Source organism: Sphingopyxis sp. H050 (assembly GCF_001468265.1).
Classification (GTDB): Bacteria; Pseudomonadota; Alphaproteobacteria; order Sphingomonadales; family Sphingomonadaceae; genus Sphingopyxis.
Map to the genome: position 1 here is coordinate 1 of NZ_LNRZ01000002.1, position 57671 is coordinate 57671.

Sequence of the window (57671 nt, forward strand, 5' to 3'; positions counted from 1 at the left end):
CTGCCACGCGCTGGGATGAACTCATGCCTTGGAACTGGCAGCCAGATCAGCAACCGATCGCCGAAGCCGCCTGATCTGCGGCCTCCAGCTCACGCTTACGTGAAATGCGGCCGTTGCCAACTACTGATGCACATGTTCAAGGCGCGACAGGCGCGCCCCGATCGCGCCAGCGACACTTTCATGGATATGGGTTGCAAAATCCTTGGGCATGCGGGCGAGGGCCCGTTCGGCGGCGCTTGGCGCCTTCGCAAGAATATCGTCGATCATTGCCCTTATCTGGGTTTTGCCGAACCCCGCTTCGCGCGCGGTTTCGACAAAATGCCGGCCCCAGATGTCGAGAATCTTGTATTTGCGGTTGGTGCCGACCGACATCGCGAGCTTGTAGCGGTTGTTCGGAATCTGCTTCTTGTCGAACGCCGGTTGCGCCGACAGCACGTCGTAAAAAGGGGTGAGGGCAAAGCCGCCGCCAGGGCGTAGATAGATGCTGAAATTCTTGCCGTGCCCGTCGGTCGCGCCGATCAGCCAGAATATGATCTGGCTTTTGAAGAAATCGGCGCGGTCCTTCGCTGGCTCGTCGCTCGCGGCAAGCAGTTTCAAAATGTCGACCGCACTCGGCCCGTTCTGATGGCCGATGACGGTCGACTGATATTTGCGGGTCGGCGGGATACCGAGCGCCTGACAGCAATCTTCCTGCGGAATGCGCAGCAGGTCCTTGTCGCCGCGCCATTGGCGATCGAAACGTTCGACGACGAGCACGCGGCGCTTGCCGAAGGTTGTGATGCGCGTCTGGGCAACGGAGAGGCCGAACTGTTCGAGAAGCGCCAGGCAATAATGCTCGTTGTCGACGCTTGCGGCCATGTCGATGACGCCGGTCGAGGTCGGTATCTCGCCGATCTGAGGCTTAAGGATATGCGTGGTCGGGGTGATGCCGATCGGCTTCATCCATCTTCTCTCGAAATGAAGCAGCGCGGTCTTTTCCTGCGCACCAGCTACCGAAATCCGGAACTCGTGCTCGGGATCGATACCGAGCGGCACGCCGCTAAGATTTGCGAGCATTTTCTCGATCGATTTGTCGCTGATCGGCTTGCCGTGGATGGTGCGATTTCCGTCGCCTTCGTGGTGCGGCAGGAATTGCATCGCGCCAACGCAGTCGCGGCCGATCTGTTCAAGCAGGCTGTAGGCGTCGGTTCCTGCGGCGCTGGTGCGCTCGGCAACTCGCCTCCGGATATTGGGATTATCGGGAAGGAGATTGTCGAACACGGCGACCACGGGGGCGCCGCGGTAGATGGCGCGGCGCAACGGAAGCGAGAGCGAAATCGCGAAGCGATGCTCCCATGCAAGCCAGCTTTCATCGTAACGGAAGCTGATCGCGCCGCTCGTTTCTTTTTCCAGCTGACCCGCAAGACGCCCGTTTATCAGGATGTCGAGCGGGATGTGCGTCTTCTCGCGCGCCATGTCAGAAGATGTCGCCGATATTCTGGTTTCCCTTGGTGCGGGCGCTGATTGCTATGTTGAGATCGAGTGCGGCGAGCACGAGGAGAAGCGTGTCGAGCTTCGTGCCGTCGCTGCCCTGCTCGATACTCGATATGGTTTTCTGATGCTTGCCGATCATCTCGGCAAGCTGCTGCTGCGAGATGCCCTTGCGGGCGCGGGCGTCCTGAATATAGGCGCCTAGCTGCGTAGCGGTTCGTACCATCTGATTCATGCCGTGCCTCCGGGCGTCGATATACCCTTTAAGGTATAAAAACGCAATATACCCTGCAGGGTATAATCCTTCATTACACCCTGCAGGGTATATTGTGCAGCCGGAAGCGGAAATTGGAGCTAGAACGGAAGGGGCCACTGCAGAGTATACCAAGGTCAGCGTCGTTCCAATGATAGCGAGAATAGACGGTGGTGCTCGGATCGAGTCGCGCAAAGGGAACCGCTTTGAGCGGCTCAGGTAGGAGGGGGCGAGCGACTATTCCGATGAAGTGGAGGCGCGAAGCTCCTCGATACGCGCCGTGCAAACCATATGAACGAGTTGCCCGAGGGCCTCGATCTGCTTGGAGAGCCAGGTCAATTCCTCCTCGCTGATCTTGTAGTGTTTTGAGTAGCGCGCTTTCACATAGGCATCCTTCAGCTTCTCGAACCGTGCGCGTTCCTTTTGCGTATCGCGCGGCCAGGCGTCGAACAGGCGCGGGGAGGCGCGCTCGGCTTGCGTGCGGAGAAAGTTGAGATTGTGGACGTGGGGTGTGTAGAAGGTGAGGACGAGGAGGACGCAATGGTACAACTGCTCGGTGGCTTGATGTAGCGAAAACGCAGCGTGCCGATGCTCATTCTGCGAAATGTAGAAAAGAGCTCCTTTTTGAGAGGCTACAGCCAGCGAGAACCATTCTTCAAAATACTCTTCTGCCAATGCAAGCGCCTGACCAGACGCTTTCGGTTTCGGTTTGTGAAGTTCGCTCTCGTCAGCCTGATAGAGGGCGATGCCGTCGCGCGCGACGTCCATGAAGAAATACCGGCCATGCGCGAGGCCATCGTTCACTTCTTGGAGGCTGTGGACGATAAAATTGACGGGCGTCTTCAGGGTCTGCGTGATCGCGCGCTCACGGTTGAGCCGTTCCTCCGCGCGTTCCCAATAGGCGACCCGGTCGGTGAGCTCCTTCTGGTTGACGATCACGAGAAGGTCGAAATCCGATTGATAGCCCTTCGCCGTATGCGGCTCGTCGACCCAACCGCCGCGCGCATAGGAGCCGTAGAGAATGACTTTGAGAATGCGGCCGAGCCGGCGGTTGCCAGTCGCCTGGCCATTGGCATCGCCGAATTCCTCGAACAGAATCTGGACGACACGCTCAAGCTCGCGCTGTTTTGCGGGAGGGAGATTATCGAGGTCGGTTTTCACGTCATAAATCTCGTCAGCATCATGTCAGCGGGAAGAGGGAAGGGTCGTCTTCCCAAGGGTTGAAGATGACCGCGCCACTGTGCCGGATATCCTTCGCGTTCCGCGTCACCAAGATCAGGTGATGCTCTACAGCGGTCGCGGCAAGCATCGTATCGATCACAGACGGGGCATGCCCGGTCTGCCGCTTCACTTCGCCCGATATCGCGCCCCAGCGGTATATCACCGCGTCATCGACCGAAAGGATGCGATCGGCGAACCGCGTCGCCAAGGCGTCCCGGGCGACGGCATAGCGTGACCGATCGGGATGGTCCGGTTCGAGATTGTGGATGCCCTTATCGATCTCCGCGAGCGTCAGGACACTGACGAACATGCGTTGCTCGTGCTGCGTCGACGCCCAGGACTTGACCGATGGCGCGCCACTGGGGCTTGCGAGCGCTGAAACAATATGAGTGTCGAGCAGCCACCCGATCACAACGCAAAATCTCGTCCACGGTCAATCTCGCGCTCCAGATTGAGTCCATCGAGATGAAGCCCTTCTAGGAAGGGCACCAAGGAGAGCTGTTCGGGATTATCAGGCAGGAGCCGGTTGAGCTCAGCCACGCTCATTACTACGACCGCTTCGCGCCCGCGCACCGTAACGCGTTGGGGACCTTCGCTCTCGGCGAGCCGAACAACCTCGCTGAATCGTGCCTTGGCATCCTCCAGCTTCCAGCTCCGCATTCGAACGCCGGGTGCGCCACGAGCAATCTTGCGGGCAACCATACTCACACCTCTTCTGACTAGCTAGTCAGATATAGCGACACCTCGATCGAACGGCAATAGCGGATATCGTATTCGAAGGAGGAGTTGAGTAGGGCAGCACGGCTCGGCTCCATCAGGCGATGCCCGATCGTTTGGATAGCTGCGTATTCAATGGCGTTCCATGAGAGATGCCGCAGATCTTGCGGCAATTTTCATGGGTTGTGAGAGAGGAGGGGGAGGTCTTGTTTGGGGTCGATCCGCCGTCATGATACGAGCCAACCGAGGATGTTCGCTATGGAACAGGAAACACAAGTGCAGGCCGCTCTGGAGGAATCTCCACCCGAATGGCATCACATGATCCTGGTCATCGCCCCGTCAATTTCACGCCAATTCTGTCGGCGAGCAGAACAATCCCGGCAAAAATGGCGGGTTCGTTGACGATGTCGAGTGAAGGGCCATGCGGTGACAACAGCCCGGGATCAATCCGGTCGCCAAACAGAACGATGGCAAGCGCCCGGTCATCCTGTCGCGATACCCAGTACAATCCCTGAACATCTGCACATTGCGCATGGATCGCCTCCGCCCAGCTCCGGGTATAGGGATAGCGATCCTTCTCGGTATCGATGAGCTGGGTGCGCGCGACCCCGAGCTTCCGCAGCGCGGTTACCCGCAGGTCCGCCAGCGTCAGGTCGGAGGAACTGGCGAACTGCGAATAGAGATGGCCGCGGAGCTTGCGCTTGGCGACGCTTTTGAGTCCGGGCACAAAAGGGACGTCGTGATAGACGGTTTCCATGGCGGCACAATCGAAGGTCTCACCGCCGTAAATGGTCGGAACCGGTTTGCCCTTGGCGTCAAGGATGGGACTGAAACGCGCATTACCCTTCGGACCGGGATTGAAGACGTCAGCGCCATATGCCTCCGGATGGACCCGGTGTATGATTTTGGTCGATGGCCAGGTCACCCGGCGTACGAGCGCATCCAGATTTGCCGGAGGTGAAGGAGGGGGAGTGGGCGGCGGCGTGGAGGAAGCGGCCTTCTTCCTAGCCATGCAGCACGCCGGCCACTTCGTCTTGAGCTGCCGCAAGAACGCGATCTGGAGCGCCCAACAGCAAATCCTTTGGTATCTTGCCGTCAAGGAAGCTGTTCACCGAGGCAAACCAGATCGCGACGTCCCATGCGTCAAGTTCGCTGTCGAATAGGGCCAGGATCGGCGCGAGCCCCTTGGCTGGCCGATATCCGCTGTCGGGGTCGAGCGCATAGCCAGGGTAATAGTCACTCCCGTTGCGACGGATCGCGAATATACGGCCCTCGCGTTTCCACTTGTTTGGCTGGGCGCTGGCATTCTGCCCACTGAACCCTGCGATTTCCGAAAGCTGCGCGGCCGTGAGCCAATCCGCAGTCTCAAGCACATGCTTGCGTGCCTCGGCGTTCATCCGGGCCTCTGCAAGCAGATGCTGCGGCGGCGGAACCTGCGGTACCAGCGCATCGACAATCGTCTCCAGCGCCTGCTGCTCACGGCGAGCAACGGCAGCGAGCACGAGAGGTGCGATCGCCTGAATCGCCTCTTCGACCGCCTTCGCGAGCTTTTTGTTGCCATGTTCCATGGTGAACGCCACGACTTGATCGTCGCCGGCGGCGTCAAGTTTCCGCCGCACCTCGGAAGCCGTGCCTGCGAGTGTTTCGAAGCCGATTGTCGTCAATTCGGTGGGAAAGGTCGCAGCCATGCGCATGTCCAATGGGATATAATGAATATCCATATACATTGATCTTCGAAATATTCAAGAGAAAGGTTGGATCGACATCGCGAGCGGGAAAGGCGCAATCGAAGTTTGCCGGAATCCCGCAAGATTTGCGGCGATTGTCCCTCGGGGTCGGAGGAAAGATGGAAGAAATTGGTTGGGCTAGGTCAGCCCACATGATAGGATATCCGGGATCAATCGAGATGACACGCGAATTTCAAACGACGGATAGCGAGGAAGAAAATCCTCCGGAAAGGGTGCAACGGGCGCCCTTGTCCGCTTATCTTTGGCGCCCATGGTACGCTCGGCTCTGGTGGGTGGCGATCCCCGCCTATTGGGCGGGAATGGCGCTTTCGTCGCAAGTGCCGCTGATCGCGGATTTCTATGATCTCGCACTTGCCGGCTATCTCAACGTCTTCTTCTTTCCGCCGACCGCACTCATGGTGCTCGGGCTGGGCTTTGCGCAAGAGCGGATAGGCCCTTTCGATTGGTCCGGCGACTATGATCCCCACGAACGGTTCGGTCCGGAACGTGGACCAAGCGGCTTGCCCTGTTACGTGGATCCGCTCGACCCGCGCTCGGGTCCTCTCTGGATTGGCCACAAGCGGCACTGAAGGTGGCGCCTTACTTGCGTTCCTTGAATTCGGAGTTGCCATCGGTCCAGCCGTTGTCGAGGTCGGTCGAGAAGCTTCCGCTGTTCAAGACTGATCGCTGCTCGATCGATGTCAGGGGTCCAGTAATGTCATCCGTCCCGCGGCTCGCATCGGCCTGCCGGAGATAACGGTTTCGCAGGCCATCACTGCCGAGGACCTCGCGCGACAGAGCAGAGCTGAAGGCCTTCTCGGGGACGGACGACCTGGCCGCCGCACGCTCGGCCTTGGCGATCGCATCGCGAACATCATAGTTCACGATATCAAGATTGGCATTGGCATCTTCGGTGGAATTGCCCATGTCGCTGCTCGAACCGCCGAGGCTGGCTCCGGATCGGCCATAATGATCTTTGCTGGGCGATTGACGGTTGCCCGCACGCGACGCTGCGGCCGCGCCTCGGCTTCCGGCTCCGCCCGAGATCTCGGCGTCGATCGTCGAACCCATGGTAATGCTGTCGCTGGCGCTCCGCGTGATCGACCGCTGCCATCCTGTCTGGACCATGATCGCCTGCACGTCGCGCTGAAGCGTGTCCGCGACTTGCGGCTTGAGCCGCCAATTGCCCTGGCGGTCCATCTCGAATCCGCCCTTGAGCCACCCTTCCATCGCGCGCTGCCCCTCCGCGCCGCCGCCGAGGAAATGCTCGATCGTGTCGGGTCCGGCCTGTTTGCCCGCCTCGAACCGCGTACTCGTGTCGCTCCGCGCAGATTGCTGATAGCTCGCGCTGCTTGATACAAGCAGATCGTTATTCGCGAAGCTGAAACGCGCATGGCCGCCATTGGCGAGCGCGCCATATTGGCTGTCGTTGATGAGCCCGGCCTGGTGGAATTGTGCGGCCTGCGCCGCTGTGAGGTTGAGACCGAGATCGCCATTCTGCGCGAGCGCAAGGTCGCGCTTGGACATGGTGATGCCCTGCGCGCGGAGCAGCCCCTGCATACGGGTAAGCCGCTCCTTGTCTACGATGCTCGTGGTCCGCTCGTTGCGCGCGCGATCGGCGATCCCGGCAGCGCCGCCAGCGGCCATATCGACCTGATTGCCCGCCGTGCGGCTGAGCGCCTGGATGAAGCTGTCGAGCTGCGCGGCTTCGCGGGTCGAAACGCCGGCCGCGGCCGCGCCCTGCGCGAACCCGAAATTGTCCGACTGCCGCCGCTGTTCACCGATCCGCGCTGCGGCACGGGTGCCGCTCGTTCCCACCTCGCGCTGCGCATCGAGCTTGCCCGACCGTTCCGCGAAGTCATAGCCGGCTGCCTCACGAGTGCGTCCATAGACGCTCGCGCCCTCGCGCCCGGCCTCGGCCGTCGCCCCGTCGGCGGTTCCAACCGAGACCGAGGCATTATATTGCTCGAGTGCGCGCATGACCTGCGCTTCATTGCGTCCCGTCGACCGCGCGAGCTGCGTAATCGCACTGCTGCGCGCCTCGCCCGACAAGGCGTTGATGAAGGAGATGCGCCGGGCAGTCTCGTCAACCGGAAGGCCGAGCATGCCCGCCGCACCACGCTGACCCTGATTGCTGCCGGTCCGCCACGCCTGTTCGGTCGCGACATTCGCGCGCTCGACGCCAGCAACATCTTCCCCTGCGAAGTCCCTGCGTCCAGCCATCGCGCCAGCCTGGACCTGTGCGGCGGTGAGGTCGTTCGCGATCATCTGTTCCTGGTCATAGGCATTGGCTATGAGCTTCGCGAAGGTCGGGTCGGCCTGCGCTTCGCCGATGACACCCGACGCCTTCAGCGCCGCGTCGTCCTTCGAATAGCCGTTACGTTCGAAATGACGCGTCGCGGCCTGCTGCATCATCCCATAGGCGCGCTGATCGCCGAACGCGCGCCATTGTACCAGATTCTGGGCAAAGGAGGCAAAGGCACGTTCACCTGCTTCGCCCTTGCCGAAATAGGTCGTGCCGAGCGAACGAAGCGCATCTTGCTGCGCGAACTGGTGGATAGCGCTGGTCGCTGCGCTCGCCTGGACCGCGCGCGCCGCATCCGGATCGGCGAGATCGCGCCCGGCAAGCGCGGGGGCAAGGCCGCCGAGCGCGCGCGATCCCTCGATCCCGCCCAGCGCCATGGCCGTACCGCCGGGGGTGCCGGGCCGTTCACCGAGGATGCGGCCCGCCTCGCCGAAGGAGCGGTTGGCGCTGAACGTCGTGCGCTCGCCGAAATCGCCGAAGCTCGACGCCGCCGAGGCGCGGGCGCGTGTCCCGAGCGCGGAGGCTTGCGCTTCGAGTGCCGACGCCTGCCCTTCAGGGGTGGTCATCGGTGCGGCCACGGCCGCCGCGCCGCCGGCAATCCCTTGTGCGCCGTGGGTGAAGGACGAGAAGACGTTTCCGCTGAACCGGAAGATCGTGAACACGAAGGCCCCGGCGATCCCGGCCGCCGCCGTCCGGAAGGTCCCGAACACCGCGAGCGCCTTCATGGCCGATGACGGCGCGAGCAACCAGGCGTTCGCCGCGAGTCTGTTCGCGCGCACCTCTTCGAGCGCCGCCATGGCCCGCCCCAGCGTGAGCTGATGAATGCCGGCATCGATCACGCCCCAGAGCGCGACAAAGACGAACAGCCCGAGCGCGAAGCTTGCGACCCGGAGATTGATCGGGGTCAGGATGAAGAGAAGCGCGACCGGGATCATGAACAGCATGATCCCGAACACCGTCGCGCGGATTGTCGGCATCCATTCATTGGCGACCGACAAAGTCGCGAGCCCGTTCGACATGACCGCGCGATTGGCCATCACGCGCGCCGCGCTCGCGGGCGAGTCCTCGAACAGGACATCGCCTACCGTATTGCCGAGCAGCACGTGGGTCATGAGCGCCTGGGTGGTAAGCGGGTGGCCGAGCATCATCTGGCCGAGATCGCCAAGCTGCTGCCGACAGCGCGCCAGCTGCTGCGCGCTGCCGACGTCATAGCCGGTTCGCGAGCAAATCTGCTTTGTGTAGCCGTCGAACAGCGTCGGGTCGGACAGGCGATCCGAAATATGGGTCCAAGCGTCCGAACAGCTCATCGTCGACCCACCCTTGTCGGCGGCGGTAAAGACCGTGGAGAAGGTCGCCGGCCCCGCCATCGCCGCGAATGCTTCGGGAAGGTCGGTTGCTGTGTGAAACAATTTATCGTCATCGACGCCATAGGCCGCAGATACCCTGGCGACCGGATAGCATTGCCGGACATAATCCTTGATCGTGGCATCGAGGAAGGTGTCGGTCATCGGCCCGCGCGGGCTCACCGCGTTGAGCAGCAGATCGAAGCCGTGGCCGCCGGCGCCGAACTCGATCTTGGCACCAGGATCGAGCGTATTGTCGTCGATCGTCTCGACGATCGCGCGCTCGATCATGTTCGTGGCGCCCGCCACCAGCACCAGCAAATTGGGGACGTCGCCAACCGGCTGGTAGGCGTTGCGCACCCGGTCATAGACATGGACCGTGCCCGTGGTCGCGATAAGGCCCACGAACAGGCCAATGCCGAACAACATCTGGAAACCGAACCCGACGAGGCCCATTCCCGAGCCGCGAACGCTCGCGATGACCGCGCCGAGCGCGATCCCGGCGGTCGCGATGATCAGGACCAACGTCTCATAGCGTGGATCGGCGAAGATCATCGAGACGAGCCGGAACGCATCGACCGTCTCGGCGAAGCCATTATAAGTGTGGAAGCTCGTATCGATCGCCCAGGCGGGACCGGCGGCGAGAAGGGCGGGAAGTCCGGCGCTTAGGCGAAGAAGGCGGCGCATTGCGGTCGCCCTCGTCACGGATTGCGCGAAGCGGCGGTGCCGGCGGCGTCGCGAGCATCGCGGTCGCGCTCTCGCACCAGTCCCGCATAGCTCGCCGAAAGGTTCGCCGCCGACATCGCAGCCAGATAGCTCTGCCGCATCTGTGCACGCTGGCGCAGCACCTCGTCGCGCAGGTCGCGGAGTTGTTCGAGGCCCTTGGACAGGATTCTGGTCTGGCAAACATTCGCGTTGTTGGCGTCGGCCGCGCCCGCCGCGGCCGATCCGCGTTCGGCGTTGGTGAGGGCATAATCGATCGTCCGGGTAAGATCGTTGAGCATCTGGTAGGCGAGCGTAAGCGCCACCAGTTCGTCGGTGTCGGCGATGACGGAATCGACAACGCCCTGACGGACGCCCCATTCGAGCATGCGATAGACAGGAAGAGTGCGAACATTCGCGACGAACTGGCGCTCCTCGGGGCTGAGCGCCGCGCGGGTCCGGATCTTGGTGGCGATCGACTGCATCCGCTCGCGCGCCAGGAGGAGCGCCCCGCGGCCCGCTCCATCCTGTGAGCAGTCGGCACCGGTCGGCGGCACGCTGAGCGAGCGCCGCTGGACCTTGCCGGTCAGGAAATCCTGCGCGCTCTCGCTGTCCTGCGCCGGGCATTGCGGAATGGCCGTGAACAACGGAACCTTGTCCGACGGGTCCCAGCGCATATAGACGTCGCCGACCCGGGCGCGCATCACGCCCGTCCATTCGCCGGCACCGACCCGCTGCGCGGCATGGGCGAGGAGTGAGCCCGTGCGGAAGATGTCGGTGACGTCACGCGGACAATTGGCGAGCGCGTCTTTCAGATCCTCGGTCGGGTTGTTGTTGTTCGCCTGGATTTTCTCTCGGCTCTGCTGATAGCTTTTCGCATAGCCCTGCTTGATCGAGCGATAGCCGGTCATCTCCTCGATGATCCCCGACATATTGTCGTCGCCCTTGGCGATCTGGACCATGCGGTTGGCAAGGCGGCAGTCGTTGACCTGGATCGAGTTCAGGAAATTGGTCGCCGCCTCCATCTTCGAGATGATGTTGCCCATCTTCTCGTCGAGGGTTTCCAGAAGATATTGGAATGCGACCGCCGGTGCCGCCTGGAGGATGCTCTCGAGTTTCTGGACGAGATATTCGGGGTCGAGGAAGGACATGCCGCCCAGGAACATGTCAATGCCGCCGCAGCCCGCACGCACCTTGGGCAGGCTGATCGACATGAGATAATCATTATGGACGTCGACCCGCCCCGACATGCCGCCAGCGGTCACATAGCCGCGCGTCTGGTCCTCGAACGAGCCCGGCGAGGTATAAGTGACATTGTCGAACCAGCTCTCGGCCCAGCTTTGGGCGTGTGCAGGCGCCGAGCCAAAGCCGGCGAACAAGGCGAGGGCTGCGAGGATCGTGCGGGGAGGGGAGGTGGACATGGCGGGTTTCCTTTGGAAGGCAAAGATCCCGCTCCCGGCCCGCCAAGCCCGGGTTGCAGGGTGATGAGGCATCCCATATCATCCTTGCATTTTCGGAATATAACTCCGAATATGCAAGGATGATTGAACGCAGGATCAAGCAGGAGCTCGCGGAGCGCCTCGGCGAGGTGCCCGCTGTCGCGTTGCTTGGGCCGCGGCAGGTTGGCAAGACGACGCTTGCCCACGAAATAGCGGAGGGGCGCCCTTCGATTTATCTCGATCTCGAATCGGACGCCGACCGGGCGAAGCTTGCTGATCCGGAGTTCTATCTCGCGGCCCATGAGGAACAGCTCGTCATTCTCGACGAGGTTCATCGCATGCCCGGCATCTTCCAGATCCTGCGCGGGCTCGTTGATCGCGGACGCCAAAAGGGTCTTCGCGTCGGTCGCTTCCTTCTCTTGGGGTCGGCTTCGATAGACCTGCTCGCTCAATCCGGGGAAAGCCTTGCGGGCCGTATCAGTTATCTCGAAATGCGTCCGCTCGATGCTCTCGAAGTGCCGCCGAAGGATCTCGACCGGCTTTGGGTGCGCGGCGGCTTCCTCGACAGTTTTCTGGCAATCAGCGACCGAGTGAGCCAGCGCTGGCGGCAGGATTTTGTTCGCACCTATCTCGAACGCGACATTCCGATGCTGGGACCACGCATCGCGGCGGAAACGCTGCGGCGTTTCTGGACGATGCTTGCGCATCACCAGTCGGGATTGCTCAACGCATCGGACTTCGCGCGCAGCCTCGGCGTGGATTCCAAGACCGTCGCGGGATATCTTGACCTGCTCGTAAATCTGCTGCTCATCCGGCGGCTTGAGCCTTGGCACAGCAATGGTTCCAAGCGCCTGGTCAAGTCGCCGCGCGTTTATGTTCGCGACAGCGGCCTGGTGCACAATCTGCTCGGCCTGACGACTCTTGACGACATATTGGGACATCCCGTCGCCGGGGCCAGCTGGGAAGGCTTCGTCATCGAAACCATGATCGCAGCCGCGCCTGAAGGGAGCACCGCGAACTTCTATCGGACGGCCGCCGGTGCAGAAATCGATCTTCTGCTGAGCCTTCCGGGCGGTGCGCTCTGGGCGATCGAAATCAAGCGCAGCCTCGCTCCGAAAATGGAGCGCGGATTCTACAGCGCGTGCGAAGACCTTAAGCCCCAACGCAAGATTGCGATCTATCCCGGCGCTGAGGCCTTCCCGTTGAAGGAGGGGGTAGAGGCGATGCCCCTCCCATTCGCAGCGCAGGAATTGCTGTCGCTCGGCGGCTGACCACCCGTTCCGGGAGCGGCGGACGTTGTTCGTGGTCACCGGGTGCTGGCCCGCGCGGGCACGCCGACTATGCCGGTGAATTTGGACATGGCGCGGACCCCGACATCGGGGCGCACGCCCGTCGCCATCTTCGCCGCGAGATAGAGATTGCGCGCGAGGTTGGGACGATGATCGGTCCCGACCGCGACCGGGATCGTGCGATTGACGTCCGCGAGCGGGCGAACCCAGGCCACGGGGTGTCCGACCCAGGGAAGCCCGAGACGCCCGGAGCGCAGCATAGCTTCTTGCGAACCGATCGTCCGGACCTGCCAGCCATAGTGCCGGCCGAGTGCAACGAGCTTGGTCCAGAGGTCCGCGCATGGAAGGCAGCCCGGCGCGGTGCTCATCTCGATTGTGAAAGCTTGGCCGTGGCCGCTAAGCGTACTCGTGAAATCGTCCGGGAAGTCGCGGGTGACGGGAACGCGTGACAGCCAGGCCTGCATCGCACCGTTATCGCGAACCGGATGGATAGCCGCGCGCATCGCGTCTTCGCGTGACACGGTCTGAGCGGTTGCGGCCGATCCGATCGCGAACACGAGACCGGGAATGCCGAGCAGGATATGGAAGAGGGTCACGGTTCGACGCCCACGTGGGTCTCGACGAGATCGCCGCCGATTACGCGCGGGTCCGTGGCCGAAACCGGGCCATTGCCCAGCGCATCGAAGAAGCCGGCATCCTCGCCGGGGCCGGTCATGAACTGCTCGGGGCGGATGTCTCCGCGCAGGAGCCGGACCGCCTGATAGGCCATCTGCGAAAGGTTGGGATAGGCCTCGACCCCCGAGGCGATGACCATGCGCTGCTGGCTGCCCCGGCGGATCACCATGGTGGTCGGCGTCACCTCGACGCCAAAGCGGCGGCCGACGTCAGGCCGACTGCCGAGATCGACGAGCGTGACCTGCCAGCCCATCTCTTCCTGGAAGCGCTGGATGATCGGCCATTGGACGCGGCAATAGCCGCAGGTCGTACGCGAGAACATGACGAGCGCGAATTCGCCGGCATGGCTTCTGAGATAGGCGCGGCGGATGCTGTCCTTCTCGGCGGTGAGCCCGGATCGTGCGTCACCGACCATGGGATTGGCGGATTTCGAGTTGAGCTCGGGGTGCTGGAGCATCGCGATCTGCGTCACCCCGGCGAAGGCGCGCGCCTTGCGCCGGGCAAAGTCCTGGAGCCGCCAGAAGTCCGCCACCGCATCAACGGTCAAAACCGTCGCAGCATAGTCGCGCTGTTGCTCGATCAGCTTGCGGATCTTGGGCGGCGTCCAGGTCGCCAACTCCTTCATCGGTGGAATCACGGGTTTGGTGAGCGCCTCCGGATTCTTGTCGTCCGCCTTCTTCGGCTCTGGCGTCTCGTACCACCAATAGCCCTGCTTCGCTGGCGGAGCGATGACCACGGTTTGCGCCATGGCGATCACGGGCAAACCGCAAAGCGAGCAAGCCAGTAGTAGCGCGCGCCGCGACGGCATTACACTGACTTGGGAGGATGCCCGCTTTTCGAAAGCGCGGTGTTTGGTGACGAGATATGTCATGCCGACATCGTGCGGATCGAGCGACGGCGCGACAAGAAGGGGGGCACTTCAGTGCCGTTTGTAACTCATTATGCACCAAAAGGACCAAAATGCGCACAATGGGAGCATGAGTGGTTTCATGTGCCCGCCGACGTCATCAGATTTTGTCCTGCAAATCCGAAAATCGAAAAATCGCAGGATAAAACCCTGATACACGCTCAATGGGATTGTATAAGTATCTATATATGAGCGATTTATCCAGCAATTGACAGAATCCAATATTCGCAGGATAAATTGCCGATGGCGATCAGGGCATTTTCCGATGAACAGGCGAGGGCGCTCATCAATTTGCGCCAACGCTACGAGGTCTGGATTGAGGCCGAGCGAGGCCTGGCCCAGCTTCCCTATGGCCTCGCGCGGAAGGAAGTTGGCGGGCGAGCCTATCTTTATGAAATCCGCGACCGCAAGGGCAATGGCAAGAGCCTTGGACCATGGTCGGATGCCCAGGCCGCGCAACTCGAAGCCTATCGTGATGAGAAAGAAGGCCTGAAGGCCCGAGCCGCCGCAAGTCGATCGGCGCTCGATGAAAGCGCTTCGATCGCACGCGTCTTGCGCGTGCCAATGATCGCCAACGAAGCCGGTCCCATTTTGCGCGAGGCCGATCGGCGAGGGCTGCTGGGTGGCGCGCTGCTCGTCGTGGGAACCAATGCAGTTGCTGCCTACGCACTTGAGGCCGGCGGCTTCATTCCCGAACTTCCCGACGAGACTGCCGACTTCGATCTCGCTTGGACCGAGATCGATCCCCAACAGGATGCACAGATCGTCTGGAATTTGCTGAAAGCCGTCGATGCGACATTCACAGTCAACACCGGGCGTAGCTTTCAGGCGCGCAACGCCAACGCCTATGAGGTCGAAATCATCGCCGGTCCTTCGCGTGCGGCCAATATGGCACGTACCGATCGGCCGCAGCCGATTCCGCTTCCCGAACAGGAATGGCTGCTTGAGGGGAGACCCGTCGACCAGGTCGTCATCTGCCGCAATGGCAGCCCGGCACGCATCGTTGCGCCCGATCCGCGCTGGTTTGCGCTCCAGAAGCTGTGGATGTCCGGGCAATCGAAGCGTCACCCGCTCAAGCGTGGCAAGGACCTGAAGCAGGCGCTGCTTCTCCTCGATGCTGTTGCCGAGGCTATGCCGCACTATCCACTCGACGATGCCTTCGAAGCGGCGCTGCCCGGCGAACTTGCGCCTTATTATGTCCGTTGGGCCGAGCGGCGCCCACAGCCGCGATCGCCGGACTGGTAGGCCGTGCGCGGTAACATCGCGAAGACCCGACAGACAGCAACGGACTTTGACGCGAAATGGTCAGATTGAAGGGCGACCAGGCATCATCGTGGAGCGAAGCGGGACTGTTCCTCCCCTCACGAAGCATGGAAGCCACTCGACCGCTCTGCGAACCCTCGACTTAAATCAGCCGCGTCATTCGCTTGAGCTTTGTGATTGGTGGAAGCCCGAAATAGCAGCTGTCGAATCCTTTGGGGTGATGCGAGCCGACATAGATTATGCCCGGCGGCACGATACCGCTCCATTGCATATGATCGAGCTTTATCCCGCTGGACCTTGCCAATTGCGGTAACTGTCTCTATCTTACCGATGTCTTACTTGGAGGAAGTTTCCGTGGGCGTGCATGAACGGTTGACCACGATTGTATCGACCAAAGGGCAGATCATCCTGCCGAAGACCATTCGCGATCAACGCCATTGGCCTGCTGGCACACGGCTAACGGTCGAGGATACTGCCGAGGGCGTGCTCCTTAAGCCAGTCCCCGTTTTCCCCGCATCCAGCATCGATTCTGTGTTCGGTTCCCTGCCATATAAGGGACCCGCCTTGTCGATTGATGACATGCACGAAGCGATCTCGCGCGAGGCGAAACGACGTGCGCGCGATTGACACCAATATCATCGTTCGCTTTCTCACCGCCGACGATAAAAAGCAGGCAAAGGCCGCCCGTGCGGCGATCGAGGCCGGGGACATCTTCATCGCGACGACGGTCCTGCTCGAAAGCGAATGGGTCCTTCGCAGCGGCTATGATTTCACACCCGCTCAGATCGCTGGGGGCTTGCGCAACCTGGCTGGTCTCCCCGGCCTCACGCTGGAGGAACCTCTTGTACTTGCGCAGGCACTGGATTGGATGGTGGAGGGGATGGACTTCGCCGATGCCTTGCATTTGGCCAAGTCCGACGACTGCACTGCATTTCTGACCTTCGATCGCAAATTTGTGAAGGCAGCCAAGGGACTCTCGCCGATTCAGGTCGAAATCCCCTGATTCTATCGGCGTGAAAAGGACCCGCAAGGGTGCAGGTAGTACACCCGTTCTAATAGCTCACGCATCAGATCAACCGGGCCATTCGGGTAAGCTTCGTGATCGGCAGAAGCCCGAAATAACGGCTATCGAACCCCTGAGGGTGATGCGAGCCGACATAGACCATGCCGGGCGGCACGATGCCGCTCCATTGCATATGCTCGAGCTTCATCCCGTTGCCGGCGAAGGGGAGGGTCGTTCCCAGCCGGTGACCGTTGCAGAAATAGCGTGCGTCCATCGCGATCCGGGACATGCGCGACGGCATCTCGATCTTGGTGAGGCGATCGCCCGGCACGCAGAGGGCAAGCTTGGTTACCGACACCGGCTCGGGGCCGGCGATCGGGTGCCGCAGCTCGAACATGACATAATCACCGCGGCGAATGGGACCCGCCGCCTTGCGCACCGCCCAGGCGTCGATCGACGGGCTCATGACGAGCACGATCCTCGGCATCGCCACCGCCGCGCCGAAGGCGATCGGGAGGATCAGGGCGAGCGCGATCCACAACCGCCGCGGTGCCGCCGGCCTGCCGGGCGCGGGCGCGCCGAGCGCGGATGCCGCTTCGCGCGGCAGGCCCCGCAAGCGATGCCACAATGCTCCAAGCGCGTTAAAGAGAACCAAGGCGAGCCTGAGCATCCTGCACCTCCTTGCTTCCGCCGAGGCGGGCATATTCCGCGAGCAGTCCGGCGAGCGCGCTGTCGCCGAACACCAGATAGGCGGCGCGGGGGCTCTCATCGTCCCTTTCGCAATACGCCTGGGTCGGATCGCCGGGGATCATCGCCAGCGCCGGCACGCGCGTGACGCCATGCTGCCGAAAGACGATCGGATCCACGATGATCTGGACATTCCGCATTGCGCAGCCCGGCCCCTCGCACCCGGGGTCGAGCCGCAGAATCTCGGCCGAGAGCTTGGCCATCGGTCCGACTTTTCGCAAACCTCCGGGCATGCCGCGAAACGCCAGCACGCCCTGAACCCGCTCGAGCTGCGCGGCATAGGCGCGCAGCACCGGGACGGGCATCGAGGAGGATACGAAGAGCACGGGCACCCAGCTTTTGGCCGCGGGTGCCGGGACGGTCTTCGCGAGCGCCTTTTCTTCGGATGGCTCGAGTCCGAGGGCCTGGCGCAGCCGTTTCGCCTGCGCCTCGCGCTGTGCTGCAAGACGGGCCGCGCCGTTACCCGCGGCGGCGCGGGCACGCGCGTCCATCCGCGCGTCCGGCATGCGCTTTCGCAAGCCGTCAAAAGCGCGCCGCCGTTCGGCCTCATGCTGGTTTCGGGGGAGCGTGGGAGAAGGGGTGGGCGCAGCCTCCGCCTTCTGCCGTGAAATCGCGCGCTCGACCCGCTCCATGGCGGCGGGTCCCTCCTCCTCCATTCGGGTTCGGGCAGAATCCTGCGCCAGCGCGGCTCCTGCCGCGAGCAGGGACAGGAGAAGGGCTGCGCTATTGCGGCTGAACGGCTTTGAGATACGCATCCACACGATCCTTCATGTCGATCTGGATATCGGACTGGGCGCGGGCCTCGATGTCCGCATAATATTCGGAGAGGTCGATCTTGCTGAAATCGAGCGCCTGGAATTCTTCCGGTGTGAAGCCGCGGCACAGCGGCTTCTTGGGCGTACCCCAGGGATTGGTGTTGAACGACTTGAGCTGGGGACGCCCCTGTTCCTGGATGATCCGGCCGAGCTTGGTGTTGAAGCAGCAATGCCCGCGCGCCTTTTGGAGGCAAACGCCGAGAAAACTCGAGGCACAGTAGGTGCCGACCTCGTGGCACATGCCCGATCCGCGTAGCATTCCTGTCTCCATGTCCTGCTGGTCACAGCCCGAGAACAGGAAATCGATCATGAAATTGATCGCGAGGCTGATCGCGATCGATGTTGGATCGATGCCGACGATGAGCGCGTTCGCGCCGGCGCTCGCCGCCTGGCTCGCCGTGGCCCCGGCCTTGAAAGCGGTATAAGCTGCCTGCATGCCGGTGAAGACGCCCTTTGCGACCGCGATCTTTGTGCCGACCGATCCGATCGAGGAGCCCATGCCATCCTTCAGGATCTTGCCCTTGTCCTTGCAGCAATCGGACAAGGTCGTGCTGATCCCGGGCGGGCGGCACCGCATGCCGCGCCCGGAGAAAATCTCGATTGCGCCAAGGCAATTGCCGTCGGCATCGACCGCACCGTCGGGTACGGCACCCGGATCGGCGATCGCCGGTTCTTCCTCGATCGGACGGACCGCGGGATCGGCACATTGATTAGGCGAGCAGGACGGCACGCCCCCGCTAGTCTTGGTGAGGCAGGCGAACTGAGGTCCTGCCGGACAGCTATATTCGCCGGCAGGATCGACGGCGCAGGCGACCTCCTGGATCGGGCAAAGGAACGCGCCCGAGGCGGTCGGCTGGCAATAGGTAATCTCGCCCGGATCGGACGCATCGCCGCTATTGTTAAGATCGGCGGCGCACATCTGGAGCGATTGCGCCGAGGCGGCAGGCGTCCAGAGTGTCGAGGCGAACGCGAGCGCCATCGTGAGGGTCAGAGCGTACAGGGTTGTTGGCCGGTGAGGAATCATCGCACCGTCCCCGTGCAAACGAGATCCGCCCCCGCCAGCCGCACTGACTGCATCATGACGACCGCCTCTGGAAAATCGTCGAGGCAACCGCACGCCGATACGACCTCCTCACCGGGACCCGCCGGGCAGCGATTGGCGCCGTCGCAGCCATGATAGAAGATGTCGGTGCCGCTCGGGTCGTTCTGCAAGGCTCCGACCACGCCGGAAGGCGCCACGCCATTGTTCGCCTTGATCGCGCGCGTCTTGCAGATCGGCTCGCAGACCGGAACACTGCCGCGATCGGGTAGCGAAAAGCCGGTCGACCAAGTGACGAAAGCGCCGTCCTTCTGCCGGATGCGGTCGCCGAGCAACGTCTCGGTCGAGTGATCGATGATATAAGCGCCCCGGCTGGTGTCCGGTCGCGGTACATCGGCCGTATCGATCGCGCAGCGATAGCGCCGCGAGCGGAGAAAGAAGGGACGCCCGAGCGACACCGTGCAGGCGGCGCTTCCGAAGAGCCTTGTCTGGGGCAGGGGCCGCAACCCTGTCGCCGCGCCATTCCGGAAAGTCTCTACGCCGTCGACATTTTCATCGACGAGGCGGCAGGCCGGCTCCGCCGCGTAGCCTGAGCAGAGGTCAACGATGCGCTCGAACAATTCGCAACTCGTATCGACGCGGACCTCGACGTCGACGGCACCCCAGCGCTTGCCGTTGCCGCCCCGCACGCGCATCGCGACTTCTGCATCGCCAGTCTTGAACGCGGCCGTCAGGTCGATCGGCGTCGTATTGACCGGGTCGAGATCGACCGAACAGTCGCCGGACGGAATGCCGTCGCCAAGCCAGGGACGCTTGCCGGCATAGCCGACGACCTGGCCGTTCAGTCGCGCTTGGACCCAATCGTCGCCCGCGATGCGGGTAATCCGCGCAGAGACGATACGTTCGGGCTTCATCACCCGGAACAAGGCGGCGTAGGTCGGCGGGGTGGCCGAGCAATTTCCCTCGCCCGCGAGCCGGTAGCGCCGGCAGTCGGGCCCGCAGCTTTGCACGAACTCGAACGGCCCCGATGCCGTTACGATGTCGTCATAGCTCCAGGATTTCACCGTCACCTCGCGTTCGATCGTGCAGGCCCGCGTCTGTTCGGCCTTGCCTGTGCCCGCTGGCGAGGCGAGGACGGCCTGGAAGACCGAGCTGGCTTGGGAAGCCGCGTTCGCGTCGCCCTGGATTGCGGAAGGATTGCCGCGATAGGCTGTTTGCGGAAGCGACGGCGCGCCTGTGCAGGCGGTGGTCTCGGACCCGACATAACGGATTACCGGCTCGTCGATGACCGCTTCGGCCACGCCATAACGGGGATCGGCCGTGGTCAAGGCCCCGATCATGCCGCCGCCGAGGTCGCGCAGAACCGATGCGAGATTACCCCAGGCAAGGTTCACGCCGCAGCTGTTGTTGATGCAATAGCATCCGGCCAATTCGGGTAGCTCGACTTCGGTCAACTTGATCCGGCGGTCCGCGCTGACATCCCACCGGAAAGGGCGGCACTGTTCCCACGTTCCCGGCGCGCACGAGATGACTCCGTTCGCGCAAATGCCCGAGACCGGCACGCCGAGGCTCGATCGATCGTCGATGGTCCCGTCGAGGTCACTGTCGCGAGCGACGCTGATCGTGGCGAGGTCGCCGCCCGCGCCGGGCTGGACGAGCACTTCCATCAAGGTCGCGGTCTTCCGGCACGCCAGGTTCGGCGTAAAGGCCTTGCTGTTATCGACAGTGCTGACGGGCTGTCCCGCGAGGCCGGGCGTCACATAGTTGCGCTGGATCGCCTCGCTGTCACCGCTCTTCGCGCGCGATGCCTCGGCCGCGCTTCGTGCCCGCTCCTCCATCGACTGCGCTTGAGCTGGGGATGAGCCTATCAGGGTGGCCAGCGCGGCTGCCACAGCAGACCGGTTCAGGGAGGGGCGCCTGATCCGCCGTGGCGCGGAAGCCGCGCTGGCCGGGTCTGGGGCGGTGCCGGGAGGGGAGGGCGGCACCGCCCCAGTTCCGCATGGCCACCGGCGGCCGTCGAGGCCTTGGCGGGCGAACCTCCAAACGAGGCCGGAGAGCCATGCGAAATGATGGAAGGTCAGCGGTCTCATGGCACGGGTATCCCGGCGCAGCAGATGACCTTCTCGAAGAGCATGAACTGGGCATTGTCCTTGCCAGGCGCGTGCTTGGCGCTCGTCCAGAGCGCACCGGGGCGACCAATATTGACGCATTTGCCGCCTTTGACCGGCTCCATGATCTGGAGCTTGTATCGCGACTTGGTCCAGATCGGCTGGGGGATGAAGGAGCAGCCGTCTGCCGAGCTGATCGTCAGCGCGCCGAGGCGTCCCATCATGAAGGTGCCGCGCGCGGCGAGACCGGCCCACGCCTCGACGCTGTCGTCGAAATGGATGTCGCCGGCGACGGGATAGGTCGCACCCCAGCTCCCCATGCACCAGAAGAGCGGATCGATGACCTTGCCAGCGGCCGCGGCCGCGCTGTCGCCCATACAGGCGAGACCTGCTGCGGGATTGCCGAACAATATCCCTTCGGGCTGGATGATTGCGCCGAGGGCACTCGATTGCCATGTCGGCAGCACCTCGGTGATCAGCGCGACGTCGAACCCGTCATTCTCAAGGCATGGCAGGTCGGTGAACATGTCGAGCATCGCCCAAACCGGCGAGATATAATAATGCATCTGCGCAAACATTTTGCGGGTGTTGGTGCCGTCCGCGATCGACGACTGGCTCCCTTGCAAGCGTCCCCCAGTCGGCATCAGGTCAGCGCCAAGCGCGATCATGCAGCCAGGCTCGGTCACGACGTCGATCATCCGGTTCGGCGACCAGTAGGATACCTTCACCCCGAACCAGAACTGCACGCCCTTGCGACAGGCGCAAAGCGGCTTTGATGCCGATTGCGCGTCGAGTGCCTTGTCGAGTTTGTCATAGCTTCCGATCCGGACGCCGCCGACGGTGATCGGGAAGACGCAGGTCCAGCGTACCTTGGTGATCGGGTTGAAGATGGTGCCGGCTTCGCATTTCGAGGCATGAGCCTGGGAAGGCCAGGCAAGCGAGACGCCGAGACTGATCAGCAGGCCGACGAAGCACAACGAAAGACGGTGCGTCATCGCGGGGTCCCCTCCAGCGTGCGGCTCTTGGGGCCGAATTCCGTGAGCACCAACTGCGTGCCCGACTGCGCGACGATCACTGGCGCGGCGCTAAGACCGAGACGCTGCTTCACCCGCTCTTCGAGAATGTAGATTGCCCGGCCGCTCCGTTCGCCGAGTGCGATCGCATCGCCGCTGTCGGAGCCAAGCGCCGTGAGCAGGATAAAATCCGACGGCCCGGCAACCCGGAGCGCCCAGCCAAGGTCGCGCGGATGGACGATCACAAGGCGTTGCGGCATCTTCACATAGGATAGCGGATTGAGGGTGAACCCCTTCGGGTAGACCATGCGCCCGTCGGGCAGCTTGATGTCGAATTCGAGCGTGTAGAAGGGCACCACCGTCCGCACCCGGTCCGTCGGTGCCGGAGGCAGAGCGGCCGCCTTCAGTGCGCTCCAGCGGCTACGCGGTCCAAAATTCTTGCTCATGTCACGGGGCAGTGTGGCGACCTTGGCCTCGATCTCGGCAAGCGCGTCGGGTTCGGCGATCGCCCAGGTGCGCCCGATTGTGCTATTTCGTGTAGCGATGACCGCTGCAGCCGAGGCGCTCGCGATTGCGCCACTCGCGAAAGCGACGAGCAGCCAGGCGCGCCGCCGCGCGACAGCTTCGTGGCTATAGCCCATGGCGCCGTCTCCAATGATGTGCGGGCGGGTCGGGAAATCCGATCAGCGACAGGACCAATGTGGCCACTGCGAGCGGGGTCAGCACCCAGATCAGCTGCCGCTCGTTGGATCCCGGTGCCGCCGCGAGGAGCAGAAGCATGCTCTGTACTACCTGGAGGAGGAATCCGCCGAGTACCATCCGGACCGCCTGCTGCGACGGTGCTCCTGAGATGAGCCCGTTCATCGCTGCCACCATTGGCGTAGCCGTGTCATGGCCCTCGCTGCCCAAGCCGAGAGAAGCAGCAACGACAGGCCGGTTGCAAAGCAGGTGGCGGCAACCAGCACGCTAGCGCGGAGCACCATCATCACCGGCTGCTTGAGCAGGAGTCCCGCCGCCAGAACGAGCGCGCCCATGATAAAGGTCTCGACCGAAACCAGACGGAAGCGCCAGATGAAGGACTCAGACTCGAAGCGCGCGGCCAGCCGTTCCTCGACCAGCCGGTCGACGATCTCCATGTCGGCCACTGTCAGTTCCAGCGTCTCGGAAGAGGGGGCGGGCCGGGCGCGCATCATGCGACGTCACGCATCGACGGGCGGGGCCCCGCTGTGCTCCCGACCTCGTCCGGATCGACACCGGCCAACCGGCAAATCGCCTCGAGCGGGGAGAGTCCTTGATGGATCAGCGCTTCAAATGCCGCGACCTCTTCGGGCGCCGAGGTGTTGATCCAATAGGAGAAAGGATCGACCACGAGGCGGGCGATGCCGAGCCCGAGCGGCGAGTCTATGAAGACCTCGGAATAATTGGGCTTTGAGTTACGAACTGATTTCAACAGGTCGAGGACGAATCCCGAATAATCGAGAATCTTGTTGTCGACCGCGCGATCATAGGTCGACCCCTGCAGCAGGAACCGGGTCGCGGCATTCTCTAGGATCACCTGTCCGGTACCGCCGAACAGCGCGAGGTCGTTCATGCTCTGCAGCACGATTCCGAACGATCCTCGATATTTGCGCGCGCGGCGATAGCCCTGGCCGAAGGCTTCGGCGAGGCGCGACAAGTCTTGGCCCTCGGTCCGCGTCATGAACTGCGCGGCTTCGTCGCAGAGGACGAAGCGCGGCCGATCGCGCGCCGAGAGATAGAGCTCTTGCGTGACCGCATTGACGACAACCATGACGATGACATTGAAGAGATCGGGCATCGCCTTCAGCCGCTCGAGCTCGAGCACGACGAACTCGTCGGAGCGGATGTCAAGCGTGGAGGGGCCGTTGAAATAATGGCCATAAGCCCCGTCCGACCCGAAATCCCGGAGATTGAAGGCGAGTTCGCGCGCGGTCGGCACGAGATGCTCGACGCTGTCCAACCCGGATTCGACCCGCTCCGGATAAGTGCCGAGCCAGTCGCGCACCGCGTCGATACCATGATCCGCGCGGCCCGTGTCGATAGTCCACTGGACAGCGGACTTCAGGAGATTCCATTCGGACGTGGTAACGCCTTTGCGCGTCGCGGCGTTCGCCATCTCGGCGACAATCGCAACCGCCATGCTGATCGCCGACTGCTTGTCGTCCCCGTCGAGCGCTAGCCCCATGTCGAAGGGGTTGAGGACGAGCCGCTCCTCGCCGATGTCGATATAGCGGCCCGAGCACAAGGTACAAAGCTTGCGGTAGCTGCCGCCGATATCGATGATGCGGATGAGCGCCCCGCCGGCATAATATTGCTGGCAGAGATTGTTGAGGAGAAAGCTCTTGCCCGCGCCGCTCTCGGCCGACACGATGAAATTGTAATTGTTGATGCGCGGATCGAATAGATCGAGCGTCACGAGCTGGCCCTTGCGTCCAGTGTAGAGCAGCGACGGCCGCCCGCCGCCCCGGAAGTCGGTCTGCACGGGCGCCAGAAGCACAGCGGCCTTGACCGGCATTCGAAAGTCGCGTTCGAGGAGCCGCAGCGTTGTACGATCGGGATAGAGCCCGAACGGCAGGCTCATCACCAGCAGCGTTGGATTGAGATAGCTTTCTTCCTGCATCGAGAATGGCAAGGGCTCGCCTTCCCAAAGGCGCTTCGCCCGCGCGGCCATCTCGCGGGCATGGCCACGATCGCGCCCGAACACCCAGAGACACGGGATCACCCGGACGAACTTGGAATTCCCGGCCTCATCGAGAATCCAGCCGATCTCGTCGATCTGCTTGCCGACCTCGACGGCGAAACTCCCCGCCGCCTTTTGCGCGGAGAGGATCTGTGCGCGCTTGTGAATCTCGAATTGAGAATGATCGAAGAGGACATTGAGCGTGTAGAGAAACGGCCCGCCTATCTGGTCGCTGTCCTCCGATGCGCCGCGCATCCCACCCAGGAAACGATTGGCCCGCTCGGCGGTGATCCGCCGCGCCGGCGCCTTCGGCGTAAGACACCGGGCGACCTGATTTCCAAGGAATACCTCGGGTCCTTCGAACAGAAGATCGGGGCCGGCATCAATGATCTGCTTGGCGATCGGCGGCGCCCCGACTGTGGTCCCATCGGCGAAGACGCCCGGCGCGGCATTGGCGACGCCGTTGAAAATCCGCCGGTAGAAGCAGATGATCTCCTCGGGCGGGAGACGCCGGATACCCAGTTTGGAAAGCTGCTCCTCGACCTGCCGGCGAAGATCCTCGCCGAGCGGCCGCCGCGTTTTGATCGACAACAGGGTGCGAAAGTTTCGGACCGGAATGCCGTGCAGCGCGTCGAGGCCATGGCGTCCTGCGCTCAGATAATCGCGCGTCCGGCGCGCCGAGGCCTGGATCAGCGGATCATCCCTGGTCTTGAGATCGAGAAAGGCGTCGAGCGCGTCGTCGATCAGCGGATCGGCGAAGGTGTGGATCTGGAGAACCGTGCCGTCCGGGAAATGGATGTTCAGCAGTCCCTGGAGCGCGCCTTGGACGTGCGTAAACATATAGGCGGTCGGGACGATCTCCCAGGCCTGCCCCCAGCTGTCGTCAATGCACAGGAACGCCTCGCTGCCAGCGTCCCATGCGACCATCGGCAGATAGTTCGAGAAACTGTCCCGCTGCACGGCGCTGCGCATCCGCGCGAAGCTGAGGTTCGAGGACTGCCTGCTCATGGCCGGGGTTCCGCGACCGGCGGGACGGCATCCGATCTGGAGGACTCCTTGACCTGCGACAAGATGGGCGCTTGGGAGGCGCGGGCAGGCGAGGTGATGAGCGCACCGCCGACCACCCAGGTGGGCTTATCCAGCACGGAATAGATGTAACGCGGCATATAGAGCCGGTCGGGTCGCTGCCGATCAGCATAGGGCAGGATGAGCGTCCGAACGGTGCGCGCCGGCCGCAGCATCGGTGTCACCGGCGCATCAATCAGGCCCTTGAGCTCCTGGTAGACGCTCTCCTTGTAGCTGCCATAGACGTCCCCGCCTGTCCGGCCGCGCGCCTTCGGAGCCGCGGAGCCGTCATTTATGCTGCGCAACATTTTCTGGTCGTTGGTCACCGCCGGATCCGACTTCGAACGCGCGCCGGCGACGGCATCCTCATAGGCGCGCTCGGGATGGATGCATTGGCCATGATCAGAGTTCTTGCAGTCGAACTTTTCCGAAAAAGGCGACATAAGCGAGCCGACGCTCGCGCAACCCGAGAGGGACGCGGCGATCGCCAGGGCGGGCAGGGTGGACGACAGGATACGAAAGTTTGGGACCATGGCGGTTTCTCCCTTGGGCTTGGATAAGATGCGCATCAGAATTTGCTTCCGACGGAGGGCTTGATCTCGAGCGCGATGCCCTCCTGGATGACGACCACGACCTCCTTGGCGGCGCCCACCTCGACCACCGGGCCGGCTTGCCGTGCCAGGTCGAGGTAGAAGTCGGTGAGCTTGTCCGACGATTTCGAGAGGCCTCCAGCAATGCCGGCCTTGGCCGCGTCGCCGGCATCAAGGCTGCGAACGCTGCCGAGCGCAGACGTCGACACGCTGCCGTATGTGCCCTCGACCGTCTGCGAAATGCCCGCGATCGTGCCCGCGATGAAGGAGCGGGCGAGTGTCGCGCCCGCGCGCGTCACTACCTTGCCTGAGAGGCCTTTCTTGCCATCGGTGTCGACGAAGAATCCCTTGATGGTCTGGTCGACCACCGCATGCTCGTCGAAATCGACACATGAGATCGATACGAGCTGGACCTCGACCCGCTCCTTGGCGAGGCTGCCGGTTGCGTTGCCGATTACGAAGCACCCGGCCAGATTGGCTTTCACATCGTTCGGCAGAACGGCGGGCGCCTGGACGCGCGCGATGATCGGCTCTGGATTATTGGTCGCGTCCTTGCTCGCCAGCGCGTCGATCCCGGTCAGGAGCCGTGCCCGCATGAAACCAGGCGGCAAATAAATCGTCCGGTTCGCTTTTTTTGAGCGAGCCCCGCCGGCCGCGCCTCCTTCGGGAACCACGGCCGTGGTCGCCGCGCCGATTGCGCCAACCTGGCGTTCAATGGGGGGCGCCGGCGGCGCTGCCGGGGCGGCTGGAGCTGCGGGCGGGGGCGGGATCACACCCGCCTCGCCGTTCGCTTCGGGCGGAGCGGGCGGATAGGCCGGGGCATCTCCCGGAAGGGCCGGGGGTAGCCCATCGTAGGCGCCGCCTTGTGTGGCGGGCATGCCATCCCCCAAGCTTCCGGGCGTGACCTTGCCTTCCTCGATGGCGGTGACCCGGTCGCCCAGCAGCGTCTGCCCGTCGAGGATCTTTTGCAGATCGCCGCGAAGCTTGACCTCGAGGCTGTCACCGCGAAGGCCCGCGCCCATGTCGAGCTTCGACGCTTCCGCCGGCTTCGGAGCCTCGGCATCCTTCGACGAACTCGCCGTGTAGAGCCCGAGCCCGACCAGCGCGATGGCCGATACGACCCCGGCTTGCTTGGCTCTCAACTGCTGCCGTGACGTCATGCGCTCCCACTGCGCCCGGAAATCGAACAAGGCCGGACCTTGCGATCCCTCGGCTGACGTTATCTCGCGAACAAGCGTTTCATCGCCTGTTGCGGCGCTGTCGGCTTCGGCGCTCACGGCTGCGCACTCCGGCGAACGACGATGAGGCGCGCGGTGTCTCCCGCGGCGAGCGTCAAGCGGTCGAGCGTCACCGAGAAGATATCGGCACCAAAGGCATTGTCGAGAAAATCGCGCTCGTCGAGCGAGGTCGCTTCTGTTGCGTGAAGCAGATATTCGCTTACCGAAAGACCTGCGCCCTCGATTTCAAGGCGCCGCCGCTCGGTCGTTTTGACCTGCGGCAGGTCGCCGACTGCGACGGCCTCACGCGCGGGAGCGACCTCGGTGAAGGATGCGGGAACGCGGTCCTGAAGGATCGCGAGCGCGATGCCCACGGCCCGTTCTTCCTCGACCAGCGGTGCGAGCAGGGCGTCATTGGCCCGCGTGCGCTGGGCGGACCCGGGAACGAGCGTCACCGTCTGTGCGGGGATGTCGGCGGGTTCGGCATAGAGCGGATAGATCGCGCCGTTGCACGAAACGAAGAATTCGGACGGCGTTGTCACATAGCTGCGGGTCTTGGCGCCGGCATCGTCCATTTCGTGGACGAGGAACTTGATCCAGGCGTCTGATCCGCCGCGCTCGACCGCAAGGCCCTTTTCCGCCGAAAATTTCACATCTTCGATCTCGCCGCCGACGCATACGACATGGTTCACGTCGCGATTGGAGAGCCGGATGCGGCTGGTCTGGTCGGGGAGCACGGAGACCGATTGGGCGAGGGCTGCGGACGGCGCCAGCAGTGCGCCGAGGAGGCAGGCAAACCTCCGGCGGTTACCGGATATCGGCATTGAAATTCTCCTCTTGGAGGGCGGTCAGCCAGAAACGGCCATTTTCGGTCGCGTAGCGAATGCGCAGATTGCCACGAAACTTGCGGATCACGCCGCCGATCACGCGGACTTTTTCGACGGGCACCAATATTTCAGTGGCCGTGTAGGTGACGGGCTGGTCACCCCGAATATAGGTCGCGATCGACAGCGTCGGATTATTCTCGAGCTCGCCCAGCAAATGACTGAGACTATCGCGAAGCGCGTTGTAGGCGCTTGGATGGACGATCGTCAGCAGTTCCTGGAATTGCCGGTCCGCCGAATAGGCGGAATAGGTCCCCGCAAGACCGACGATATTGAAAGTGATCGTACGGAGATAGGTTTCGGAGGGCTTGCTGCCGGTGACATAAAGGTCTCCGGTGGCGCCGAACGGGACGATGACCGTGCGCTGAGCCTGGTTCGTCGAATAGATGACGGTGCCGAGCACCATGCTCACGCCAAAGAGACCCGCGATCGCGAACTTCAGCAACCGGTTCTCCTCGAAAAGGTTGGCCGATCCCTGGAGATAGCGGTGCAAATGCCAGCTCGGGCGCGTATCGCCGATCATGTCGGCGCTGTCCTTGCGTCTGAAGAAACCTGCCATCGGACCTACTCGAAGAAGCGGGTCTGGGTTGGACCCGGGTAGAAGCGGAAACGGATGAGACCCCAGCGCCAGGCGAGGTGCGGAATGAAACCGCGCGGCTTGGTTCGCTTCCACGGAAGGAAAAGGAGAAGGGCGCCGATGAGTCCCCAGCCGATCAGGCCGCCGACGATGACCGCGACGAAGATCGTGCTCATGACGACGACAAATTCCTGGGCGTCGAACCAGAGGATCTGGACCGGTCGATGCAGGAACTGCGGCAGACGTTCATCCAACGCCCTTCTCCCATGCTTCATCACGCGTCGGCGTGACATCCCGGAAATGACCACCACTTCCGGTTCCGGATGACGCGTCGGTCGCCGGGTCCTCCTGCGACGGCGCGCCGAATGTCAGATCACCATGCCGAAGGTCTGGAGGATCGAATCCGCCTTGATGAGGCAGACCGCCGCCACGATCGTCGGGATGCCGATCATGATGTTGGAGAAGAGCCGCGAGACGCCGAACAGAAAGGCGGCGACGCCGCCAACGAAGCCCAGCGGGCCCTTCACGCCCTTGTTCACGACGATGTCGTAAATGTCGTAACCGAGGTCGCCGGCCGCCGGCGCCTGGAATGCGTGGGCCACGCCGGCGCACGCGACTGCGGCCAGGAGGAAAAGGACTGCCGCGTCAACCGTGCGGACCGTCCTTCCCCGAAACATTGTCATCATGTCCATTCTCCTTGAAGGGAGACCGTCCGAAGATACCTGCCGGCACGACGAAAATCGTTTCCGGCCGACGGCAGCGGTGGACGGTCTCCAAAAAAGCCGATGCCGCCGGCATTCCGGTCCTCGATCCCCTCAGGTCGCGCTCATGCGAGCGGCAGGGAGCAATCGGGGCCCGCCAGAAATTCTTTGGGGGGGTGAGGCTGCCGATCAGGGATCGGCGCCAGCGGCTCCCTTCTTCCCATTCAGGAACGCCTCGAGTTCCGCCTGCTGGAAGCCCGACACGAACTTCCCATCGACAAAGAGGGTGGGGGTGCCGGAAATGCCCATCTTGCGGACTGTTGCTCCGTGGCGCGCGACCTGCTCCGCACCGGCCTTGCATTTCGTCAGACCGGGAGGGCTCGCGCCCGCATAAATCGCCCTGAACGCCGCCGCCTTGTCCGGCGAGCACAGGATGTGCTCGGCCTTGGCGGCCGCGTCCGGGTGGATACCGCTCACGAAATAGACGAGCCGCTGGACCGGCTTGCCTTCCGCAGCCTTTGTCGCCCAGAAGCGATCGAGCGCCTGGCAATAGGGGCAATCGGGATCCGTGAACTCGATGACCTTCGGCGCGCCGACGGGGCCGATGACCAGGGCGTCGCGTTCGTCAATCGCCCCGAGCCGCTTTCGCGCGCTGGCGTCCTGAGCCATCGCGGTGATGTTCACGCCATTCTTGTCGTAAATCGCCGCGAACAGCAGATGATCGCTTTCCGGCGCGAAATAGAGGACTCGCCCGCCGGCGATAGCCTGATATATTGGCCCCCTTACAGGCGCCGGTCCGAACTCCTCGAACTGGAGGTTGGTGAAGGTCTGTCGCAGCTCCCGTTCCGCCTGCCCGGCGGCATCGCCGAGCGCGTCCCCGGACTCCTCCGCCGATGCGGCGTGCGCAAGCGCAGGGGACGCGATGGCCATGGCGGCGCAGCACAAAGCACTAGCGGCGCGCATCGAATTTATCTCCGGCGGGCGCGACCGCGTTGAGGAAGATCGACCTGTCGATCCGGTGCGCCGCGCCAAGCGTGACCGGCGTTTTCGCCAAAGGCTCGCGAGGGTCCAGGATCGGGACGGTACGGCGTTCGATTGAAAAACCGCTCGCGTCCTGGGTGACGATCAGATCGCCCCGTCTGGCGGACGGTTCGGTCTGCCCGGCGCAGCGACCCGGATCGGAGTGCGCCGATGCGGGCGTGCCGCCGGATAACAGGATTGCGATGCCCGCAAGGCACCGATTGTACGGCGTCATGACTATCTCCTCGTGGCGCAAATTGCGCGGTGATTGACGATCGGTGGATCGGAACGGACCTGATGATCCGAGACCAAATGGTCTCCTCCAACCGGAACGAGGCGAGGAATGATGATGAAACGAAGAGCGCACAATGATGAGGGCACTGAAGTGCCGATTGTGCAAATTGCGCGCCGACGCTGCCTAAACGGCGCCCTGATTCACGATTGGCGGGCCGCGGGGTCACAATTGATCCCGGGAGACCGAAAAATGCACTTCGGCTTACTGGCGCAAATGGTTAATATGCTCATGGTATCACCACGCTGGTTTTCTGTGTGCTGGGAGGCAGACCGATGACGCGGCAATCACGCACGTTCAAATTGCGGCTTTCTCCGGCAGGCATGGATTTGCTCATCGACTCCCATGTCCACCTGATCCGAAGCACGCGGGCATTGCTCGCCTGGGGCACCACCCTCCAGGTCGCAGTCGATTGCCTCGACCGAATGCCGGCCCCCAAGGTTCTGGAGCAACTCGCCTCGCTTTCGACGGCGGGCCTTCAGGGCGGCGAGGATCATTATGTCGGCGCGTCCAAGGGGCTCAATCATATGGCGACGCGTATCGCCGAGCGCGTCGTTGAAGTCGCGCCGGATCGTGATGCGCCGACCCTGGCGAGCATCTACATTGTCGCCCTGCACCAACTCACAAGAACCGACCACAAAACGCTCCGTGCGACCTATGAACGCGTGAAGCCGGCAGCCCATAGCGGCGTGCCCGGATAGAAGCCTTCACTTTCTCAAGGTCTTGCGCGACGCGACCCGGCAAGAATTGCGGCAGTTCCGTTTGACCGTGGTGTGATGCACACCTAGCATTCCAAGAGTTACAGGCCTTGGCTGGGGCAATCTCCCGAGAAGGAGACGCGGAAATGTCGCTGGAAGACGCGGCTTCCGTCGCTGAAGGCCCGCTGTCGCGTATCAAGGAACAGTCGGGAAGGCGAATTGAGGAAGCGAGAAAACGGGAAGGGCTGACGCAACGCGAATTGTCGAGAGAGCTCGGCATGGGCGTGCGCTGGCTACGCGAAATCGAATCCGGAAATCCGAAGGCAAGGCTCGATGACCATCTGCTCTGTGCTTACAAGCTGGACCTCTCGACAGGGCATATCCTCATCCCGCTGATGTTCTATTCGCAGAAGATGGCGTTTCCGATGCAACTCGCGATCGGAGATCTGCGCGAGCTCGAGCGACTATGCATCGAAGTCGTCGCGCAAAAGCATCTCGACCAGCTGACGAGTGCGCTCACGCCCCGATGGAGCCAAGGGCTCCGGATATCATCGGCTGCCTGATCGATGGGGCTCGATACCGCCACTCACCAGCGGATTTACCGCGCAATCAAGGAAGACTATCTCGCTGGTGTGTTCTATCCAGGAGCGCGGATCCCAATTCCGGCGATCGCGCGTCGCTCCGATTCCAGCGTAACGCCTGTGCGCGAGGCCCTGTATCGCCTCGTTGGCGAGGGGCTCGTTGAAGCCGATCCGGACGGCGGTTTCCGAATCGCGCTTCCTGACTTCAATGCGCTTGCCAATCTCTATGCGTGGTCGGGGCATCAGCTTCTGTCTGCCCTGCACTTGACAAGCCGATCCGCCATAAAGGCTGCGATGGCGCGGATCCGGAGTCTGGATATCGGCCCGGATCCTATCTCTATCGTCACGGCGACATCGGCAACATTTGAGGCGATCGCGTGGGCATCTGGAAACAGCGAATACCTGGATTCAATCCGGCGAACCAATGAACGCCTGCACTATTCTCGACTCGCCGAGGTCGGCCTCTTCGGCGACCTCGAACGGGAGCTTCGGACGTTTGTCAGAAACGGCACAATCGACGTCAAAATGAACGTCCGAAGACGCGTGACCGCTTATCATCGACGACGCGTGGAGCATGTGGCGCAACTCTGTGCCTTGCTACAAGGTACCGCATAAGCTTCTGAAAACCGGGCGCGATCCTCGTCAGGTTAATTTCGATTTTGGTCTAAATCGCTGATTTAAAGCAATAATTGCTGCGTATATGGGCGGAGAACTCCTTCAACCCGCGTAAATTGGGACTACCGCGAATGTCCGCGGTGTTTGAAGAAGGAACGTATCATGCAACGCAATGACGATCATCTCGACGCCGAAGTCATCGACCTCGGCGTTGCCAGCGAAGTCACCAAGGGGTCCATCGTGGGACCGCTCGACACCAAGGGTGGCCGCGATTTCGGTGCCGCGGGAATCTCCGACGACTGAACGGGAGGGCGCACGGCCCCCGGGTGTCGTGCGCCCAACCCCGAGGGGTTCGACCATGCCTCTGCGCCTGCGAGACGATTTGTACTTCTGCATCTGTTCTGGACGAGCCGTCTTTCTGGACGTCGGTGCCGACCGATATTTTCAGTTGCCGGTTCATCAGGATTTGGCTTTCCAGCGGTTCGCCTCTGGTCAAGCGCCACAACCAGGCGACGAGACCACCCTCGAGGCAATGGCAATCAGCGGCCTGATGGTCGATGCGCATCATGGTGCGCGGACGTTTTCGCCTGTCACTGTCTCCCCGCCAATGGCCGAGATCGACCCGATGCTGTCTATGGCCAGGCTGACCGATCGGCTCGCGGCCCTCCTCTCGGTCCATAGAGCGCGACGCGCACTAGCCAAGCGACCACTCAAAAACCTCTTTAATACCATGTCGCGGTCGAGCGCCGCGCTCGTTCCGGATCGCATCGAAGATTGGACCGCTGTAAACCGCGTCGCGGCGGCGTTCGCGGTAAACGGCATCATCATACGGCGTCAGGATCAATGCCTCCCGCTGTCGATCGCTTTCAAACACCTCTGCCTTGCACGCCGGACTCCCACCACGCTGGTGATCGGCGTCAAGCTCGACCCCTTTGTCGCGCATTGCTGGATTCAAAGAGACGAATATGTGGTCAATGACACGCTTGAACGTGTTCGACTTTTTACCCCGATACTGGCGCTCTGATGGCGCTTCGATATCTTGTGTTGGCCTCGCGCGGCGGCAAACTCGACGACGGACTGGTCGACGCGGTCGGTGAACGAACTGGGCTTGTCGCGCATTGGCGCTCTAGCCGTCACGCTGTTCTGACGAGCGAGCAGCGGTCGCCACTCGGAATTGGTGACGGCGCCGGTACGATCATCGGCGACCTGTTCCACCGCCATGGCAGCGGCCCCGCGATCAGGGATTTCGATGCCGCGTCCGGGGTCGGCCTCTCTGCAGCGCCGGTCCGGGAACTCCTGGAGCGTTACTGGGGCGGATATCTTGCTGTCTGGACCGATGGCGAACTGGTCCGCGCGCTTCGCGACCCATCCGGCCAGTTGCCATGTTGCTATGCAGTCGGTCCAAGGGCCGTTGCGTTCGCATCGGATCCAAGACTCTTGATCGATGCTGGGGTTGTAAATGTGTCGATTGATTGGGGCGGGGTAGCGACCACTCTCTATGTCGACGACCTCGCGCAGATACGCACGGGACTTACCGGTGTCTCCGATTTGCTTGCAGGCAACCTTGCTACCGTGGACGAACGTGGCTGCTCGCAGGCTGTTTGCTGGTCGCCGTGGCACCATGTTTCGAACCCCCTGGAGGTGGATTATTCCGTCCATGTCGAAAGACTGCGCCGGGCTGTCGAACAATGCGGCCGGGGGTGGGTCGCCACATTCGATAAAAGCATTTTGGCCGTATCGGGCGGCCTCGACTCGTCGATCCTCGCGTCGTGCGTGGCGGGATCGCCGGAAGTGGAATGCTTCACACTTCGAACGAATGAACCGCGAGGGGACGAGACAATCTATGCCGAGGAGCTGTGCAAATGGTGCTCGCTGCCGCTCGAGACGCGAACCTATCGGCTCGATCGAGCCGATATCATGCAGTCCGCCGTTGCGCATCTGCCAAGGCCCGGGGGGCGAGCGCAGATGGTGGCCTATGATGAAACCGTTGTTCGGCAAATGGCGGCTCGGTCCGCGACGGCATTCTTCACGGGCGCTGGCGGGGACAATGTCTTCTATAATACACGCTCTGTTCGCCCTATCGTCGATCGCTATCTCGCGGCTCCGACCGTCCCGGGCCTTCTGGCGACACTACGCGACCTCGCACAGGTCACAGAAGCGAGCATTTGGGAAGTGGCGCGTCGTGCTTTTTCCGTTCCGAGACGCCGCGGCCCCAAATATAGCTGGCCTTTCGATCCGCAGTTTCTCCATCCAGGCTGGATCGGACACCTGATACGGGAAATGCCATCTCATCCCTGGCTGGAGGCGCCGACGGACGCGTTGCCCGGGAAATGTGGACATGTCGCCATGATCACGCGCGCCCAACATTATATGCACGGACACGACAGGCGACTTAATTTCACCGAGATCGCACCTCTTCTGTCGCAACCCGTCGTCGAAGCGGCATTGGCCATTCCCAGCTGGATGGCTTGCGAGGGCGGCGTCGATCGCTCTGCGGCACGGCGCGCCTTCGCCCCCAAGCTTCCGTCGAATATTATCCGCAGGCGAATGAAAGGCGGCCCGGACGCGTTCGCAATGGAGATATTGAGATCCAACTACGACCTCGTTCGAAACCGGCTTCTGGGGGGGCAACTCGCAGCCAATGGGATCATCAATAAGCCGGAACTGGAGGTTGCGCTTGCTAAAGACCGAATGACGCATGGTACGAATTATGTGCGCCTCCTGCTTCTCCTCGACACCGAATCCTGGATTGAAGCGTGGCAATCGAGTGCGGACCAACACAACATAAGCGCCCGGGAATCCGTCGCGAGTTGACAAAATGCACTACGACTTCCAGCTTCATCCACAATGGTCATCCTTCCGGCATTTTTCGCGAAGGTCCTGCCAGTGTTCGGCTTCTGCTCGTCGACGGGGGTCGGTCGGAAGGTCCCCTTTGAACCAGAAGTTGAACCAGTCGAGCGACCGCTGATAAATCGCCAGCCGGTGCGCGGGCTGCCACTTAATGTGGAATTCGTTTGGAAACACAAACAGGTCCACGAAACGACCTGCCTGCTTCAAGGCGGTGTAAGCCTCAAGCCCGCCCATATATTCGCGATCGGATGCCTGTATCAGGATTGGCATTTTGATCCGGTCCGTGTTCTGAGCGAAGGAAATTTCACGCCAAAACTCGGGCGCCGGCTGAAGGATGCTCGGATAGCCGATCTGCCTGTAGAGTTCGTCGAGGTCGGGCCCGTCGAGATAGGCTTGGGACCGCTCCCAGCAACAGTGGCTCATGATCGCTGCGGAGAACAGCGAACTGTGGAGTGCGGCGAACTGAATGGTTGTCGTGCCGTCGCTCATCCCGGTGATGCCGATGCGCTTGTCATCGATGATCCCGCGATCGATGAGCTGTCTAAGCGGCGTCTCGATCGATGAGAGAAAGCTCTTCCGATTGCCCCAATCTTTTAGATTGACCTGCTCGACCTCGATCAGGGTCGTCGCGCCCGCCAATATTCCGAGATGCGGTGGCCGGTTGACGCTGAGGACCGCATACCCCTTGTTCGCAAGCGCCTGGATCGGATATTCATCTCCGACGCCGCCCCGCAAGAATCCCCGCGACACATATTGCACGACGACCGCCGGATAACGTCGTCCAGGCTGGTAATTTGCGGGGAAGACGAAATCCGCTGCGCTGTCCAGCCCAAAGCTGTTCCGGACGTTTATACGCTCGACTTTTCCAACCCGGAGACCTCGCCATTCTGGGTTCGGATCGAAAAGCGTTTCCATAGACCCGCGCCGAAGATCTATCCGAACGAGGTGCCGCGGTCGGGTCGACGTTTCGCGCAAACACAAGAGGCTGTGCCCCGATGGTTCGCAATCGGCAAAATAATCCTTCGTTTGCAAAATCCGCTTCGGGCGCGCCTCGCCGGGGTTCCATTCGTAAAGACCCGTCAGGCTCTTGGCCCAACCCTCTCGCCGAAGAAAGAGCACCCGCTTTCCGCCTGCGATCGTCCAGGCGGGCGCTTGGGCATCCGAACAACTGTCAGACGCACAACGAACGGTTCTGCCGTTGGCCCCGGCATATTTGACCGTCGTGCCCGGATAGACAAAAGTGGCGTCGGTCGTTTCAACCCACGCATCGGGCACGCGGCTCTGCTTCGCTTTGGCGCCAGGTTCACGCGGGGTCTTGATGGATGGGGCGTCGAGCGCATCGCGCTCGATAGCTGTCGCGGGCCGCGCGCTGCCGCGCTCCAGATCCAATGCGTGGAACGTGGAGGCAATCTGTTCCGGCAACTGCGGCTTGCTTCCGGCCAGCGGGAAAAACCGGTCGTCGAAGTGATGGCCCGTAAGCCCTTCTCGCTCGATGGCCGCTTTGGCTTCGTCTAGGGCAGGGCGGGTCGTGAAGATGACGCTTCTGCCATCGGGCATGAGCCGAAATCGATCGACATCGATCGGGCTATCAGTCAGCGGCGCGCTTCCGCTTCCATCGATTGCAGCCTTCCAGACCTGTGTCCGTCCATGCACGCGCTTCAGGAACATCACCCACCGACCGTCCGGAGTCCATTGCGGCGTGATCGCTTCGATAATCCCGCTTTCCTGTGTTGATCCATCGAGCTGGTGTGTTTCATAGCGGATGAGATCTCCGCCCTGGTCGATGAGCCGCGGCGCGGCGCCCGACAAGGGAACGACCATGATCCCTTGGCAATAGCTGTTCGACGCCGGATCGGCTTGTCGCAGAGGAAGCGCCACGGCGCTTCCATCCGGCGATAATGTGAACAGGCGGCGGTCGGGAAGCTCATTGAGCGGCGGACCGATGTCGCGAACCCGCGCGAGATCTTCTGGCTCGACGCCGCGTCCATTTCCCTTAGGCTGTTCGAAGGCGGGGGGGACCAGTCCGGAACAATCCGATTGGGCGGCCCAGCCCGGCCCAGCCAAGAGGAACTGAGACGCGAGCATGGTGGCGCAAGCGAGCATGCGATTCCGGTGGCCGCGCACAGGTCACCACGCCTTCGTGATCGTCAGGTTGATCGTTCGGCCCGACGCAGGATAGTTCGTTGAATCATACGACGGGTCGCTCACGCTTCTGCTGCGCGTCCTCGATGGATGTTCGTTGAAGAGGTTGCCTACCGCGACGAGCACACTGGCGCCGCGGAGGGGGCCAGCCGATGCGCTGCTTTTCCACTGTCCCGCAAGATCAATGCTCACAAAGGAGCCGACGCGGACAAGCGGCGGGAGCCTGTTGTCCAAGGTTCCGCCTATATAGGTGCCAAAACCCGACAGGCTAAACTCGCCATGGTTCCAGGTAGCACCGCCTTGAGCTCGCCAGTGGGGCGGGTTGAAAATGAATCCCGCGAGGCCGACCGTTGCGGCTCCTTCCAGAAGCTGCCGGTTGCTCTTGAGATAGGTCGCCGACCCTTGCAGGCTCAGGTGGTCGCTAGTGCCCAACTCGATCCCATAACTAGCCGCAAGGTCGACGCCGCTCGCTTTCTGCTGAGCCGTGTTGCGGAGCACACCTTCGACCAGCGCATAGACACTGCCCGGATCATAAGGACCGCCAGTAAAATTCTCGAGGCCGAAGAGCGAGCCCGCCGACCGGGCTTCAATCTCGGAAGCGCTCGGAGATAATGTAATCAGGTGGTTATAAAGCGGATCTGATAGCGCGCCGAAAAGTGACGTAATGGGATTGGCAACGCGGCCATTGTAGCGGATTTCGAAATAGCTTGCCTCGATCTTGAGGCCAGGCGCGAAACGCGGTGCGATCGTGGCAGTCGCTGTCCAGGTTGTTGCCCTCTCCGGGCGTAAGTCGGGATTTGCACCGGCGGTATAAGCAACGGTGCTGCCCGCAGGCGCATTGCTGGCGCCGAAGAACTCCACTGGGAGCAGAAGGACTTCATAGCCCCGATACTGGTCGTAGAGCGTCGGCGCCTTGAACGATTTTCCCCAGCTGAGCTTGAAGGAGAGACTATCGTCCGGACTGTAGATCAATCCCAACTTGGGCGATGCCACGCCGCCGATGTCTTCATAGTCTTCATACCGCACGGCCGCCGTCGCTCGCAGTTCTCGAAAGAATGCAGCGGCGTTGGTTTCGCCGAAAATAGGCAATGACAGTTCCCCAAAACCATAACGTACCTTGTGCCGCCGGTTGAAGGAAAGGATCGGGGTCGTGACATCGCCAATGGTCTGGCTGCTGCGAGCATCGAGGCTGGTAGATCGAATCCCGGCACCGATGACGAGCCGCGTGTCACCGCCCGGAAGCGCGAAGAGCGGACCTTCTCCATAAGCCTCCAGGCTCTCGATCGAATTGTCATATGGAATCCGACGCGTGCTCGCGAGCTGGCCACGTCGATAGGAAATGCCATTGCCGATCGTCCGGTCTTCACCATACGTCCCCGCGACGCTGAGTTCCCATGATCCCGGAAGCTGGACGCGCCACGTCGGTGAGATCGAGAATGTCTCGACGGTGCTCGCAAACGTATCGCCAAAAATGCGGACATCGGAGTCGACGGAAAAGGGGTTCGCCTGCGAAGATTTTCGCCGGCTATATTGGCCATCGATCTCGATGCGAACGCTGTCGGTCAACTGGTGGAAACCGGAAACGACGCTGCTGAACTGATCCATGCCCGGTATCAGAGTCGCCGATCCGTTGACGCTGTCCGCATAGGGTCTTTGGCCTGCGGTGATCGGTGTGGAATGCTTATAGTCCGCCGTCAGCAATATGCCGCCGCCCGTCCAGGTCGTACCGGTGACCGCGCTATACTGTTGCTCGGTCCCGCCACCGTCGGTCGTGAACCCCACCCGCGCCGAGGTCCACACGCCGTCAAAGCTCTTGCGCAGAATCACGTTTGCAACGCCGCCGACAGCATCGGATCCATAGAGTGCGGACGCGCCGTCAGCCACGATATCAAGCCGGTCGATAGCGGCCAATGGTATCGCCGAGATGTCGACTCCCTGGCGAACCCCGTCATACGCAACGCGGTGACCGTTAATCAGCGTGAGCGTCGCGTCGGGGCCCAGGCCACGCAGGTTGACCGTTGACGACGAGTTCAGATTCTCGCTTCCTCCTTGCCCGCTGCCCACGACACCTGGGTTTTGGCCGCCGCTGAAGTTTTGCGGGAGGTTGCGAACATATTGACCGAGATCAGAGAAACCTCGCTCCACGATGTCATCACGCGTCGCAACGATGACGGGTGAGGCAGATTTGCTTCCGCGAATTCGGGTGCCGGTCACGAGGATGGCTGTGTCTTCTTTCGCCGTCGGGCTGAGTTCGGGGGCACCCGACGGTGCCGATCGCCCCCGAATGACATAGCCGCCATCCTGGAATTCCGCGACAAGATCGGTCCCCGCCAGCAGGCGGGCGATTGCTTCCTTGACGCTATAGGAGCCGCGAAGCGGAGCGACCTGCCGTCCTGCGACCGCTTCGGACGCGAAAATCACCTCCACCCCGGCCTGCCGCCCGACCGCGATGAGGGCGTCGGCGAGGGGCATCGATGCGATGCTGAAGTCTTGCCGGGTATCCTGTGCCAGGGCGATATTCGGAACGCACAAACCGCCAATCGCAACCACCGCCAGCAACGTGCTACGGCCAAATCGTCTCGCCACCATCCTGTCCCCCAATTTCTCGCCGGCTAGTCGGCTATGGGGAATGGACGCTCGCTATCGCGAACTACGGGGCGGCTGCGAGATTATTTATTTCGTCGCCGCAACAAGATCTCACCATCTGGAGCATGCTCGACAGCGAGGTCGAAGAGGAGCGCAAGTTTGGCCGCGAGCTTATCCGGCTCATCAAGACGAAACCGGCCGGATACCTTCAAGCCCGCAAGTTCGTCGTCGACCACCCGAATGGATGGTCGATGGCGACTGGCAACCGCCAGAATCTCGCCAAGCGGCGTTGCCGCAAACTCGCGCACATCCGGCACGACGGTCTCCGCGGCCGGGCGTTTGGCGTCGCTGACCGGAGGGGGCGGCACCACCTGCGGACTGACCGCGCTCCCGTACGAAACCGTCTCGCCCATCACCATGCGCTTGATCGTGCGGGTTCTCGTCGCACTGGGCATGGCGACATCGACCTTGCCTTGAAGAAGTCGCACCGTCACATGCTCCTCGCGATTCAGGGCAACCTCGAAGATTGTGCCGCGCGCCGTGATGCTCCCGCGCGCCGCGAGAACCACGAAGGGCCTTCTCTCATGCGCGACCTCGAATCTGGACCGGCCTCGCTCGAGACGAAGCGTCCGCTGCGCGCGGCTATAGCGGACGACCAGTGCGCTTTCGGGTTGCAACGTCACCTTCGAGCCATCGGACAGCACCTGCGTCAAGACCTGCCCCTCTCGCGTCGCCAGCCGCAATGCCCCTTGGGGCGCGACGGCGGCGGTTTCCGGCACCGGGCGCCATGGTCCGTAAACCCATAGGGAGGATAATCCGGTCACGATGACTGCCAGCGCGGCCAACACTCCCAGGGTCTGGTGTGCACGGCGCCGATGAGCGGGATCACTTCGCGCATCTTCGCCATCCCGTTCCTCCTTCAGGAACTTGCCCATCGCATAGATTTCGCTCGCGCGATTGTAGAACGCCCGGTGCAGGGCGCCTCGTGCAAGCCACGCCTCGAACGCGGGTTTGTGCAAGTCGGCTTCGGGGCCGCGCATCCGGCCGAACCAGACGGTCGCTTCCCCCATGAGGCCGTCCCCGTCGTCCGGTTCGTCCTGAAATCCTTGGTCGCTCATCCCTTGTTCAGCGCTTTCCCGATCCGGAGGATCGCCTCTCCAATATGCCATTCGACCGTTCGCGTGCTAATGCCGAGTTGCCCGGCGATCGATTTGACGCTCAGCTCCTCAACCCTGTGTAAGAGAAAGACCTCCCGCGTCCTAGGCGGTAAAGCATCAACTGCGGCGCGATAGAGTTCCTGCATCTGCTCTACTTCGATCGCATGGGCCTGATCGGGCTCCTTGCCCGGCTCAATGCCGTCCATCGACGTGAAAACAGGCTGTCGCCGTCGCTTCCGGTGTCGATCGATGAGAAAATTACGCAAGATGCGCTTGAAATAACCTTCCGGGTCACGAAGCTCGGCGAGCGGACGTCCAGCCGCCAATCGTGCGAACACATCCTGGACGAGATCTTCAGGATCCTCCAGGCCACGGAAGCGGAACCGGAAGTATCGCGCCAGCTGCGGGGCTTGGGTGCGGTAGACTGCTTCAAGATCGCGGCGGTCGCTCGCGGTCTCCTCGCCATGATCTTCCATCCGGGAGGGCATGGGATCACACGAAGATCGTGTCATGACCGGTCGCAACCGGGACAAGGGAAAGGCAGACAATAATCACGGGCAGGCCATCCGAAGATGCCGGTCAAGATGCCTATACTATCGTTCGACCCGAATGGTCGAACGCCCGTGATGTCTGGCAGGATAATTCCACAACGTCGTTTGCCGGCAACCTGACGCGCTGCGCATCAAATGTGCATCACATCTCGCTCCTTCGCAACCATGTCTTTGTTCCCCCTCAAGATCCGCATTGATCTATGAGGCTGATCAATTCCTCGATGCATTCGTCGAGCAAGCGAAGGCCGGCGGCGGAAAGGTCCACATTGACCCGCCGCCCGTCGCGGGGATCGGGATATCTGGTCAAAAGCCCGCATTCAACGAGCCGGTTGATAGTGAATAATGCCGTGCGGCCCGGAACATTGGTCGCGCCGCACAGGCTGGTCAACGAGATGGGCCGGTGCTCATCGCGCAGATAAAGGTCCAGCATCATGTCGAGCGCCGGCGTCGAGAAGAGGTCGCGCCCCAGCCTGTCGCCGACATGGCGGCCCACGCGAACGATCAACCGCGCGAAGGCCACACGGTCCATTCCAGCGGCCGGAGGAGGCGCGCCCGCGTCCGCCATCACACAGCTCGCACGGCTCGATTTGCGATCGAAATACCGTTCGATCGCGGCACGCCGATATCACCGTCAATGCGGTGACCGGCGAGCACATAGGGTCCGCCCGCGCGCCCGCGTATCAAGCTCCCTGCCATGAATTGCCTCCTGCGCCGAAAGCCATCCTCGCTGAAGGGGGTGCCGCGAGATTGTAAAAAATTCCGGAAATCAGAGATTGCAATCAAATCGGATCAAATGGAGGTGCCGCTCGTACCCTATCGGGAAAACAGGTGGGGAGAGGGGGTGAAGGGGGGCGCTATCCCCTTCCATGAGACGATCCAGATATGAACTCCAATCACGACCCTGTCCTTCAATCGGCCGCGATCAACCTCGTCGAGGCCTTTGGCGGGCTATGGCGCGATGGCGGCGCGATGTGCCGATGTCCCGCGCATGATGATACAAGCCCCAGCCTGTCGGTCCGGATCGGCGAGCGAAGCCTGTTGTTCAAATGTTTCGCGGGCTGCCCGACTGCCGAGATATTGCGGGCGATCCGCCGGCTTCATCTTGGCATTCCATCGACTGCGCGCACGCCCTCCTTGAGTCCCATCGGCGCGCCATCGCCCATGACCGCGCTCGCGCGCCGAATCTGGGATGCCGGTGATCCTCTGCGAGGTACCGCTGGCGATCGCTATCTGCGCTCGCGCGCCCTCGCGATCCGGACATCGGCGCTGCGATACAATCCGCGTACGCCCCTGGGCCGCGGCCCAAGCGTCCGGTTTCGTCCAGCCATCATCGCCCCGATCGTCGAAGCGTCCCGATTGGTCGCTGTCCAGCGCATCTTTCTCGACCCGTCCACAGCGACGCTGGCCGCCGATCTCGAGAAACCCAAGCTCACGCTCGGCCGTCCATTGGCCGGGGCGGTTCGCCTGTCTCGCGCACGCACGGTGCTCGGCCTCGCCGAAGGGATTGAGACGGCGCTTTCGGCCATGGTCCTGCTCGGTATCCCGGTATGGGCTACCCTTGGAAATGAGCGTCTGCCCCGGATCCGGTTGCCCGACACAATCGAGCACCTCCTGCTTCTTCCCGACGCCGACAAGGCCGGCCGGGCCGGCGCGCACCTCGCGGAGCGGGCCTATGCCTGTCCCGGCCGCACTGTCGAAACGCGAATGCCTTGGTTCGGTTTGAATGACTGGAACAATGTCTTGCGGCGGGTGGCTGCAAACGGCGATCGCGATCTGGCTGACGCGGCTGACGCGACGCGGCCGAACCAGTGTCGGCCATGAAGGCATAAAGTCTCCTGCCAGGCCGCGTTCGCCGGGAACCGATGAGAGGCCAGGGCGCCCGCGCACTCGCGGAAGGGAGGGGGGAGGAGCGCGGGTGCGGCTTGCGGCCTGATGGTCAGGACGCCCCGCCTTCGGAGTATCATCATGCAATATCCAATCCTCTACGCGCCCGCCGCCAATTGCTCGGTGTCGCCGCTCAACGTCCGCAAGCACAGCAATGCGACCGCCGACAGCGAGCTCGCCGCCAATCTGGGCGAGACCGGCGTTGTCCTGCAGAACCTCATCGGCGTCGCCGTGAAGCGCAAGAAGGATCATTTCAGCATCATCGGCGGTGGCCGGCGCCTGCGCGCTGTTCACGACCAGATCGCGCAAGGAAAGCTGCCCGCAGATTTCCTGGTCCCCGTGATGGTGATGGCGAACGAAAAGGACGCCATCGAGATGAGCCTCACAGAGAATTATTATAACCTCGCGATGAACCCGGCCGATGCCTGCGAGGCGTTCCGGAACATGATCGACAAGGAAGGCAAGACCACCGAGCAGGTCGCCAAGCGGCTCGGTCTGACGAGGCGCTTCGTCGAGGGCCGCCTGCGCCTCGCCAATCTAGCCGACCCGATCTTCGAGGCGCTGCGCTGTGAGCAGATCACGCTCGACATCGCCATCGCCTATGCCAGCACCTCCGACACCGGGCGCCAAGCGGGTGTTTTCGAAGAGCTCGGAGACAGCTATCATTCGAACAATGTCGGCGAAATCCGCAGGCGCCTTGCCGCGGGCTCCTACAAGGGCGCCGATCCCAAGGCGGTCTTCGTGGGCCGCGAGGATTATGAGACCGCCGGCGGCCGTATCGATGGCGATCTTTTCTCCAGCACCGATACTGAGACCTGGCTTGACGGAGACATTCTCGAACGGCTTGCCGAAGAAAAACTCGTCGCCGCGGCGCAGGCCATTCGGGAGCGCGAGGGCTTCGCGGAGGTTCGCGCGATTCCGGCGGGCCGGATCCCCTATATGGAAACCTGCCAGCTCGAACATCTCGATGGCGAGCCCGTTCCGCTGAGCGAAGATGCGGCCGTCCGCAAGGCCGCCATCGAGGCCGAGGTTGCGGAGATCGAACGGGTCGGGGAGGATGTCGGGGCGTATGACGAAGCGCAATATGACCGCCTCGAAGCGCTGAACGAGGAGCTCGAAACCATCGAGGATACCGGTTCCGTCTTCACCGACGAGCAGCGCGCCACTGCGATCGCCTATGTCGTCATCGACAATAACGGCCAGCCCATGCTTCATGAGCAGCTCTACGTCCTGCCCGCCGCCGATGAGGACGCTCCCGGCGATGAAGGCGAGGACGAGGAGGACGATGGCGATGGCGGCGAGGGCGAGGACGACGGCGTCCAGGATGAAAAGGACGAGGTCAAATTCAGTGCCCGGCTCAGCGATGAGCTCGCGATGATGAAGACCGAGCTTCTCGCCGTCCATGTCGCCAGCGATCCGCATTTCGCGCTCGATCTCGGTACCTTCATCATGGTCGATACTGCAACGCGAACCTATGGCAGCTTCGATATGCCGAGCGAGCTCCGCGCGAGCGCACCCCACCCACGCGTCGCCAATTTCGACAGCGGCATGGCCGCCGCCGAGGCTTGGGCAAAGCTCGATGCCGCGCTCGACCGGAGCTGGGCCAACCACAAGGACATCGAGCAGCGATATGACGGCTTTTGCTCGCTCGACGATGAGGCGCGGGCGGCCTGGCTCGGCTGGGCCGTCGCGCGAACGCTCCAGTCGGTTCCCGACGGCGCGGCCGGGAGCGGTTTCCTCAACCATCTCGGCGCCAAGCTTGGAATCGACGTGGCTGCCTGGTGGAGACCGACGGCCCGAAATTTCTTCGATCGCATCACTAGGCCTGCTATCCTGAAGCTCTTCGCGGCCATCGGCGGCAGCGAACTCGCGAGCCGCTACGCCGCGTCGCGCAAATATGACCTCGCCGTCTCGGCCGAAAAGCTCTTCGCGGGTACGATCATCATGGACAATGACGCCAAGGAACGGGCGCTGGTCTGGCTTCCAGGCGCGATGCGCTTCGTCGCCGAGGCCGATCAGGTCGGGGTCGACTTTCCCTGCGACGCCGATGGCGACGGTGCCACGGTCACGGCCGAGGAAGGCGGGTCGATGTCCGCGGCGGCCTGACGAACCTGCGCTTGGGGGCCGCGGCGGTGCTGCGGCCCCATCGCACCTCGATGTCCACCGTTACCACCATCGCCCCGTTCCCTGGACCCGACGGAAATGCACCTTCTGTCAAGATAAAGGGAAGGGGGCGTGAGAAGAAGGCGGCGATCCGGCCGCCCTTTGCCCAGGAGCCACTTATGCATTCTGCCATTTCTGTCGGGCATTTGCCCGCGCCATCCATCTGCGCCGAACCCGGTGATGACCGCACCGTCAGAGTAGTGGCTGTCGCCCGCGCCGTGGCCGAGCGGCTGGCCGGTCGCGGCACGATCAGTCGCCAGGCTCTCAAGTCGCTGATGACCGAGGCCTATGGCGCGAGCGATGCGGCGGGCGCCTGGTCGATGCGCGACGCATATGACGCGCTCGAGGCGGCCCAGCTTCTGCGCCTTCTAAGCCCTGCGGGGCCGCTATCGGATCAAGACGCTCTCCCCGCTCGGCTTCATGCGCTCGACGACGTCGCACGCGCGCTGCCGCCGCAAACCTATCGCAGCGAGCAGCAGGTCGAGCTGCAACAATTCTCGACCCCGCTGCCGCTGGCCTGGCTTGTGGCTGTCGCCGCCGCGATGACCGACGAGGACATCGTGCTCGAACCGTCCGCCGGCATCGGGATGCTGGCGGTCCACGCGCGGCGCATGGGGGCCGCGCTCATCCTCAACGAACGCGATCCGGGACGCGCAGGACTGTTGACTGCCGTCATGGGCCAGCCTGTCTCGCGGCACGACGCGGAGTTCATCGACGACATGATCGATCCCGATTGCCGCCCGACGGTCGTGCTCATCAATCCGCCCTTCGGCCGAAGCGAGGGGCGCGGGCTCGACCGGCATGCCGCTGCCCGCCACCTGCGTTCCGCGCTGTTGCGGCTTGCGCCGGGTGGACGCTGCGTCGCGATCATGCCGCCGTCATTCGCGCCCGACGGTGCCGGCGCGACCAGCTATCAATCGGTCTGCGCGGTCGCGACACCCCGCGCTGAAATCACCCTGGAAGGCAAGCCCTTCGCGCGGCAGGGAGCCTCGATCACCGTGCGTCTTTGCGTCTTCGACAAGGGCTGGAGCGGGTGCACCGAACGTCACCTCGCATCGAGCTTTGCGGATGCGCTCCCGATCATTGCTGCGCTTCCGCCGCGCCTTGCCCTCGCTCCGCGCGAGCCCGACCCCGCGTCTGTGCGTGTATCGGCTGTCATCGACGCCCGGCCGCCGCGGTCGCGCGCCCTTCTCGGTGGCCTTGGCGGCGTCCGGCGTCTCGCGGCTCCGCCTGTCGCACAGACACTCGATGCCACGCCGCAGCCGCTCGCCTATGAATTGCTCGCAGAGGTGCCGGCGGCCGATGAACCGGTGGGCATCTATGTTCCCTGGCGTCTCACGCGGATCGCCTTTCCGGAACCAAATCCCCATCCGGACCAACTCGTCGAATCGGTCGCAATGTCGTCGATCCTGCCGCCGGTGCCGCATTATCATCCGCTTCTTCCACCATCCGCAGCTGCAGCGCTCTCCGACGCGCAGCGCGAGGCCGCCATATACGCCGGCCAGGCGTTCGAGCGCGATCTCCCCGGCCTGTATGTGCCGGACGCAGCTGGCACCGCCCTTCTACCCGGGGCGGAGGGCCAGCCCTATCGCATGGGCTATATGGTCGGCGACGGCACCGGCGTCGGCAAGGGGCAGCAGGTCGCTGCCTGCATCCTCGATCGCTGGTGCCGCGGACACCGCAAGGCGCTCTGGATCTCCAAAAGCGCCGCTCTGATCGAGGATGCGCGGCGCGACTGGTCGGCACTCGGCGGACTGCCGATCGACATGCAGCCGCTCGACGCCTTTCCGCTCGGCTCGGACATCCCGATGGAGAGCGGCATCCTATTCCTCACCTATGCGACGCTCCGGTCGCAGCGCGACGACGCACCTTCGCGGCTTCAGCAAATCCTGCGATGGCTCGGGACCGGCTTCGCGGGGCTGCTCGCCTTTGATGAAGCGCACGAGCTCGCCAATGCTGCGGGCGCCGAGACCATCCACGGCAAACAGAAGGGATCCGAGCAAGGGCTGGCCGGCGTGCGCCTCCAGAACATGTTGCCGCGCGCGTGCATCCTCTACAATTCAGCAACCGGCGCCACCGATCCGGCCAATCTCTGCTATGCCACGCGCCTCGGTCTCTGGGGTCAGGGCACCGCTTTCGAGACCCGCGAGGCCTTCATGGCCGCGATCGCGAGTGGCGGCATCGCGGCAATGGAAATCGTCGCCCGCGACCTCAAGGCGCTCGGCCTCTACACGGCCCGCTCGCTCACCTTCCGCGGCGTCGAATATGCGCCGCTCGAGCACGTCCTGACCGAGGATCAGATCCGCGTCTACGATGCCTATGCCGACGCCTGGAGCATCATCCACCGCCGCCTCGACGAGGTGCTTGAGGCCACCAACATCGTCGACCGCATGACCGGGCGGTCGCTCAACGCACAAGCCAAGGGGGCCGCGCTCTCGCGCTTCGAAAGCGCGAAGCAGCTCTTCTTCGGCCAAGTGCTGATCGCCATGAAACTGCCCACGCTCTTTGGCGCGATCGAGCATCATCTCGCGCGCGACCATCATGTCGTGATCCAGCTCGTGACCACCGCCGAGGCCATGCTCGAACGCCGGCTTGCGGGACTTGGCGCCGACGAACGCGCAAACCTTGAAATCGAGCTCTCACCCCGCGAGTATATGGTGGAATATCTCAAAACGGCCTTCCCGACGCGCATGCTGCGCGTCTTCAAGGGCACCGACGGTGAGCCTCGCTCCGAAATCGTCGTCGATGCGGCGGGCCATCCGATTCACAGCCAGGAAGCGCTTCGCGCGCGCGACGATCTCATAGAGCAACTCTGCGCGATGCCTGCGATCCCGAGTGCCCTTGACGCGATCATCTCCCGGTTCGGTACGGACCTTGTTGCCGAGGTGACCGGACGAAGCCGGCGGCTGTTGACCGATATGGTGGGGCGGCAGCGGATCGAACGGCGCACCGCGCGCAGCAATATCGCGGAGGCCGACGCCTTCATGGCGGGCGCGAAGCGGATCCTCATATTCTCGGACGCTGGCGGCACCGGACGGAGCTATCATGCCGATCGCAAATGCCCGACCGCGCACCGCCGCCGCGCGCACTTTCTTCTCGAACCGGGATGGCGGGCGTCCAACGCGATCCAGGGGCTTGGTCGCTCCAACCGCACCGACCAGCAAAGCGCCCCGATTTTTATTCCCGCGGCAACCAATTGCTGGGGTGAACGGCGCTTCATCAGCACGATCGCCCGCCGGCTCGACAGCCTCGGTGCCCTGACCCGTGGTCAACGCCAGGCCGGGGGCCAGAATCTCTTCGATCCTGCGGACAATCTCGAGAGCGACTATGCCAAGGATGCGCTCCAGCAATGGTACAGGCTGCTGCACCGCGGAAAACTCAAGAGTACCTCGCTTGCCGACTATGTCGGCATGACGGGTCTCAAGCTGGTCAACGAGGACAGCGGGGAACTGCTCGACAAGCTGCCGCCGATCCAGCGCTGGCTGAATCGCCTGCTCGCGCTCAGGATTGCGACTCAGAATGCCATCTTCGAGGAATATTTCGGGCTGATCCAGGCCCGCATTCAGGTTGCGCGGGAGGCGGGCACGCTCGACGTCGGTGTCGAGACGATCCTTGCCGATGAGATGCGCATCGTCGAGGAACAAGTGCTGCGGTGCGATCCGGTGAGCGGCGCTGAAACCAAACTGTGCCGGATCGAACTGAAACGTCGGCGGCGCGCCACGGCGCTTCCCGTCCTCCTCGATCAATGGCGCGACTGCGGCGATATCCAGTTCCTCCGCAACGAACGATCGGGCCGTGTCGCGCTTCGCGTGCCGTCCTGGTCGATACTCGATGACGATGGCCAATCGATCCGCATCTGGGAGCTCATCCGACCCACCGGTTCCGATCGCATTCGCGAGTCCAGGCTTGCTGCCAGCCACTGGCAGGCGACCGGAAAAGCCGACTTTGCGCGGCTCTGGCAGGCGGAATGCGAGATGGCGGCGCAGGAGGTCGAAACCAGCGACATCAACGTCGCAACGGGTCTTCTCCTGCCGGTCTGGGACAAGCTTCCCGATGATGACGTCCGCGTCTGGCGGATCGCGGACCAGGCCGGCAACGCCGTCCTCGGCCGCATCGTCTCGCCTGCGGGATTGGAGCGCCTCGCCGCGACATTTGGCATCAACATGGAGTTCGGCCTGACGCCGGCCGAGATCATCAGAGCTGCCCGTTCGTCCGAGGGCGTGGCAATTCCGGGCCTCGAACCGGCGCGTCTCCGCCGCGCGCTGGTCAATGACGAGCCTCGACTGGAAATCATGAACTATCCTCCGGACAGCCGTGCCCGATTGAAGGCGCTCGGCTGCTTTACCGAGATCATTGCTTACAAGACCCGGGTCTTTGTTCCCCCGAAGCAGGCCGAGGCGATCATCGCGGCCATCGGCGAGCCGATGGCCAGCCAGGCCGCCGCCTGATGGAGATTGACCGTCGGCACCCAGCGTGCCGGATTTTTATGTCGCGGGGCACGGGGCGCGGCTATTACAGCTCGGTCATGACCTTCGTACCCGAAGCCCAGTTGCAGGCCTATGCTCTGGCGCTGCTCCGCAAAGAACTGAAGCATCTGTCCCCTGGAGATTTTCAGGTCGAGAAGCGATTCAAGCTGCGGATAGGACATCATGAGGATGACTATGATGGCGCCGCGCTTTGGGAGGCCGAAGGTCGCGCCGACTTGCTCGTTCTTCACGGCAAGCGGCCACTCGCGCTCTTCGAACTCAAGCGCGAGGACAAGACTCTCAGCGAAGACCATGTTGGCCAGGGACGCAGCTATGCGGCGCAACTCCTCGATCGTCCGCCGCTGGTCATCGTGAGCAACGGCAAGGAGACATGGGTGCGGCAAGCCAGCAACGGCGAGCCGCTCGACCCCGGTCTGGACGGTGCGGACTTCGCGGAGAAGCTGTTCAGCAATATCGGCAAGGTCGCAGCGTCAAACCTCGCTTGGGCGATCGAAATGCTCATGGGTCCGGAGACGACCATCTGGGTCGAGGCCGTCCGCGCACGCACCGACGCGCTGATCGAGCAGCTCACCGGAGACCCCGATGATGCCCGGCTGCCTTATGGCCGTGATCTGCTGTTCGGTCGACGGGCCACCGTCGACATCCTCTCCATGCTCAACGATGGCGCCAAGGCCGTTGTCCTCGAAGGCGCGCCGCTCTCCGGCAAAAGCAATGTGCTGCGCGATCTTGCGCGCTTGACCCGCTCTTCTCCCGACTGGGCCATGTTGATGATCAACGCCGCCACGGCAGGTGCCGGACTCTTCCAGCGGATCGCCAATCTTTTCGAAGCGACGCTCGAATGGTCGCTTTCGCCGCAGGAAGTTCGGACATGGCTGCGGCGCATGTCCAAGTCGAACCGCAAGCCTGCTCTCATCCTCGCCGTGGATGGCGTCGCACCAGGTTCGGCCGTCGCCTCGGACCTGGAAGAGCTTGCCGAAACCGGCTTCGGCGATGCCTTGCGGCTCGTTCTGTCTACCGATCGCGCCGATACGATCCTCCGCGGCGCGAATGGCCGCACACCGGGTGCACTCGAGCCGGTCGCGAAAGTGATCGAAGTCGACCTTCTCGACGATCAGGAATTTCAATATGTCCGTGAAGCGATCGCACCCGCTCGCCTCTTCTTCTACGGCGGCGCCGAGCTAAGCCAGGAATATCGCAGGCCTTGGGTCCTTCGCGCCGCGCTTGCTGCCGGCTCCATACCCGATGACGAGGATATCGCGGCCTTTATTCCGGCATCCATGGGACTCAAGTTCGTTCAGACTGCCCGTCAGCACCTTTCGAAGGTGGGCGGCGATACCGCCCGGCTCTTTCGCCTTCTGGCACGGGACGCGCTCGCGGACGGCGGCGAGGTGTCCGACGCTCTCGCGTTGACGCAAGCCAATGCCCTGGTCGTTCGCCGTGACGCCTTCGGCCCTGCGTCGGACGCAGCTGCGACAGCGCTCGCTGCACAAGGCTGGGTCAAATGCAGCCGTCATCATGGCGGTGAGGATATCGTGGTTATTCGTGCGCCCGAGTTCCTGGTCAGCGAGCTCGCCTCCGAACTGGCCACACGCGTTTCCGAACGCCTGGCAGATGGCGCCGAAACAGCCGCAACGGAGCTCCTCTGGCAATCGCAGCGCTTTTTCCTGGGAGACCTGATCGGTGCCTGCGCCATCGTCGACCTCGCAGCGCGCCAGCGGGCCCTGCCTCTCGAACTGCTTGCTTTTCTGATGAACTTCTTCCCCGAAGCCGAGACCATGGCGGGCAAGCTGGTCAGTGCGGAAGGAGAAGATGGAAGGCCGTTCTACATGGTCTTTGACGAAAAGGGATGGGCAGCCCTTGCCGATGCAAACGGGAACCCGCTCAGCCCCTTCGAACGAGTCGATGAAGGCGATGAAGCCAGATCCTACAAGGACATGATCGCCTGGATGATCCTCTCTCAGCTTGCTCGTCTCCGCTCCGCATTCGGCGATTCCGACGGAGACCGTTTCGATTTCGAAATCATCACCCATCTCGGTCAATGCGGTTTCCCGCTCGTCAACGGCGGCCGGACACCGATGCGACATGCAATCGAAGACCTGGGAGGCACGGCAACGGTTCTGGACCCCGGCCATGCGCTTGCCGAACCCTTGACCGCCGCAATCCACAAATTGATTGCCGAGGAATGGCCGTCCCTCGACCCCTTTTTCGAGAAGGTCCGGGAGGCGAATGCGCTTCCTCTTACGGTTAGGGTCCAGCATGCGCTTTTGGCCCTGCGAAATTCTGCGGCACCCGGTTTGCCGGCATGGGTCGAGGCCAAACTTGAAGATTTCATTTTCCCGTTGCGCCAGGAACAGCAGGGCGCCGGCTTTCTCTAGGCGTCGGGCCTCTGACAGGACCGGACACGGACTGACAATCTCCGCGCTCCGGGTCTGTTTCACCGCGACCGGTGCGCCGGATGTTGATCGAATTTCCCCGCTGGTCGGCTTCGGCGTACAAAATGCCGCAGCCTTGCGGCGGCGGCTTGAGGTAACGCCGCCCGCCAGGTTCACGGCATGCGATCGAACGTTCGTCCCTGCCGGATGCTCAGGCCGGATGCCGCGGAGCGGGACTCCTCCGGCTTTTCAGAAATGACCGCGTTGAGCCGAATATCCGGCCGGCGACGGTTGATCCGCCTGTGGTCGGAGGAGGGAGGGGGACAGAGAAGGGCGGAGCAGCGCGATGCTGTTCCAGATCCTCTATCAGGAGACCCTTCCCATGAACATGATGGCTCCCGCTGCGCGCGCCGCACAAATACCCTATAAGGTCGACATCAGTCGCGGCCGCAATATCAGCCGCGTGTCGTCCGAATGGTTTTCAAGACCCGACGACGAACGCTTCCTCTCGCTTCCCGACCTCTATCATCGCGTTCACGCGCGGGCCGAGGCGGCAACGACGCGCGTCGTCGAGAGCCGCACGGTGCGTGTATTCGCGCGCAGCGACGAACCTGAGCGCCTGACCCTGGCCGTACCCGGCCGTGACGAACCCGTCGCACCGACCAACTGGTCCTTCGGCCAGCTCTGCAGCCTCGTGGGCGCGCCGGCCTCCTATTTGCGGACTCTTCCCGCAGCGCTCGCCGGGATCAACATGCAACATGGCTTGATCGATCATCGCGGCGAGCAGGTGAAGCTCCTTGAGACCAGCGATGGCCGCGCCGAACTCCGCGCGGTCACGGGCCCCGATTATGGCCGCATCTGGGACCATGAACTCGTCTCCGCCGTCATGCGCATCGCCGGCAATGGCACGGGCGATACGCGCTGGAAGGTGCCGGGCGTCCTCGACTGGTCTACGATGCACTATAACCCTCATGTCGATGTCTCGCGCGACACGACGACGCTTTACGCTTCCGACCGCGACGTCTTCCTCTTCCTCGTTGACGACACACACCCGATCGAGGCCGGGAAACTGCCCAATGGCGACCCCGACCTCTTCTTCCGCGGCTTTTACTGCTGGAACTCCGAGGTGGGATCGAAGGCGCTGGGCATCGCAACCTTCTATCTGCGGGCGGTCTGCATGAACCGGAATCTCTGGGGCGTCGAGAATTTCCAGGAAATCAACATCCGGCACTCAAAATTCGCCGCCAATCGCTTCGCGCACCAGGCTGAACCGGCACTCGCGCATTTCGCAGACTCCTCGCCCGCCAGATTCGTCGATGGGATCAAGACGGCGCGCGAACGGATCGTTGCGCGCACCGATGAGGACCGGGCTAGCTTCTTGCGCAACCGTGGCTTCTCCAGGTCCGACACGCAGCAGATCATCGCGCGCGTCTTGAGCGAGGAAGGTCATCCGCCGGCATCGCTCTACGATTTCGTGAACGGCATCACCGCCGTCGCCCGCACGAAGTCGCACCAGGACAGCCGCCTCGAACTCGAAGGCAAGGCAAGAGGACTGCTCCAGCGGGCCGATTGAATGGCGCGCGCCGATAACACCGGCGTCCTGCCAACCCGGTCATCTCGGACGTGATCATGCCGAACCCGAATCTCGACACTGCCGGCGCTGATACGCCCGCGTCGATCAAACTCGCCATGGTCCGCCGTCCAGGTCAGCCTTGCCGCGCGGGCACGCTCGCTCTCGCGAGTCCGGCCGCGGATGACGACGCCGACCTCGATGCAGTCGCCTCCTGCATTACCGATATCACGAGCGGCGCACGCAAAGGCTGATGTTCGCTCCAACCATTCCAGCAACCCGCAGAAGAGCCCGGCCCCGGCGCCGGTCATTTGCATTTCAAGGAGTCCCGTTCATGACGACCACCCCGTCTGTTCTCACCTACGCGGTCCGCGTGGAATATTTCACTGGTGACGACGTTTTTGCCGCCGAGACGTTGCTTGTCGACCAACCCGCCAGCGGCGAAATCGAGGCGGCAGCGACGATCGCCGCCGAGGCCAGTCCCTATTTCAACGCGTCTGTCCCCGAGCTTTCCTATGCAATGACGATCGCGCCCTTCGACCCCGACGACCCCGAACCACCGCCAGCCGGCGCGCGCGCGGCCGGTCTGTACCCATTGCGGTTCGGACCAACTCGTGCGCGACGCCTCCGCGCGGTGGGATACGGATGCGCAGGACTGGACGATGTCGGGACTCTATGACTGCACGACCTGCGATATTTGCGGCGCGGAGAGCGACGATCTCGCGCGGTGGGTTCCCGCCGACCATGTGATGCCGCTCGACCGCTACCGGCGCGACCTCGCGGCCGCGCTCGGCGAGGAGGACATCGCCCAGGAATATGACTTTATCCAGTTCTGTCTCGGACACTTCCGGGAAATACCGATCGCGGAGGCCAAAGCCGCCTGGAAGGGGCGTGACCGCACGGCCACATGAGGGCCGCTGATTTTGATCCGGCGAGCCCCGCCCTCGCGGCAGCCCTCCGCCACGCCTGAGCAAAGGAGACCAATATCATGGAAACCGGACAATATCTCGTGCTCAGCACAGCGCACATACGCTGTGCGACCGGTCAGCTGCTCAGCGACTGGGCCGACCTGCCGCCCGTACGCCAGCCATTGCCCGTCGCGCCGACCCAATATGGCTGGTTCCTGCCTACCCGGATCGAGACCGGCAATACTGCGCGGCATCTGCCGAAGGAAATTCCTCCGATCCTGGCGCTCGGGCGGGCGTATGGCTGTGACTATATTCTCCTCGACTGCGACGGCCCCACCGAGGCGGTGCTGCCGACCTTTCCCTGGTAGCGGCGCGACGGAGGGAAGAGGGCTGGGGAGCAGGCAGCCCGAGCGATGCCACACCAAGAGGATGACCGTCATGTTCCGTCACGCCGCCCGCCGCGCCGGCGCCGCGCTTCAGCGCGCGGCCCGCGCTTGCCTTGCATCCCTGCGGTTTTTTTCCGCCGCGCCGGGCACCGCCGATCTCCGTTCTCGATACCGAGCCGCCGTTGACGCGCTTCCCGTCGACCAGCTCGCCGTTTTCATGATGCACCGCGTCGATGATCTGGCGATCAGCGAAATCGCGACCCGCCTCGGTATGACCAGCGCGGAGATCGAACACAATCTTGCCAATGCGCTGCATGCCATTGCGATCGCCCTTGAGGGCGACTGAACCTCGGCTCCGCGTTGTGCACACTATCCCGGACACTCCCATGAAGACCCTGTCACCTCTGCGGGCGCGCCTCGCCTCGTTCGAGCATGCCTATGTCCTCGCGACCCGTCTTCGGTATGCTACCGGCTGCAACCACTATGTGGTGCGCACAGGCGATCCGTTTCAACCGGTCCGTGTGACGGCTACGCTGCCAGCCCAACCCGGATGCGTGCTGGCCTGGATTCGATGACGGCGCTGCGCACCTCTCCTTGTCGCCCCGGGCGGGCGCCGGCTCCACCGCGAAGATCAGCGAGCGTGTCGTCCGCGGCGCACCGCCTGACGCGGTGTCGATGGCCGATTCCGTCCGCGACAGACCCGGGACGGCTCGTTTCGTTCCCCTCCATGCAGCACCCAAAAGCGGACGTTCGGGTTAGTCTGCCTCGCGACCGTCGCGGTCGGACCGGCAGCCTCCCACCGTCAGGCCCATGCCGGCAAAACGTCCGCGACGCCCCGGAGCGCCTCTGAAAAGCGTCGCGGCAATAGCCTTGGTTATTTCTTGACGCGCAGTATGAGACTGCCACAGTGCAGGCCAGCACTGTAATTCGGGGGCGGTCGCAAGATGAGCAAGCGAGGAATCGAGAGGGAATTTGCACGCCCGGCGGCAGTCGGCCGGCTGGCGGCCGGACGTGCCTGTTTCCGGGTGGAAACGGGGTTCCACGCACAAGGCAAGGTGGCCCATGGCTGACAGGAAAATCCTGCTTATCGAGCCGGGCTACAAGAATAAATATCCGCCCCTCGGCCTGATGAAGATCGCGCAATATCACGGGCCCGACGGCAAGAAGGACCATGTCCGCTTTGTAAAGGGCGAGGATCCGAGCGTGCTGTCCAAAGCCTGGGACCGCATCTACGTGACGACATTGTTCTCGTTTGAATATCCCCGCATCGCGAACAGCATCGATTATGCTTTGAAGGTCGCGAACGGCCAGGCCGACAAGGTGTTCGTCGGTGGCATCGCCGCCTCATTGATGCACGAACGCTTTCTTGAGGAACGGCGCTGGCAGGGTGTACGCTTCATCAAGGGACTGCTTTCGGATGCGCCGGCAATTTCGCTGCAACTCGACGATTTTTCTGAGGAGCTCTATTCCGACGATCACGCGGGAATGCCCATAGAAGACCTCGTGCCCGACTACAGCATCCTCTCGCAGATCGACTATCAATATCCCGTCCGCGACGCTTATTTTGCGTACACGTCCCGCGGCTGCATTCGCAAATGCCAGTTCTGCGGCGTGCCAAAGCTCGAGGGCATGCAGCGTGAC

54 protein-coding genes (1 of these 54 running past the window's edge) are annotated in these 57671 nt (G+C 62.8%); 22 read left to right on the forward strand and 32 right to left on the reverse strand.

The window, feature by feature from the left end:
- Positions 1-120 precede the first annotated feature (120 nt).
- The 7 genes from ATE67_RS03115 to ATE67_RS03145 form a co-directional block, all read right to left on the reverse strand.
- Positions 121-1455 (reverse strand): type II toxin-antitoxin system HipA family toxin, encoded by a 1335-nt coding sequence (locus ATE67_RS03115; RefSeq protein ID WP_058807930.1) that lies wholly within the window; start codon positions 1453-1455, stop codon positions 121-123.
- Between the two features lies 1 nt (position 1456).
- A complete protein-coding gene (locus ATE67_RS03120; RefSeq protein WP_058536453.1) occupies positions 1457-1705 on the reverse strand; it encodes a helix-turn-helix domain-containing protein in 249 nt (82 codons plus the stop codon).
- A 255-nt stretch (positions 1706-1960) separates the two neighbouring features.
- The gene (locus ATE67_RS03125; protein ID WP_058536454.1) at positions 1961-2884 is read right to left on the reverse strand and encodes a nucleotidyltransferase and HEPN domain-containing protein; all 924 of its coding nucleotides are present in this window, start codon (positions 2882-2884) and stop codon (positions 1961-1963) included.
- Between the two features lie 19 nt (positions 2885-2903).
- Positions 2904-3356 (reverse strand): type II toxin-antitoxin system VapC family toxin, encoded by a 453-nt coding sequence (locus tag ATE67_RS03130; protein ID WP_058807934.1) that lies wholly within the window; start codon positions 3354-3356, stop codon positions 2904-2906.
- On the reverse strand, positions 3353-3646 hold the full coding sequence (locus tag ATE67_RS03135) for a type II toxin-antitoxin system prevent-host-death family antitoxin (RefSeq protein ID WP_082639250.1): 294 nt from the start codon (positions 3644-3646) through the stop codon (positions 3353-3355). Before ATE67_RS03135 ends, ATE67_RS03130 begins: the two co-directional genes overlap by 4 nt.
- 343 nt (positions 3647-3989) lie before the next feature.
- Positions 3990-4673: an RES family NAD+ phosphorylase gene (locus ATE67_RS03140; RefSeq protein ID WP_058815256.1), complete on the reverse strand. Its 684-nt coding sequence runs from the start codon at positions 4671-4673 to the stop codon at positions 3990-3992.
- On the reverse strand, positions 4666-5388 hold the full coding sequence (locus tag ATE67_RS03145) for a hypothetical protein (RefSeq protein ID WP_231728029.1): 723 nt from the start codon (positions 5386-5388) through the stop codon (positions 4666-4668). The genes ATE67_RS03140 and ATE67_RS03145 overlap by 8 nt, the downstream gene beginning before the upstream one ends.
- 293 nt (positions 5389-5681) lie before the next feature.
- On the opposite strand from ATE67_RS03145, the gene ATE67_RS03150 reads away from it, so the two are divergent.
- A complete protein-coding gene (locus ATE67_RS03150; RefSeq protein ID WP_058799779.1) occupies positions 5682-5978 on the forward strand; it encodes a hypothetical protein in 297 nt (98 codons plus the stop codon).
- A 10-nt stretch (positions 5979-5988) separates the two neighbouring features.
- Here ATE67_RS03150 and ATE67_RS03155 read toward each other — a convergent pair whose 3' ends face one another.
- Entirely contained in the window at positions 5989-9723 is a 3735-nt protein-coding gene (locus tag ATE67_RS03155) for a conjugal transfer protein TraG N-terminal domain-containing protein (RefSeq protein ID WP_058815257.1), read from the reverse strand.
- A gap of 14 nt (positions 9724-9737) precedes the next feature.
- Positions 9738-11159, reverse strand: coding sequence for a conjugal transfer protein TraH (locus ATE67_RS03160; protein ID WP_058807937.1), 1422 nt, complete (start codon positions 11157-11159; stop codon positions 9738-9740).
- 119 nt (positions 11160-11278) lie between these two features.
- Between ATE67_RS03160 and ATE67_RS03165 the strand changes: the two genes are divergently transcribed.
- Complete coding sequence (locus ATE67_RS03165; RefSeq protein WP_058807938.1) at positions 11279-12448, forward strand: ATP-binding protein; 1170 nt, start codon at positions 11279-11281, stop codon at positions 12446-12448.
- Positions 12449-12483: 35 nt separating this feature from the next.
- Here ATE67_RS03165 and ATE67_RS03170 read toward each other — a convergent pair whose 3' ends face one another.
- A complete protein-coding gene (locus ATE67_RS03170) occupies positions 12484-13062 on the reverse strand; it encodes a hypothetical protein (protein WP_231728030.1) in 579 nt (192 codons plus the stop codon).
- On the reverse strand, positions 13059-13889 hold the full coding sequence (locus ATE67_RS03175) for a conjugal transfer protein TraF (protein ID WP_231728031.1): 831 nt from the start codon (positions 13887-13889) through the stop codon (positions 13059-13061). Before ATE67_RS03175 ends, ATE67_RS03170 begins: the two co-directional genes overlap by 4 nt.
- A gap of 402 nt (positions 13890-14291) precedes the next feature.
- On the opposite strand from ATE67_RS03175, the gene ATE67_RS03180 reads away from it, so the two are divergent.
- From ATE67_RS03180 to ATE67_RS03190, 3 genes are all read left to right on the forward strand, one after another.
- Positions 14292-15293: a GSU2403 family nucleotidyltransferase fold protein gene (locus tag ATE67_RS03180; protein ID WP_058807940.1), complete on the forward strand. Its 1002-nt coding sequence runs from the start codon at positions 14292-14294 to the stop codon at positions 15291-15293.
- Between the two features lie 372 nt (positions 15294-15665).
- Positions 15666-15938: an AbrB/MazE/SpoVT family DNA-binding domain-containing protein gene (locus tag ATE67_RS03185; protein ID WP_156416920.1), complete on the forward strand. Its 273-nt coding sequence runs from the start codon at positions 15666-15668 to the stop codon at positions 15936-15938.
- A complete protein-coding gene (locus ATE67_RS03190) occupies positions 15925-16314 on the forward strand; it encodes a type II toxin-antitoxin system VapC family toxin (protein WP_058807942.1) in 390 nt (129 codons plus the stop codon). Before ATE67_RS03185 ends, ATE67_RS03190 begins: the two co-directional genes overlap by 14 nt.
- A gap of 64 nt (positions 16315-16378) precedes the next feature.
- On the opposite strand, the gene ATE67_RS03195 is transcribed toward ATE67_RS03190, so the two are convergent.
- From ATE67_RS03195 to ATE67_RS03275, 16 genes are all read right to left on the reverse strand, one after another.
- Positions 16379-16984: a S26 family signal peptidase gene (locus ATE67_RS03195; protein WP_058807943.1), complete on the reverse strand. Its 606-nt coding sequence runs from the start codon at positions 16982-16984 to the stop codon at positions 16379-16381.
- Positions 16956-17567 carry a type-F conjugative transfer system pilin assembly protein TrbC gene (locus ATE67_RS03200; RefSeq protein ID WP_331458739.1) on the reverse strand — a complete coding sequence of 204 codons (612 nt, stop codon included), beginning with the start codon at positions 17565-17567 and terminating at the stop codon, positions 16956-16958. Before ATE67_RS03200 ends, ATE67_RS03195 begins: the two co-directional genes overlap by 29 nt.
- Before the next feature lie 217 nt (positions 17568-17784).
- The gene (gene traN / locus ATE67_RS03205) at positions 17785-18855 is read right to left on the reverse strand and encodes a conjugal transfer protein TraN (RefSeq protein ID WP_058807944.1); all 1071 of its coding nucleotides are present in this window, start codon (positions 18853-18855) and stop codon (positions 17785-17787) included.
- A 41-nt stretch (positions 18856-18896) separates the two neighbouring features.
- Positions 18897-20753, reverse strand: a complete 1857-nt coding sequence (locus tag ATE67_RS03210) for a hypothetical protein (RefSeq protein WP_058815258.1) — start codon at positions 20751-20753, stop codon at positions 18897-18899.
- A 248-nt stretch (positions 20754-21001) separates the two neighbouring features.
- Complete coding sequence (locus ATE67_RS03215) at positions 21002-22018, reverse strand: TraU family protein (RefSeq protein WP_058807946.1); 1017 nt, start codon at positions 22016-22018, stop codon at positions 21002-21004.
- Complete coding sequence (locus ATE67_RS03220; protein WP_058807947.1) at positions 22015-22677, reverse strand: hypothetical protein; 663 nt, start codon at positions 22675-22677, stop codon at positions 22015-22017. Before ATE67_RS03220 ends, ATE67_RS03215 begins: the two co-directional genes overlap by 4 nt.
- Before the next feature lie 219 nt (positions 22678-22896).
- Positions 22897-23229: a hypothetical protein gene (locus tag ATE67_RS03230; RefSeq protein ID WP_058536471.1), complete on the reverse strand. Its 333-nt coding sequence runs from the start codon at positions 23227-23229 to the stop codon at positions 22897-22899.
- Positions 23226-25742 (reverse strand): TraC family protein, encoded by a 2517-nt coding sequence (locus ATE67_RS03235; protein WP_058807948.1) that lies wholly within the window; start codon positions 25740-25742, stop codon positions 23226-23228. The genes ATE67_RS03230 and ATE67_RS03235 overlap by 4 nt, the downstream gene beginning before the upstream one ends.
- Positions 25739-26368 (reverse strand): TraV family lipoprotein, encoded by a 630-nt coding sequence (locus ATE67_RS03240; protein ID WP_443028729.1) that lies wholly within the window; start codon positions 26366-26368, stop codon positions 25739-25741. The genes ATE67_RS03235 and ATE67_RS03240 overlap by 4 nt, the downstream gene beginning before the upstream one ends.
- A complete protein-coding gene (locus ATE67_RS03245) occupies positions 26368-27612 on the reverse strand; it encodes a TraB/VirB10 family protein (RefSeq protein WP_231728061.1) in 1245 nt (414 codons plus the stop codon). The genes ATE67_RS03240 and ATE67_RS03245 overlap by 1 nt, the downstream gene beginning before the upstream one ends.
- A 50-nt stretch (positions 27613-27662) precedes the next feature.
- Positions 27663-28430 carry a type-F conjugative transfer system secretin TraK gene (locus ATE67_RS03250; RefSeq protein ID WP_058810000.1) on the reverse strand — a complete coding sequence of 256 codons (768 nt, stop codon included), beginning with the start codon at positions 28428-28430 and terminating at the stop codon, positions 27663-27665.
- The gene (locus ATE67_RS03255) at positions 28414-29013 is read right to left on the reverse strand and encodes a TraE/TraK family type IV conjugative transfer system protein (protein ID WP_197411754.1); all 600 of its coding nucleotides are present in this window, start codon (positions 29011-29013) and stop codon (positions 28414-28416) included. Before ATE67_RS03255 ends, ATE67_RS03250 begins: the two co-directional genes overlap by 17 nt.
- A gap of 41 nt (positions 29014-29054) precedes the next feature.
- Positions 29055-29321, reverse strand: a complete 267-nt coding sequence (locus tag ATE67_RS03260; protein ID WP_058539826.1) for a hypothetical protein — start codon at positions 29319-29321, stop codon at positions 29055-29057.
- A 114-nt stretch (positions 29322-29435) separates the two neighbouring features.
- The gene (locus tag ATE67_RS03265) at positions 29436-29753 is read right to left on the reverse strand and encodes a hypothetical protein (protein ID WP_058539827.1); all 318 of its coding nucleotides are present in this window, start codon (positions 29751-29753) and stop codon (positions 29436-29438) included.
- A gap of 204 nt (positions 29754-29957) precedes the next feature.
- Positions 29958-30698: a DsbC family protein gene (locus ATE67_RS03270; RefSeq protein ID WP_231728032.1), complete on the reverse strand. Its 741-nt coding sequence runs from the start codon at positions 30696-30698 to the stop codon at positions 29958-29960.
- 19 nt (positions 30699-30717) lie between these two features.
- Positions 30718-31023, reverse strand: coding sequence for a hypothetical protein (locus tag ATE67_RS03275; RefSeq protein ID WP_058539829.1), 306 nt, complete (start codon positions 31021-31023; stop codon positions 30718-30720).
- Between the two features lie 380 nt (positions 31024-31403).
- Between ATE67_RS03275 and ATE67_RS03280 the strand changes: the two genes are divergently transcribed.
- The 6 genes from ATE67_RS03280 (at position 31404) to ATE67_RS03300 (ending at position 35788) form a co-directional block, all read left to right on the forward strand.
- On the forward strand, positions 31404-31781 hold the full coding sequence (locus ATE67_RS03280) for a hypothetical protein (protein ID WP_058539830.1): 378 nt from the start codon (positions 31404-31406) through the stop codon (positions 31779-31781).
- Between the two features lie 143 nt (positions 31782-31924).
- Positions 31925-32341 (forward strand): helix-turn-helix domain-containing protein, encoded by a 417-nt coding sequence (locus ATE67_RS03285; protein ID WP_156416887.1) that lies wholly within the window; start codon positions 31925-31927, stop codon positions 32339-32341.
- Positions 32342-32344: 3 nt separating this feature from the next.
- Entirely contained in the window at positions 32345-32974 is a 630-nt protein-coding gene (locus tag ATE67_RS03290) for a GntR family transcriptional regulator (protein WP_058810003.1), read from the forward strand.
- 162 nt (positions 32975-33136) lie between these two features.
- The gene (locus ATE67_RS21285; RefSeq protein ID WP_156416888.1) at positions 33137-33277 is read left to right on the forward strand and encodes a benenodin family lasso peptide; all 141 of its coding nucleotides are present in this window, start codon (positions 33137-33139) and stop codon (positions 33275-33277) included.
- Between the two features lie 55 nt (positions 33278-33332).
- Positions 33333-33998 carry a lasso peptide biosynthesis B2 protein gene (locus ATE67_RS03295; RefSeq protein WP_156416889.1) on the forward strand — a complete coding sequence of 222 codons (666 nt, stop codon included), beginning with the start codon at positions 33333-33335 and terminating at the stop codon, positions 33996-33998.
- Positions 33998-35788, forward strand: coding sequence for an asparagine synthase-related protein (locus ATE67_RS03300; protein WP_058815261.1), 1791 nt, complete (start codon positions 33998-34000; stop codon positions 35786-35788). Before ATE67_RS03295 ends, ATE67_RS03300 begins: the two co-directional genes overlap by 1 nt.
- A gap of 24 nt (positions 35789-35812) precedes the next feature.
- On the opposite strand, the gene ATE67_RS03305 is transcribed toward ATE67_RS03300, so the two are convergent.
- The 5 genes from ATE67_RS03305 to ATE67_RS03325 form a co-directional block, all read right to left on the reverse strand.
- Entirely contained in the window at positions 35813-37909 is a 2097-nt protein-coding gene (locus ATE67_RS03305; protein WP_197411877.1) for an Atxe2 family lasso peptide isopeptidase, read from the reverse strand.
- 42 nt (positions 37910-37951) lie between these two features.
- Positions 37952-40516 carry a TonB-dependent receptor gene (locus tag ATE67_RS03310; protein ID WP_231728062.1) on the reverse strand — a complete coding sequence of 855 codons (2565 nt, stop codon included), beginning with the start codon at positions 40514-40516 and terminating at the stop codon, positions 37952-37954.
- 119 nt (positions 40517-40635) lie between these two features.
- On the reverse strand, positions 40636-41670 hold the full coding sequence (locus tag ATE67_RS03315; RefSeq protein ID WP_058810008.1) for a FecR family protein: 1035 nt from the start codon (positions 41668-41670) through the stop codon (positions 40636-40638).
- Positions 41667-42185, reverse strand: coding sequence for an RNA polymerase sigma factor (locus ATE67_RS03320; RefSeq protein ID WP_197411756.1), 519 nt, complete (start codon positions 42183-42185; stop codon positions 41667-41669). The genes ATE67_RS03315 and ATE67_RS03320 overlap by 4 nt, the downstream gene beginning before the upstream one ends.
- A 256-nt stretch (positions 42186-42441) precedes the next feature.
- The gene (locus ATE67_RS03325) at positions 42442-42825 is read right to left on the reverse strand and encodes a MarR family winged helix-turn-helix transcriptional regulator (protein WP_082660185.1); all 384 of its coding nucleotides are present in this window, start codon (positions 42823-42825) and stop codon (positions 42442-42444) included.
- A 317-nt stretch (positions 42826-43142) separates the two neighbouring features.
- On the opposite strand from ATE67_RS03325, the gene ATE67_RS03330 reads away from it, so the two are divergent.
- The 11 genes from ATE67_RS03330 to ATE67_RS03380 all read left to right on the forward strand — a co-directional run.
- On the forward strand, positions 43143-44081 hold the full coding sequence (locus tag ATE67_RS03330; RefSeq protein ID WP_082660186.1) for a DUF7146 domain-containing protein: 939 nt from the start codon (positions 43143-43145) through the stop codon (positions 44079-44081).
- Positions 44082-44225: 144 nt separating this feature from the next.
- On the forward strand, positions 44226-46250 hold the full coding sequence (locus ATE67_RS03335) for a ParB/RepB/Spo0J family partition protein (RefSeq protein ID WP_058810010.1): 2025 nt from the start codon (positions 44226-44228) through the stop codon (positions 46248-46250).
- A 176-nt stretch (positions 46251-46426) separates the two neighbouring features.
- Complete coding sequence (locus ATE67_RS03340) at positions 46427-50755, forward strand: strawberry notch-like NTP hydrolase domain-containing protein (RefSeq protein ID WP_082660187.1); 4329 nt, start codon at positions 46427-46429, stop codon at positions 50753-50755.
- Positions 50755-53169 (forward strand): type I restriction enzyme HsdR N-terminal domain-containing protein, encoded by a 2415-nt coding sequence (locus ATE67_RS03345; protein ID WP_231728033.1) that lies wholly within the window; start codon positions 50755-50757, stop codon positions 53167-53169. Before ATE67_RS03340 ends, ATE67_RS03345 begins: the two co-directional genes overlap by 1 nt.
- Positions 53170-53548: 379 nt before the next feature.
- A complete protein-coding gene (locus ATE67_RS03350) occupies positions 53549-54739 on the forward strand; it encodes a hypothetical protein (RefSeq protein ID WP_058809154.1) in 1191 nt (396 codons plus the stop codon).
- A 50-nt stretch (positions 54740-54789) separates the two neighbouring features.
- Positions 54790-54990 carry a hypothetical protein gene (locus ATE67_RS03355; RefSeq protein WP_058815264.1) on the forward strand — a complete coding sequence of 67 codons (201 nt, stop codon included), beginning with the start codon at positions 54790-54792 and terminating at the stop codon, positions 54988-54990.
- An 80-nt stretch (positions 54991-55070) separates the two neighbouring features.
- Positions 55071-55415 (forward strand): hypothetical protein, encoded by a 345-nt coding sequence (locus tag ATE67_RS21290; RefSeq protein ID WP_058799773.1) that lies wholly within the window; start codon positions 55071-55073, stop codon positions 55413-55415.
- Complete coding sequence (locus tag ATE67_RS03365) at positions 55399-55647, forward strand: hypothetical protein (protein WP_058539846.1); 249 nt, start codon at positions 55399-55401, stop codon at positions 55645-55647. Before ATE67_RS21290 ends, ATE67_RS03365 begins: the two co-directional genes overlap by 17 nt.
- Before the next feature lie 77 nt (positions 55648-55724).
- Entirely contained in the window at positions 55725-56012 is a 288-nt protein-coding gene (locus ATE67_RS21620; RefSeq protein ID WP_058539847.1) for a DUF5983 family protein, read from the forward strand.
- Between the two features lie 70 nt (positions 56013-56082).
- A complete protein-coding gene (locus ATE67_RS21625) occupies positions 56083-56376 on the forward strand; it encodes an RNA polymerase sigma factor (RefSeq protein ID WP_197411715.1) in 294 nt (97 codons plus the stop codon).
- A gap of 716 nt (positions 56377-57092) precedes the next feature.
- A protein-coding gene (locus ATE67_RS03380) for a hypothetical protein (RefSeq protein WP_058809149.1) crosses the window boundary here: on the forward strand, positions 57093-57671 show its 5' end (the start). The gene runs 1035 nt beyond the window's last position; the window shows 579 of its 1614 coding nt (coding positions 1-579); the start codon lies at positions 57093-57095; its stop codon lies off the right edge, out of view.

What these genes read in the sequence shown, in the direction of transcription:
- ATE67_RS03160 (WP_058807937.1), bottom strand. Translation starts at nt 11,159, where the DNA reads ATGTCCACCTCCCCTCCCCGCACGATCCTCGCAGCCCTCGCCTTGTTC.
- ATE67_RS03350 (WP_058809154.1), top strand. Translation starts at nt 53,549, where the DNA reads ATGAACATGATGGCTCCCGCTGCGCGCGCCGCACAAATACCCTATAAG.
- ATE67_RS03250 (WP_058810000.1), bottom strand. Translation starts at nt 28,430, where the DNA reads ATGCCGATATCCGGTAACCGCCGGAGGTTTGCCTGCCTCCTCGGCGCA.
- ATE67_RS03330 (WP_082660186.1), top strand. Translation starts at nt 43,143, where the DNA reads ATGAACTCCAATCACGACCCTGTCCTTCAATCGGCCGCGATCAACCTC.
- ATE67_RS03180 (WP_058807940.1), top strand. Translation starts at nt 14,292, where the DNA reads ATGGCGATCAGGGCATTTTCCGATGAACAGGCGAGGGCGCTCATCAAT.
- ATE67_RS03210 (WP_058815258.1), bottom strand. Translation starts at nt 20,753, where the DNA reads ATGGAGGAGCGGGCACGAAGCGCGGCCGAGGCATCGCGCGCGAAGAGC.
- ATE67_RS03295 (WP_156416889.1), top strand. Translation starts at nt 33,333, where the DNA reads ATGCCTCTGCGCCTGCGAGACGATTTGTACTTCTGCATCTGTTCTGGA.
- ATE67_RS03120 (WP_058536453.1), bottom strand. Translation starts at nt 1,705, where the DNA reads ATGAATCAGATGGTACGAACCGCTACGCAGCTAGGCGCCTATATTCAG.
- ATE67_RS03285 (WP_156416887.1), top strand. Translation starts at nt 31,925, where the DNA reads ATGTCGCTGGAAGACGCGGCTTCCGTCGCTGAAGGCCCGCTGTCGCGT.
- ATE67_RS03340 (WP_082660187.1), top strand. Translation starts at nt 46,427, where the DNA reads ATGCATTCTGCCATTTCTGTCGGGCATTTGCCCGCGCCATCCATCTGC.
- ATE67_RS03165 (WP_058807938.1), top strand. Translation starts at nt 11,279, where the DNA reads ATGATTGAACGCAGGATCAAGCAGGAGCTCGCGGAGCGCCTCGGCGAG.
- ATE67_RS03325 (WP_082660185.1), bottom strand. Translation starts at nt 42,825, where the DNA reads ATGGCGGACGCGGGCGCGCCTCCTCCGGCCGCTGGAATGGACCGTGTG.
- ATE67_RS03320 (WP_197411756.1), bottom strand. Translation starts at nt 42,185, where the DNA reads ATGGAAGATCATGGCGAGGAGACCGCGAGCGACCGCCGCGATCTTGAA.
- ATE67_RS03255 (WP_197411754.1), bottom strand. Translation starts at nt 29,013, where the DNA reads ATGATCGGCGATACGCGCCCGAGCTGGCATTTGCACCGCTATCTCCAG.
- ATE67_RS03335 (WP_058810010.1), top strand. Translation starts at nt 44,226, where the DNA reads ATGCAATATCCAATCCTCTACGCGCCCGCCGCCAATTGCTCGGTGTCG.
- ATE67_RS03195 (WP_058807943.1), bottom strand. Translation starts at nt 16,984, where the DNA reads ATGCTCAGGCTCGCCTTGGTTCTCTTTAACGCGCTTGGAGCATTGTGG.
- ATE67_RS03275 (WP_058539829.1), bottom strand. Translation starts at nt 31,023, where the DNA reads ATGACGCCGTACAATCGGTGCCTTGCGGGCATCGCAATCCTGTTATCC.
- ATE67_RS03345 (WP_231728033.1), top strand. Translation starts at nt 50,755, where the DNA reads ATGGAGATTGACCGTCGGCACCCAGCGTGCCGGATTTTTATGTCGCGG.
- ATE67_RS03215 (WP_058807946.1), bottom strand. Translation starts at nt 22,018, where the DNA reads ATGACGCACCGTCTTTCGTTGTGCTTCGTCGGCCTGCTGATCAGTCTC.
- ATE67_RS03265 (WP_058539827.1), bottom strand. Translation starts at nt 29,753, where the DNA reads ATGATGACAATGTTTCGGGGAAGGACGGTCCGCACGGTTGACGCGGCA.
- ATE67_RS21290 (WP_058799773.1), top strand. Translation starts at nt 55,071, where the DNA reads ATGACGACCACCCCGTCTGTTCTCACCTACGCGGTCCGCGTGGAATAT.
- ATE67_RS03240 (WP_443028729.1), bottom strand. Translation starts at nt 26,368, where the DNA reads ATGCGCATCTTATCCAAGCCCAAGGGAGAAACCGCCATGGTCCCAAAC.
- ATE67_RS03145 (WP_231728029.1), bottom strand. Translation starts at nt 5,388, where the DNA reads ATGTATATGGATATTCATTATATCCCATTGGACATGCGCATGGCTGCG.
- ATE67_RS03230 (WP_058536471.1), bottom strand. Translation starts at nt 23,229, where the DNA reads ATGATGCGCGCCCGGCCCGCCCCCTCTTCCGAGACGCTGGAACTGACA.
- ATE67_RS21285 (WP_156416888.1), top strand. Translation starts at nt 33,137, where the DNA reads ATGCAACGCAATGACGATCATCTCGACGCCGAAGTCATCGACCTCGGC.
- ATE67_RS03290 (WP_058810003.1), top strand. Translation starts at nt 32,345, where the DNA reads ATGGGGCTCGATACCGCCACTCACCAGCGGATTTACCGCGCAATCAAG.
- ATE67_RS03200 (WP_331458739.1), bottom strand. Translation starts at nt 17,567, where the DNA reads ATGCCGGACGCGCGGATGGACGCGCGTGCCCGCGCCGCCGCGGGTAAC.
- ATE67_RS03315 (WP_058810008.1), bottom strand. Translation starts at nt 41,670, where the DNA reads ATGAGCGACCAAGGATTTCAGGACGAACCGGACGACGGGGACGGCCTC.
- ATE67_RS03235 (WP_058807948.1), bottom strand. Translation starts at nt 25,742, where the DNA reads ATGAGCAGGCAGTCCTCGAACCTCAGCTTCGCGCGGATGCGCAGCGCC.
- ATE67_RS03305 (WP_197411877.1), bottom strand. Translation starts at nt 37,909, where the DNA reads ATGCTCGCGTCTCAGTTCCTCTTGGCTGGGCCGGGCTGGGCCGCCCAA.
- ATE67_RS03280 (WP_058539830.1), top strand. Translation starts at nt 31,404, where the DNA reads ATGGATTTGCTCATCGACTCCCATGTCCACCTGATCCGAAGCACGCGG.
- ATE67_RS03270 (WP_231728032.1), bottom strand. Translation starts at nt 30,698, where the DNA reads ATGGCCATCGCGTCCCCTGCGCTTGCGCACGCCGCATCGGCGGAGGAG.
- ATE67_RS21620 (WP_058539847.1), top strand. Translation starts at nt 55,725, where the DNA reads ATGGAAACCGGACAATATCTCGTGCTCAGCACAGCGCACATACGCTGT.
- ATE67_RS03115 (WP_058807930.1), bottom strand. Translation starts at nt 1,455, where the DNA reads ATGGCGCGCGAGAAGACGCACATCCCGCTCGACATCCTGATAAACGGG.
- ATE67_RS03220 (WP_058807947.1), bottom strand. Translation starts at nt 22,677, where the DNA reads ATGGGCTATAGCCACGAAGCTGTCGCGCGGCGGCGCGCCTGGCTGCTC.
- traN (WP_058807944.1), bottom strand. Translation starts at nt 18,855, where the DNA reads ATGGCGCTCGCGTTCGCCTCGACACTCTGGACGCCTGCCGCCTCGGCG.
- ATE67_RS03135 (WP_082639250.1), bottom strand. Translation starts at nt 3,646, where the DNA reads ATGGTTGCCCGCAAGATTGCTCGTGGCGCACCCGGCGTTCGAATGCGG.
- ATE67_RS03300 (WP_058815261.1), top strand. Translation starts at nt 33,998, where the DNA reads ATGGCGCTTCGATATCTTGTGTTGGCCTCGCGCGGCGGCAAACTCGAC.
- ATE67_RS03140 (WP_058815256.1), bottom strand. Translation starts at nt 4,673, where the DNA reads ATGGCTAGGAAGAAGGCCGCTTCCTCCACGCCGCCGCCCACTCCCCCT.
- ATE67_RS03155 (WP_058815257.1), bottom strand. Translation starts at nt 9,723, where the DNA reads ATGCGCCGCCTTCTTCGCCTAAGCGCCGGACTTCCCGCCCTTCTCGCC.
- ATE67_RS03365 (WP_058539846.1), top strand. Translation starts at nt 55,399, where the DNA reads ATGTCGGGACTCTATGACTGCACGACCTGCGATATTTGCGGCGCGGAG.
- ATE67_RS03175 (WP_231728031.1), bottom strand. Translation starts at nt 13,889, where the DNA reads ATGGCGCAAACCGTGGTCATCGCTCCGCCAGCGAAGCAGGGCTATTGG.
- ATE67_RS21625 (WP_197411715.1), top strand. Translation starts at nt 56,083, where the DNA reads ATGTTCCGTCACGCCGCCCGCCGCGCCGGCGCCGCGCTTCAGCGCGCG.